Annotated in this window: 48 protein-coding genes, 3 tRNA genes and 1 pseudogene (2 of these 52 only partly in view); 18 read left to right on the top strand and 34 right to left on the bottom strand. The window is 70.9% G+C overall.

The window, feature by feature from the left end; translation table 11 throughout:
- The 4 genes from shc to BUB97_RS14605 form a co-directional block, all read right to left on the bottom strand.
- Positions 1-478, bottom strand: the beginning of a protein-coding gene (gene shc, locus BUB97_RS14620) for a squalene--hopene cyclase (RefSeq protein WP_073135975.1). The gene continues 1,493 nt to the left of window position 1, outside the view; the window shows 478 of its 1,971 coding nt (coding positions 1-478); the start codon lies at positions 476-478; the stop codon falls past the left edge of the window.
- Entirely contained in the window at positions 475-1,626 is a 1,152-nt protein-coding gene (locus BUB97_RS14615; RefSeq protein ID WP_073135973.1) for a glycosyltransferase, read from the bottom strand. Before BUB97_RS14615 ends, shc begins: the two co-directional genes overlap by 4 nt.
- On the bottom strand, positions 1,623-2,606 hold the full coding sequence (gene hpnA / locus BUB97_RS14610) for a hopanoid-associated sugar epimerase (protein ID WP_338141784.1): 984 nt from the start codon (positions 2,604-2,606) through the stop codon (positions 1,623-1,625). The genes BUB97_RS14615 and hpnA overlap by 4 nt, the downstream gene beginning before the upstream one ends.
- Before the next feature lie 202 nt (positions 2,607-2,808).
- The gene (locus BUB97_RS14605) at positions 2,809-3,720 is read right to left on the bottom strand and encodes a LysR family transcriptional regulator (protein ID WP_073135969.1); all 912 of its coding nucleotides are present in this window, start codon (positions 3,718-3,720) and stop codon (positions 2,809-2,811) included.
- Positions 3,721-3,886: 166 nt separating this feature from the next.
- On the opposite strand from BUB97_RS14605, the gene BUB97_RS14600 reads away from it, so the two are divergent.
- From BUB97_RS14600 to BUB97_RS14590, 3 genes are read left to right on the top strand one after another with little or no spacing between them, the layout of a single operon-like run.
- The gene (locus tag BUB97_RS14600) at positions 3,887-5,398 is read left to right on the top strand and encodes a UxaA family hydrolase (RefSeq protein ID WP_073135967.1); all 1,512 of its coding nucleotides are present in this window, start codon (positions 3,887-3,889) and stop codon (positions 5,396-5,398) included.
- A gap of 20 nt (positions 5,399-5,418) precedes the next feature.
- Positions 5,419-6,963, top strand: coding sequence for a UxaA family hydrolase (locus tag BUB97_RS14595; RefSeq protein ID WP_073135965.1), 1,545 nt, complete (start codon positions 5,419-5,421; stop codon positions 6,961-6,963).
- The gene (locus tag BUB97_RS14590) at positions 6,960-8,027 is read left to right on the top strand and encodes an Ldh family oxidoreductase (protein ID WP_073135963.1); all 1,068 of its coding nucleotides are present in this window, start codon (positions 6,960-6,962) and stop codon (positions 8,025-8,027) included. Before BUB97_RS14595 ends, BUB97_RS14590 begins: the two co-directional genes overlap by 4 nt.
- Here BUB97_RS14590 and BUB97_RS14585 read toward each other — a convergent pair.
- Positions 8,024-9,217, bottom strand: coding sequence for a pyridoxal phosphate-dependent aminotransferase (locus BUB97_RS14585; RefSeq protein WP_073135961.1), 1,194 nt, complete (start codon positions 9,215-9,217; stop codon positions 8,024-8,026). The two genes, BUB97_RS14590 and BUB97_RS14585, sit on opposite strands and share 4 nt — an antisense overlap.
- A 212-nt stretch (positions 9,218-9,429) precedes the next feature.
- Between BUB97_RS14585 and BUB97_RS14580 the strand changes: the two genes are divergently transcribed.
- Positions 9,430-10,941: an ABC transporter substrate-binding protein gene (locus tag BUB97_RS14580; protein ID WP_073135959.1), complete on the top strand. Its 1,512-nt coding sequence runs from the start codon at positions 9,430-9,432 to the stop codon at positions 10,939-10,941.
- Positions 10,942-10,951: 10 nt separating this feature from the next.
- Here BUB97_RS14580 and BUB97_RS14575 read toward each other — a convergent pair whose 3' ends face one another.
- Positions 10,952-11,230: a hypothetical protein gene (locus BUB97_RS14575; protein ID WP_245818311.1), complete on the bottom strand. Its 279-nt coding sequence runs from the start codon at positions 11,228-11,230 to the stop codon at positions 10,952-10,954.
- A 148-nt stretch (positions 11,231-11,378) separates the two neighbouring features.
- On the opposite strand from BUB97_RS14575, the gene BUB97_RS14570 reads away from it, so the two are divergent.
- Positions 11,379-12,014 carry a MarC family protein gene (locus BUB97_RS14570; RefSeq protein ID WP_073135957.1) on the top strand — a complete coding sequence of 212 codons (636 nt, stop codon included), beginning with the start codon at positions 11,379-11,381 and terminating at the stop codon, positions 12,012-12,014.
- A gap of 50 nt (positions 12,015-12,064) precedes the next feature.
- Here the strand turns inward: BUB97_RS14570 and BUB97_RS14565 are convergent, their stop codons facing one another.
- A complete protein-coding gene (locus BUB97_RS14565) occupies positions 12,065-13,666 on the bottom strand; it encodes an ABC transporter substrate-binding protein (RefSeq protein WP_073135955.1) in 1,602 nt (533 codons plus the stop codon).
- A gap of 227 nt (positions 13,667-13,893) precedes the next feature.
- Between BUB97_RS14565 and BUB97_RS14560 the strand changes: the two genes are divergently transcribed.
- The gene (locus BUB97_RS14560; protein ID WP_073135953.1) at positions 13,894-15,093 is read left to right on the top strand and encodes a M20 aminoacylase family protein; all 1,200 of its coding nucleotides are present in this window, start codon (positions 13,894-13,896) and stop codon (positions 15,091-15,093) included.
- 70 nt (positions 15,094-15,163) lie between these two features.
- Here BUB97_RS14560 and BUB97_RS14555 read toward each other — a convergent pair whose 3' ends face one another.
- The 3 genes from BUB97_RS14555 to BUB97_RS14545 are packed head-to-tail and all read right to left on the bottom strand — an operon-like array spanning position 15,164 to position 18,280.
- Positions 15,164-16,249: a phosphotransferase gene (locus BUB97_RS14555; protein ID WP_073135951.1), complete on the bottom strand. Its 1,086-nt coding sequence runs from the start codon at positions 16,247-16,249 to the stop codon at positions 15,164-15,166.
- A 4-nt stretch (positions 16,250-16,253) separates the two neighbouring features.
- Positions 16,254-17,042 carry an SDR family NAD(P)-dependent oxidoreductase gene (locus tag BUB97_RS14550; protein ID WP_073135949.1) on the bottom strand — a complete coding sequence of 263 codons (789 nt, stop codon included), beginning with the start codon at positions 17,040-17,042 and terminating at the stop codon, positions 16,254-16,256.
- Entirely contained in the window at positions 17,039-18,280 is a 1,242-nt protein-coding gene (locus BUB97_RS14545) for an acyl-CoA dehydrogenase family protein (protein WP_073135947.1), read from the bottom strand. Before BUB97_RS14545 ends, BUB97_RS14550 begins: the two co-directional genes overlap by 4 nt.
- Positions 18,281-18,368: 88 nt before the next feature.
- On the opposite strand from BUB97_RS14545, the gene BUB97_RS14540 reads away from it, so the two are divergent.
- Positions 18,369-19,367: an NADPH:quinone oxidoreductase family protein gene (locus BUB97_RS14540; RefSeq protein WP_073135945.1), complete on the top strand. Its 999-nt coding sequence runs from the start codon at positions 18,369-18,371 to the stop codon at positions 19,365-19,367.
- Here BUB97_RS14540 and BUB97_RS14535 read toward each other — a convergent pair.
- From BUB97_RS14535 to BUB97_RS14500, 8 genes are read right to left on the bottom strand one after another with little or no spacing between them, the layout of a single operon-like run.
- Positions 19,336-21,546: an acetate--CoA ligase family protein gene (locus BUB97_RS14535; RefSeq protein ID WP_073135943.1), complete on the bottom strand. Its 2,211-nt coding sequence runs from the start codon at positions 21,544-21,546 to the stop codon at positions 19,336-19,338. The genes BUB97_RS14540 and BUB97_RS14535 overlap by 32 nt on opposite strands.
- A 9-nt stretch (positions 21,547-21,555) precedes the next feature.
- Positions 21,556-22,530 carry a Bug family tripartite tricarboxylate transporter substrate binding protein gene (locus BUB97_RS14530; RefSeq protein ID WP_073135941.1) on the bottom strand — a complete coding sequence of 325 codons (975 nt, stop codon included), beginning with the start codon at positions 22,528-22,530 and terminating at the stop codon, positions 21,556-21,558.
- 47 nt (positions 22,531-22,577) lie between these two features.
- Positions 22,578-23,345 carry a tyrosine-protein phosphatase gene (locus BUB97_RS14525; RefSeq protein WP_073135939.1) on the bottom strand — a complete coding sequence of 256 codons (768 nt, stop codon included), beginning with the start codon at positions 23,343-23,345 and terminating at the stop codon, positions 22,578-22,580.
- Position 23,346: 1 nt separating this feature from the next.
- Positions 23,347-24,141: a crotonase/enoyl-CoA hydratase family protein gene (locus tag BUB97_RS14520; RefSeq protein ID WP_073135937.1), complete on the bottom strand. Its 795-nt coding sequence runs from the start codon at positions 24,139-24,141 to the stop codon at positions 23,347-23,349.
- Positions 24,138-25,139: an acyl-CoA dehydrogenase family protein gene (locus BUB97_RS14515; RefSeq protein WP_073135935.1), complete on the bottom strand. Its 1,002-nt coding sequence runs from the start codon at positions 25,137-25,139 to the stop codon at positions 24,138-24,140. Before BUB97_RS14515 ends, BUB97_RS14520 begins: the two co-directional genes overlap by 4 nt.
- On the bottom strand, positions 25,139-26,284 hold the full coding sequence (locus tag BUB97_RS14510; protein WP_073135933.1) for an acyl-CoA dehydrogenase family protein: 1,146 nt from the start codon (positions 26,282-26,284) through the stop codon (positions 25,139-25,141). The genes BUB97_RS14515 and BUB97_RS14510 overlap by 1 nt, the downstream gene beginning before the upstream one ends.
- Before the next feature lie 4 nt (positions 26,285-26,288).
- The gene (locus tag BUB97_RS14505; RefSeq protein ID WP_073135931.1) at positions 26,289-27,266 is read right to left on the bottom strand and encodes a tripartite tricarboxylate transporter substrate binding protein; all 978 of its coding nucleotides are present in this window, start codon (positions 27,264-27,266) and stop codon (positions 26,289-26,291) included.
- Positions 27,263-28,555: a CaiB/BaiF CoA transferase family protein gene (locus tag BUB97_RS14500; protein WP_245818310.1), complete on the bottom strand. Its 1,293-nt coding sequence runs from the start codon at positions 28,553-28,555 to the stop codon at positions 27,263-27,265. Before BUB97_RS14500 ends, BUB97_RS14505 begins: the two co-directional genes overlap by 4 nt.
- Before the next feature lie 171 nt (positions 28,556-28,726).
- Between BUB97_RS14500 and BUB97_RS14495 the strand changes: the two genes are divergently transcribed.
- Positions 28,727-29,527 (top strand): IclR family transcriptional regulator domain-containing protein, encoded by an 801-nt coding sequence (locus BUB97_RS14495; protein WP_073135927.1) that lies wholly within the window; start codon positions 28,727-28,729, stop codon positions 29,525-29,527.
- Positions 29,528-29,622: 95 nt separating this feature from the next.
- Here the strand turns inward: BUB97_RS14495 and BUB97_RS14490 are convergent.
- From BUB97_RS14490 to BUB97_RS14445, 10 genes are all read right to left on the bottom strand, one after another.
- Positions 29,623-29,698 (bottom strand) — tRNA-Phe (locus BUB97_RS14490).
- Positions 29,699-29,774: 76 nt separating this feature from the next.
- Complete coding sequence (gene yacG / locus BUB97_RS14485; protein WP_073135925.1) at positions 29,775-29,948, bottom strand: DNA gyrase inhibitor YacG; 174 nt, start codon at positions 29,946-29,948, stop codon at positions 29,775-29,777.
- Positions 29,949-29,952: 4 nt separating this feature from the next.
- A complete protein-coding gene (locus BUB97_RS27265) occupies positions 29,953-31,074 on the bottom strand; it encodes a ribonuclease E/G (RefSeq protein ID WP_073135923.1) in 1,122 nt (373 codons plus the stop codon).
- 12 nt (positions 31,075-31,086) lie between these two features.
- Positions 31,087-31,707, bottom strand: a complete 621-nt coding sequence (locus BUB97_RS14475; RefSeq protein WP_245818309.1) for a Maf family protein — start codon at positions 31,705-31,707, stop codon at positions 31,087-31,089.
- Positions 31,708-31,765: 58 nt separating this feature from the next.
- Positions 31,766-31,984 (bottom strand): translation initiation factor IF-1, encoded by a 219-nt coding sequence (gene infA / locus BUB97_RS14470; protein ID WP_007003972.1) that lies wholly within the window; start codon positions 31,982-31,984, stop codon positions 31,766-31,768.
- Between the two features lie 507 nt (positions 31,985-32,491).
- On the bottom strand, positions 32,492-33,787 hold the full coding sequence (hisD, locus tag BUB97_RS14465; RefSeq protein WP_073135921.1) for a histidinol dehydrogenase: 1,296 nt from the start codon (positions 33,785-33,787) through the stop codon (positions 32,492-32,494).
- A gap of 10 nt (positions 33,788-33,797) precedes the next feature.
- A complete protein-coding gene (gene hisG, locus BUB97_RS14460) occupies positions 33,798-34,493 on the bottom strand; it encodes an ATP phosphoribosyltransferase (protein WP_073135919.1) in 696 nt (231 codons plus the stop codon).
- A gap of 135 nt (positions 34,494-34,628) precedes the next feature.
- Complete coding sequence (gene murA, locus BUB97_RS14455) at positions 34,629-35,903, bottom strand: UDP-N-acetylglucosamine 1-carboxyvinyltransferase (protein WP_073135917.1); 1,275 nt, start codon at positions 35,901-35,903, stop codon at positions 34,629-34,631.
- A gap of 15 nt (positions 35,904-35,918) precedes the next feature.
- On the bottom strand, positions 35,919-36,473 hold the full coding sequence (gene dcd, locus BUB97_RS14450) for a dCTP deaminase (RefSeq protein WP_073135915.1): 555 nt from the start codon (positions 36,471-36,473) through the stop codon (positions 35,919-35,921).
- Between the two features lie 91 nt (positions 36,474-36,564).
- Positions 36,565-36,753 (bottom strand): hypothetical protein, encoded by a 189-nt coding sequence (locus tag BUB97_RS14445; RefSeq protein ID WP_073135913.1) that lies wholly within the window; start codon positions 36,751-36,753, stop codon positions 36,565-36,567.
- 98 nt (positions 36,754-36,851) lie between these two features.
- Between BUB97_RS14445 and BUB97_RS14440 the strand changes: the two genes are divergently transcribed.
- The 5 genes from BUB97_RS14440 to BUB97_RS14420 all read left to right on the top strand — a co-directional run bounded on the left by BUB97_RS14440 (position 36,852) and on the right by BUB97_RS14420 (position 40,517).
- A tRNA-Thr gene (locus tag BUB97_RS14440) sits at positions 36,852-36,926 on the top strand.
- Positions 36,927-37,202: 276 nt separating this feature from the next.
- Entirely contained in the window at positions 37,203-38,066 is an 864-nt protein-coding gene (locus BUB97_RS14435) for an arsenate reductase/protein-tyrosine-phosphatase family protein (protein WP_073135911.1), read from the top strand.
- Position 38,067: 1 nt separating this feature from the next.
- Positions 38,068-39,111, top strand: a complete 1,044-nt coding sequence (locus BUB97_RS14430; RefSeq protein WP_073135909.1) for an ArsJ-associated glyceraldehyde-3-phosphate dehydrogenase — start codon at positions 38,068-38,070, stop codon at positions 39,109-39,111.
- Entirely contained in the window at positions 39,111-40,337 is a 1,227-nt protein-coding gene (gene arsJ / locus BUB97_RS14425) for an organoarsenical effux MFS transporter ArsJ (RefSeq protein WP_073135908.1), read from the top strand. Before BUB97_RS14430 ends, arsJ begins: the two co-directional genes overlap by 1 nt.
- A gap of 103 nt (positions 40,338-40,440) precedes the next feature.
- Positions 40,441-40,517 (top strand) — tRNA-Thr (locus tag BUB97_RS14420).
- Positions 40,518-40,574: 57 nt separating this feature from the next.
- Here BUB97_RS14420 and BUB97_RS14415 read toward each other — a convergent pair.
- Entirely contained in the window at positions 40,575-41,306 is a 732-nt protein-coding gene (locus BUB97_RS14415) for a hypothetical protein (RefSeq protein ID WP_139281351.1), read from the bottom strand.
- A 558-nt stretch (positions 41,307-41,864) separates the two neighbouring features.
- Between BUB97_RS14415 and BUB97_RS14410 the strand changes: the two genes are divergently transcribed.
- The 3 genes from BUB97_RS14410 to BUB97_RS14400 all read left to right on the top strand — a co-directional run bounded on the left by BUB97_RS14410 (position 41,865) and on the right by BUB97_RS14400 (position 47,046).
- Positions 41,865-42,128: a hypothetical protein gene (locus BUB97_RS14410; protein WP_139281350.1), complete on the top strand. Its 264-nt coding sequence runs from the start codon at positions 41,865-41,867 to the stop codon at positions 42,126-42,128.
- Between the two features lie 164 nt (positions 42,129-42,292).
- Positions 42,293-43,846 (top strand): Y-family DNA polymerase, encoded by a 1,554-nt coding sequence (locus BUB97_RS14405; RefSeq protein WP_139281349.1) that lies wholly within the window; start codon positions 42,293-42,295, stop codon positions 43,844-43,846.
- The gene (locus BUB97_RS14400) at positions 43,843-47,046 is read left to right on the top strand and encodes an error-prone DNA polymerase (protein ID WP_073135903.1); all 3,204 of its coding nucleotides are present in this window, start codon (positions 43,843-43,845) and stop codon (positions 47,044-47,046) included. Before BUB97_RS14405 ends, BUB97_RS14400 begins: the two co-directional genes overlap by 4 nt.
- A 291-nt stretch (positions 47,047-47,337) precedes the next feature.
- Here BUB97_RS14400 and BUB97_RS14395 read toward each other — a convergent pair whose 3' ends face one another.
- The 5 genes from BUB97_RS14395 to BUB97_RS14375 form a co-directional block, all read right to left on the bottom strand.
- Positions 47,338-49,020, bottom strand: coding sequence for a Na/Pi symporter (locus BUB97_RS14395; protein ID WP_073135901.1), 1,683 nt, complete (start codon positions 49,018-49,020; stop codon positions 47,338-47,340).
- A gap of 177 nt (positions 49,021-49,197) precedes the next feature.
- Positions 49,198-49,572 (bottom strand): phage tail fiber protein, encoded by a 375-nt coding sequence (locus BUB97_RS14390; RefSeq protein WP_073135900.1) that lies wholly within the window; start codon positions 49,570-49,572, stop codon positions 49,198-49,200.
- A gap of 45 nt (positions 49,573-49,617) precedes the next feature.
- A complete protein-coding gene (locus BUB97_RS14385) occupies positions 49,618-50,856 on the bottom strand; it encodes a phage head spike fiber domain-containing protein (protein ID WP_073135898.1) in 1,239 nt (412 codons plus the stop codon).
- Entirely contained in the window at positions 50,856-53,264 is a 2,409-nt protein-coding gene (locus tag BUB97_RS14380) for a glycosyl hydrolase family 28-related protein (protein WP_073135897.1), read from the bottom strand. The genes BUB97_RS14385 and BUB97_RS14380 overlap by 1 nt, the downstream gene beginning before the upstream one ends.
- Before the next feature lie 58 nt (positions 53,265-53,322).
- On the bottom strand, positions 53,323-53,973 hold the full coding sequence (locus BUB97_RS14375) for a hypothetical protein (protein WP_073135895.1): 651 nt from the start codon (positions 53,971-53,973) through the stop codon (positions 53,323-53,325).
- Positions 53,974-54,211: 238 nt separating this feature from the next.
- Between BUB97_RS14375 and BUB97_RS14370 the strand changes: the two genes are divergently transcribed.
- Both BUB97_RS14370 and BUB97_RS25505 read left to right on the top strand, forming a co-directional pair.
- Positions 54,212-55,300 (top strand): extracellular solute-binding protein, encoded by a 1,089-nt coding sequence (locus tag BUB97_RS14370; RefSeq protein ID WP_073135894.1) that lies wholly within the window; start codon positions 54,212-54,214, stop codon positions 55,298-55,300.
- A gap of 20 nt (positions 55,301-55,320) precedes the next feature.
- Positions 55,321-55,764: pseudogene (locus tag BUB97_RS25505) on the top strand (ABC transporter ATP-binding protein); its annotated part runs 534 nt beyond the window's last position; the annotation flags it as partial.

Raw genomic sequence — 55,764 nt, 5'->3', positions numbered from 1 at the left:
CCACCGGGATGGTGGGCACGTGCCGCCAGGAGAGCTCGCCATAGAGGGCGAGGAGAATGCGCGTGAAGACATTGGCGCGCGCCGCGCCGCCATGCGCGAGGATGGCCGCGCGGGCGCGTTGCATATGCGGCGCCTCCGGGCTGTCGCCGATCATCTTCAGCGCGAAGTACGCCTTCACCGAGGCGCTGATGTCGAAGGCGCCGCCATGGAAGAGCGGCCAGCCGCCGTGGTCGCCCTGGATGCGGCGGAGATAGCGCCCGAGCTTCGCCTCCAGCTCCGGCGCGTCCGGCTCGGCCAGGTGCTGGCGCAGAAGGATGTATTCGGCGGGGATGGTGGCATCCGCCTCCAGCTCGAACACCCAGTGGCCGTCCTCGCGCTGCTGACGGCGCAGCGCCTCCGCGGCGCGCGAGACGCCGGCCTCGATGTCGTCGAGCGCGGCTGTGTCGTCCGAGAGAAGGTCTGCCGGAACGTCCTTCATGCGCCACCTGCCATGGCCTGCGCGCGGCCCTTCCACATTCCACCCTTGCCGCGCCAGACCTGCAGCGCGGACTGCACCGTGAACCAGGTATAGGCCGCCCCGATGGCCGGCAGCGCCACGCCCCAGAGCGGCGAGACGCGGTAGAAGCGCAGCATGGGCTGGAAGGCAAGCGCCATCATCGCCCAGGCAGCCATGCCTGCCGCCTGCGCCCAGCCCGAGCCGAACACGGCCAGCGCAGGCGGCACGTGATAGGTGAGCACCATGCCCAGCACCGTTCCCGCCAGCAGAAGCGGTGAATAGCGCAGCTGCGCATAGGCCGAGCGCGACACCATTCGCCCGATCTCCGCCACCTCGCCATAGGGGCGCAGGCTCTTCGCACGATGGGTCAGGCCCAGCCAGATCGGGCCCTGGGCCTTCAGGCGGCGCGCCAGGGCGCAATCATCGATGATGGCGGTGCGGATGGAGGCGATGCCGCCCGCGCGCTCCAGCGCCTCGCGCCGCACCAGCATGCAGCCGCCCGCGCCGGCCGCGATGCGGCGCCGCGCATCGCTCACCCAGGCGAAGGGGTAGAGCATCTGGAAGAAGAAGACGAAGGCGGGGATGAGGAAGCGTTCGGCCCGCGTGACGCAGGAGAGCTCGGCCATCAGCGTGACCAGCGCGTGGCGCCCCGCCTCGGCCCGCGCGACCAGAGCGCGGAGGTTTCCGGGCGCGTGGCCGATATCGGCGTCGGTGAGCAGCACATAGGCCGGCGCATCGCCGGAGCCGGTCGCGTGGCGCACGCCCTGTTCCAGCGCCCAGAGCTTGCCCGTCCAGCCCTGGGGGAGGGGCGCGCCCGTGAGAACCTCCAGCGGCGCCGTGCCGCCCGCGCCGCGCGCCGTCTCGGCCGTGCGGTCCGTGCTGCCGTCATCCACCAGCACCACGCGGAAGGGGCCTGGATAGTCCTGGCGCATGAGGCTGCCGATGGAGGCCGCGATCACGTCGGCCTCGTTCCGCGCCGGCACCACGGCCACCACGGCCGGCCATTGCGCCGGCTCGGGCGGCGTGTCGCGGTCGTCGCGGTCCCGCGCCAGCCAGAAGCCGCCCCTGGCCAGCAGCATCGCCAGCCAGATCAGCATCGGTAGAAGGCCGAGGAACAGCGCGACGCTCATGCGAGGTAGCCCGCGCTCCGGAACCAGGCCAGCGCATCCGCCACCCCCTCCTGCCAGGGGCGCGCGCGATAGCCCAGTTCCCGCTCCGCCTTGGCGGAGGTGAAGAACATCCGGTAGCGCGACATGCGCAGCGCATCCACGGTCAACAAGGGCTCCTTCCCCGTCAGCTTCGCCACCGCCTCTGCCCCCAGGGCGAGGGGGTAGAGCGGGCCGCGCGGCAGCTTCATGGTCGGCGCGCGGCGCCCGGTAAGGCGCGCGACCTCCGCCAGAAACTCCTGCAGGAAGACGTTCTCCCCGCCCAGGATGTACCGCTCACCGATCCGCCCGCGCTCGAAGGCTAGGAGATGGCCCTCCGCGATGTCATCCACATGGGCGAAGTTCAGTCCGGTATCCACGAAGGCCGGGATCTTGCCGCGCGCGGCATCCAGGATGATGCGGCCGGTCGGTGTCGGCCGGATGTCGCGCGGGCCGATGGGGGTGGAGGGATTGACGATCACGGCGGGCAGCCCGTCCCGCGCCACCATCTCCTCCACCACGCGCTCGGCCAGCGTCTTGCTGCGCTTGTAGGTGCCGATCGCCTCGTCAGGGTCCAGCGGCGCCGTCTCGTCGACCGGCGCGGTGGCGCCCGCCACCTTCAGGGCGGCCACGCTGCTCGTATAGACGATCCGCTCCACCCCGGCATCGAGGGCGGCGCGCATCAGGGCGCGGGTGCCATCCACGTTCACCCGCAGCAGCACGCCCGGATCGGGCGCCCAGAGCCGGTAGTCCGCCGCCACATGGAAGAGATGCCGCACATCCTGCAGCGCGGCGCGGAGAGAAGGCGCGTCGGTCAGGTCGCCCTGCGCGGGCTCGCAGCCCAGGCCTTCCAGATTGCCGCGCGGGCTGGTCGGGCGGACCAGGGCGCGCACGCGGAGCCCCCGGGCGAGAAGGGAGCGCGCCACCGCCGAGCCGAGGAAGCCTGAACCGCCCGTGACGAGCACCAGATCTCCCGGCCGGAGCGGCGTGGCCCTCTCCAGGCCGGCTGCCGCGGGGCTGGAGGAGCCGGTCGGCGGGTCGATCGACCGGTCAGCGTGGAGAATGGTCCACTCCCGTTCCTGTGAGCACTCGCCCCCGGTCAGGCGCCTGCCGAAAGCGGCCCGACACTAGGCCAGGTGCCTGCCGCTTCGCAATTTGCGCGAGTGCTCAAGGCGGCTTCCCCAGGGGTGGCGGCGGCATCACCCGGTGCAGCATCTCCCGGAAAGGCGGCAGGGCAGGGTTTCCGTTCCCCGGGCGCCAGACGGCGTGCAGCTCCACCGCCAGCCCTGGGGTGGTGGCGATCGGGCGCAGGACCACGTTGTCGAAGCAGGCGCTCCGCACTTCCTCCGGCACGATGGCCACGCCCATCCCGGTGCTGACGAGCGAGAGCACAGTCTGCGACTGGGAAACCGCCTGCACGACCCGCGGCCGCACCCCCGCCGCGCGGAAGGCATCCGACAGCAGCGCATGCATATAGGGCCCGTCCGGCGAGAACATGATGAAGTCCTCTCCCTCCAGGTCACGCAGGGCGGGTCGACGTCGGCCGGCCAGGGGGTGGCCCTGGGGAAGAGCCAGAGCGAGGCCCTCCTGCATCACGCAGGAGGAGACGCCGTCGAAGGGCTCCGGCACCGGCCGGACGAGGCCGAGATCGATCCGCCCGAGCTCCAGCGCCTCGATCTGCGCGACGCCCGACATCTCCTTCAGCACCAGCACGGTATCAGGCAGCTCGGCCCGGGCCTGGCTGATCAGCCGGGGCAGGAAGGCATAGGTGGAGGCGCCGAGGAAGCCGATCGTCAGCGTGCCGCCGCCGGGCGCCCTTGCCGCCCGCCGCGCCGCCTGCACCGCCCGCTCGCTGGCCCCCAGCAGGGCCCGTGCCTCCGGTAGGAAGGCATGGCCGGCCGGGGTGAGGGCGACGGAATGGCTGGTGCGGTCGAAAAGGCGCAGTCCCAGCTCTGCCTCCAGCAGCCGGATCTGCCGGCTGAGCGGCGGCTGGGTCATGTGCAGGCGCCGGGCCGCCCGGCCGAAATGCAGTTCCTCCGCCAGGGCGGCGAAGGAGCGAAGATGGGTCAGGTCGAGCACGGCGATCCAGCTTTGGTATCGTTGAAATGCTTTCGTGATGTTGGACCCGCATCGCCCATTCGCATAGCCTGCGCGGCAGGAGCGCCAAGCGCCCGCTGGGAGGAAGATCCGTGCTCATGCCCACGTCCCGTGCCGCCCTTTCCCATCCCCACCCGGAAGCCGCCCGGTGAGCCAGATCCTGCGCCTCGATCCGCGGGATCATGTCGTCGTCGCGCGCCGCGCCCTTCCGGCCGGCGAAAGGCTGGACGGGGAGGGCGTGACCGCGCTGGAGGAGGTGCCCGCCGGCCACAAGCTGGCCACGCGCGCCGTCGCCGTCGGCGAGGTGGTGCTGCGCGGCGGGCTCCCGATCGGCACCGCCTCGGGCCCCATCGCCGCCGGCCAGCGCCTTCGCGCCTCCGATCTTTCCCCGGCCGGCGTGCCGCCCTCCGGCCTGTTCCCGCGCCGCGGCGCAGGGCCGCTCGAGCCGGCCGGGCCCGCCACCTTCCGCGGCTTCGTGCGGGAAGACGGGCGCGTGGGCACGCGCAACATCATCGGCGTCTTCGTCGTCGGCAATTGCGGCGCCACCGCGGCCCGCCAGGCCGCCGACTGGTTCGACGAGGAGCGGCTGGCCGACTTTCCGAATGTGGACGGCGTGGTGCCCTATATCCACGAGATCGGGTGCGGGATGGAGATGACCGGAGAGCCGATGGACCTGCTCCGCCGCACCCTCTCCGGCTTCATCCGCAATCCCAACACCGCCGGCGCCGTGGTCGTCGCGCTGGGCTGCGAGCGCAACAACCTCAAGGTCTTCCTGGAGCAGGAGAAGCTGGCGGTGGGCGAACGCCTGCACACCGTGGTGCTGCAGGAGGTCGGCGGCGTGAAGAAGGCGGTGGAGGCGGCCAAGGGCATGGTGCAATCCATGCTTCCCGCCGCCGACGCGGCGCGCCGGCAGGAGGTGCCGGCCTCGCACCTCGTGCTGGGCCTGCAATGCGGCGCGCCGGACGGCTTCACCGGCCTTTCCGCCAATCCCGCCCTGGGCGTGGCGGTGGACCTGCTGATCCGGGCCGGGGGCACCGCCATCCTCTCCGAAACCCCGGAGGTGCTGATGATGGAGGAGGCCTTCCTCGCCCGCGCCGAGACGCCCGCCCTGGCCGAGGCGCTGCGCGCGCGGCTGGATTGGTGGCGCGAGTACAACCGGGGCAAGGACACGCAGCTGAACGGCGTGCTGGATCGCGGCCATGCCGCGGCGGGGCTGGCCAGCGTGCTGGAGAAGTCCATGGACGGTGCCCTGAAGGCCGGCACCGCGCCAATCTCCGGCGTGTTCCGCTATGGCGAGCGCGTCACCGGCCCCGGCCTCGTCTTCATGGACACGCCGGACTACGACCCGGTCTCGGTCACCGGCCAGATCGCCGGCGGCGCGACGCTGATCGCCATGACCACGGGCCGGGGGACGCCCTTCGGCTCCCTGCCCGCACCGACGCTGAAGATCGCCTCCAACAGCGAGACCTTCGCGCGCATGCCCGACGACATCGACCTGGACTGCGGCCCGGTGCTGGATGGCACGGTGGGCATGGAGGAGATGGGCCGCCGCATCTTCAAGGCGCTGCTGCGCCATGCCTCCGGCGAGAAGACCAAGGGCGAGATCGAGGGGGCGGGCGAGAGCGAGTTCGTGCCCTGGCCCATCGGCGTCTTCGCCTGAGCGGGAAGGAGGAGAACATCATGGACGGCCCCATCGCCCGCCCGAACTTCAACCCCTTCATCCGCCTGGACCCGGCGGACGACGTCGTCGTCGCGCGGATGCCTGTCCCGGCCGGAACGGCGGTGCCGTCCGAGAACACGGTCACGCTGCACGACGTGCCCTCCGGCCACAAGATCGCGGCCCGCTTCATCGCGAAGGGGGAGGCGGTGAAGAAGTACAACACGGTGATCGGCTTCGCCTCCGAGGACCTGGCGCCCGGCACCTGGATGCACAGCCACAACATCCTCTTCGACGATGTGGAGAAGGATTACGCCTTCTCGAAAAGCTATGTGCCGACCGAGTATGTGCCGCAGGCCGAGCGCGCCACCTTCCAGGGCATCCGCCGCGCGGATGGGCGCGTGGGCACGCGGAACTATGTCGGCGTCTTCGTGCTGGGCAATGCCGGCGGCACGGCCGCGCGCAAGATCGCCAATGCCTTCACGCCCGATCGCCTGGCCGGCTTCCCGAATGTCGATGGCGTGGCGCCCTTCGTGCACGAGCAGGGCGACGGGATGGAACGCAGCGGCGAGCCGATGGCCCTGCTGCGCCGGACCATCGCGGGCACCATCCGCAACCCCAACACCGCCGCCGCGCTGGTGATCGCCACGGGCGGGGAGAGCAACGACCTGGAGGACTTCCTGCGCGAGCAGGGGCTGCAGGTCGGGCCGACCCTCCGGACGCTGGTGATCGGCGAGGCTGGGGGGCTCCGGCGCACGGTGGAGGCCGGGGTGGCGCTCGTGAAGGAGATGCTGCCCGCGTCCAATGACATCCGCCGCGAGCCGGTCTCGGCCGAGCATCTCGTCATCGGCATGCAGTGCGGCGGCTCGGACGGCTTCTCCGGCCTTTCCGCCAACCCCGCCCTGGGCGCGGCCATGGATATCCTGGTGCGCCATGGCGGAACGGCCATCCTGAGCGAGACGAGCGAGATCTTCGGCGTGGAGCACACGCTGACGGCGCGCGCGGTCACGCCCGAGGTCGGCCAGAAGCTGGTGGACCGCATGAACTGGTGGCTCGACTACAACAAGGGCCGCGACACCCAGATCAACGGCCGCGTCAGCCCCGGCAACAATGCGGGCGGGCTGGCCAATGTGCTGGAGAAGTCGCTCGGTGGCGCCAAGAAGGGCGGCAACTCGCCGATGATGGCGGTGTATGAATACGCCGAGCCTGTGACGGCGCGCGGGCTCGTCTTCATGGACACGCCGGGCTACGACCCCACCTCGGCCACCGGCCAGATCGCGGGCGGGGCCAATATGGTGATGTTCACCACCGGCCGCGGCTCCTGCTTCGGCTCGCTGCCCGCCCCCACCATCAAGCTCGCCTCCAACACGCCGATGTATGAGCGGATGGTGGACGACATGGACATCAACTGCGGCACCATCATCGATGGCGAGGCCACGGTGCAGGAGATGGGCGAGCGCATCTTCCGCCAACTCCTCCACCACGCCTCGGGCGAGCGGACTAAGAGCGAGCTGAACGGGTTGGGCACCAATGAATTCGTGCCCTGGATCATCGGAGTGCTCGCATGAGCGCGGCGGAGATCACGGTGCGGTACGGCGCCGGGGAACTGCGCCGCTTCGGCGCGGCGCTGTTCCAGGCGGTGGGGATGGAGGCGGAGAAGGCGGAGGCCGTCGCCGGTATCCTGGTCGAGGCCGACATGCTCGGCCATGACACGCATGGGCTCGCCCTGGCGCCGCGCTACCTCGACGCGATCGAGGCCGGGGGGATGAACCTCACCGGCGAGCCCGAGGTCGTCAACGACCGGGGCGCCTGCGTCACCTGGAACGGGCGCCTCCTGCCGGGGCCCTGGCTGGTCCTGCGCGCGATGGAACTGGCGATGGAGCGGGCGGCCGTCCATGGCCTCTGCGCCGTGGCCATCGGCAACAGCCACCATATCGGCTGCCTGGCCGCCTACCTGCGCCGCGCGGCGGAACGCGGCATGGTGCTGTCCATCCACTCCTCGGCGCCGGGCGTTGCCACGGTGGCGCCCTTCGGCGGCACGCGCGCGGCTCTGTCCCCCGCGCCTTTCGCCTTCGGCTTTCCCACCGGCGACGACGCCGTGCTGATCGATGTCAGCGCCTCCATCACCACCAACAACATGGCGATGCGCCTGGCGAAGGAGGGCCGCCGCTACCCCCGCCCCTGGCTGATGGATGCCGAGGGCGAGGCGACCGACGACCCCTCGGTACTCCAGCGCGGCGGCACGGTGCTTCCGGCCGGCGGCCAGGATCATGGGCAGAAGGGCTATGGCTGGGGCCTGACCGCCGAGGCGCTGAGCCAGGGCCTGTCAGGCCATGGCCGCGCCGACGGGCCGAAGGGCATGACGAACGCCGTCTTCCTGCAGGTCTTCGACCCCACCGCCTTCGCGGGGCTCGATGCCTTCAACCGCCAGACGGATGCCATCACGGCGAACTGCCGCAGCAGCCCGCCGCGCCCCGGCCTCGGCGCCGTGCGCCTGCCAGGCGAGGCCGGGCTGCGCCGCCGCGCGGTGGCGGAGCGCCAGGGCGTGGCACTGCGCGACGGCATCCTCGAAACCCTGCAGCCCTGGGCTGCGAAGCTGGGCCTTGCGCTGCCCGGGGCGCCCGCCTTCTAACGCTCGCCGAGCACCCGCGTCAGCCGCGCCACGGCCTCGCGCGCCAGGGCGGGGCTGACCGCGAAGCAGATGCGGATGAAGCCTTCGCCCTCCGGCCCGAAGGCCGTGCCCGGGGCGACGCCGACCTTGGCTTCGCGCAGCAGGCGGAAGGCGAGGTCGAGGCTCGTCTCGCCCGTATCCACCCGGGCCATGAGGTAAAAGGCGCCCTCGGGCGCGAAGACCGTCACGCCCTTCAGGCGTGAGAGCCCCTCCATCATGATTGTGCGGCTTTCGGCGCAGCGGCCGACCATGGTGCGGATGAAGCTGTCCCCCTCCTCCAGCGCGGCCACCGCGGCGTGCTGGATAAAGGTGGGGATGGAGGTGGTGTTGTACTGGCCGAGCTTCCCGAAGGTGCCCGCCAGCCCCTGCGGATAGACGAGCCAGCCCGCGCGCCAGCCCGTCATCGCCCAGTTCTTGGAAAAAGTGTTGGTGACGATCAGCCGGTCGGACGGCGTGCAGATCTGCAGGAAGGAGGGCGCGATCGCGTTGCCATAGGTGAAGTGGGCATAGACCTCGTCGGAGATGATCCAGAGGTCGCGCGCGCGGGCGAGGTCGCGCAGCGCCTCCATCTCCGCCAGCGGCATCACCCAGCCCGTGGGGTTGGAGGGCGAGTTCACCACCAGGATGCGCGTGCGGGGCGTGATCGCCGCCTCGATGTCAGAGATCGGCAGGGAGAAGCGCCCATCCGCGCTGCGGCGGTAGGGCACGGTCACCGGCGTCCCGCCCGTCACGCGCACCGCCTCGGCCAGGTTCGGCCAGTTGGGGGAGGGGATGATCACCTCGTCGCCCGTATCCAGCAGCGCCTGGCAGGCCTGCATGATGGCGTTCATCCCGCCCGCCGTGATGGCGAAGCGCTCCGGCGCCACCTCCACCCCCCAGTGGCGGCGGTGGTAGTCGCTCAGCGCCTCGTGCAGGCGGGGAATGCCGCGGGAATAGGTGTAGCGGGTCTCGCCCGCCAGCATGGCGCGATGCGCCGCCTCCACCACGATGTCCGGCGTGGGCAGATCGCCCTCGCCGATCCAGAGCTTCACCACGTCCGGGTCGTCGCGGCCGCGATCGGCCACGAGTCCGATCTGGCTCGTGCCGACGCCCCGGATGCGCTCGGGCAGGCTGTCCGCGAGGTCGGCGGCGGGGCGGGGGGCGGCACTCATGCTGGGGCTCGATCCTTCTGAGGCAGGGGCGCGGTGCCGCCCGGGGCGGGGCGGGGCGGTGCCGGCCGATGCTTCTGCCCCGCGTTCCGCGGCCGGGAAAGGGGGGCATACTCCGGCTAGGCCTTGGGGCGCCCCGTCCGGCCCAGATCGCTTCTTGTTGATATATCATATTCGATGCGGCAGCCTTCGATGGCCCCTGCTGGAGACCTCGCATGCGCCGCAGCCGCCTTGCCCTTCTTGGCCTTCTCGCCGGCTTCTGGATGGGCGCCGCGCCGGCCCAGACGCTTCGGGTGGGGATCGTCAGCGACCCGGATGTGCTGGACCCGACCCTCTCGCGCAGCCTCGCGGCCCGGCAGGTCTTCGCGGCCATGTGCGACAAGCTCATCGAGGTGGATGCGGAACTCCGCCTCGTCCCGCAGCTCGCCACAGCCTGGCGGTGGGAGGAGGGCGGGCGGAGCCTGGTCCTCACCCTGCGCCCGGAGGTGCGCTTCCACGACGGGGCGGTGATGGATGCGGCGGCGGTGGTCACCAGCCTGCGCCGCCACCTGGACACCCCGGGCTCTACCCGCCGGGGGGAGCTGGGGCCGGTGCGCGAGGTGGCGGCGACCGGGCCGCTGGAGGTGATGCTGCGGCTGGAGCAGCCCTTCGCCCCGCTGCTGGCCGCCCTTTCCGACCGTGCCGGCATGATCGTCTCGCCCCGCGCCGCCGGGCGGGTGAACCAGGATTTCGCGCGCGAGCCCGCCTGCGCCGGCCCGTTCCGCTTCGTCCGCCGCGTGGCGCAGGACCGGATCGAGCTGGAGCGCTTCCCGGAATACTGGAATGCCCGCGCTATCCATTTCGACCGCGTGGTCTATCGCCCCATCACGGACAGCACCGTCATGGCGGCCAATCTCCGCTCCGGCACCATCGAGCTGGCCGAGCGCGTGGCGGCGACCGACCTGCCGGAGCTGCGGGCCGACCGCCGCGTGCAGATCGCCAGCGTGCCGAGCCTCAACAGCGTCTATGTCGCGGTGAATGTCGCGAACGGGCCGCGCGCCGACACGCCGCTCGGGCGGGACCGGCGCGTGCGGGAGGCGCTGGAGCTCTCCATTGACCGCGCCGCCCTCGTGCAGGTCGCCTTCGACGGCCAGTACGTCCCCGGCAACCAGTCCGTCGCCCCGAACAGCCCGAATTATGTGCGGGCCCTGCCGGTGCCGGGGCGCGACCTCGCGCGCGCCCGCGCCCTGCTGCGCGAGGCCGGCATCACGGATCGCGTGAAGATCCGCCTCTCCGTACCGAACACGAGCGAGTACACCCAGGCCGCCGAGATCATCCAGGCCATGGCCGCCGAGGCCGGGTTCGATGTGGAACTGCAGGTGATCGAGACCGCCACCCTGCTGCGGCAATGGACGGGAGGGGATTTCGAGAGCCTGCTCATCGCCTGGTCCGGCCGGCTGGACCTGGACGGCAATCTCTGGGGCTTCAATGCCTGCGGGGAGAGCCTGAACGGCGGCAAGTACTGCTCGGAGGAAGCCGATGCCGCCCTGCGCGAGGGGCGCGGCAGCATCGGGCCCGCGCAGCGTGTGGCGGCCTATGAGCGCGCCATGCGGGTGCTGCTGGCGGACCGCCCCTATATCTATCTCTGGCACTCGCGGGTCCTGCATGGCGGCGCCTCGCGCCTGGAGGGGCTGCGGGCCGTGCCAGATGGGCTGCTGCGCCTGCAGGGGCTGAAGCTGCGGGGCTAGGCCCGGCCCCTCATCCCTTGCGCCGGCCGATCACCCGGGCCAGCACCATCAGCGCCACGCCGAGCGCCACCACCCCATAGGTGCCGGGGGATTCCCGCACGCCGTCGATCACCGCCATGGGCAGCCACATCAGGGAATCGACGGCAACCATCGGGAACCAGAGGATGGCATCCCAGCCGATCAGATGCGCGGCGAAGCCCAGCGCCACCAGGGCGACGCCGAGCGACCAGAGCCTGGAGGACATCGTCACCAGCTCCGCCCCGAAGCCGGCAAGCCCGGCCCCTCGCATTCCATCGCCCCGCGCATTCGCACCGTCCAGCCCATCGCCTCGTTTCGTCCCGGCTCAACGCGGCCCATATAGGGAGGCAACCACCCCCGTGCATCGCCCACCCCGATGGGTTGCGCGCCGCCGGTTCGCTCCGGGATGATGCCGGGGCATGAGCATCGACCTCCTGATCTCCACCCTGGTCACGCTGCTGGTGACGGTGGATCCCGTGGGCCTGGCGCCGATCTTCCTCTCCCTGACCGATGGGATGACGGTGCGCGAGCGGCGGGCGGTCGCGGTCCGGGCGACGGTGATCGCCTTCGCCATCCTCACCTTCTTCGTGCTGCTGGGGGACCGGCTGCTGGACTGGCTGGAGATCGGCCTGCCCGCCTTCCGCATCGGCGGCGGGCTGCTGCTCTTCTGGATCGCCTTCGAGATGGTCTTCGAGCGCCGGACCGAGCGCAAGCAGGAGACGGCGGACGCCGCCCTGCATCTCGACCATATGCGCGACCTGGCAGCCTTCCCGCTTGCCATCCCTCTCATGGCCGGGCCCGGCGCCATCACGGCCGTGATCCTGCTGACGGCCCGCATGGAGGAAAGCCCCTTTGGCATCGCGGCTGTCCTCCTCCTCGTGCTCGCGGTCATGCTGGCCTGCCTCGGCGTGTTCCTGGCCTCGGAAGGTATTTCCCGCCTTCTCGGCCGGACGGGCCGCATCGTGCTCAGCCGCCTGCTGGGGGTGCTGCTGACCGCCCTGGCGGTGCAATTCGTCGTGGATGGGATCGGTGCGTTGCTGCGTCCGGCTGGTTAGGGCCCGTCCGGGGCGGATCAGCCTTGCCGGCCGGCCCGCCCCCCCCGGTATCAGGCCTGTCCCCGCCGCACGCCCGCGGCCACCGTGTATTCATCCGCGCGCGCCTCATAGGTCAGGCCACCGCGCAGGGCCCAGATGTTCTTCTGCATGTGCAGCGTGATGAGGGCGACATCCTCCATCGCCACGCGCATCGCCTGCTTGAACACCTCCTCCCGCTTCCCATTGTCGGCGGTGCGCAGGCCCTCCTCCACCAGGCTGTCCACGGAGGCGTTCGAGTAGCCGCTGAAGTTCACCGTCCCGAACCCCTTCTCCGGGATGCGGGTGGTCAGGTTGCCGCGAAGGGCGGTGGAGGGCTCGCCGCTCGTTGCCCAGCCGATCAGCATGGCGGACATGTCGTTGCGCGCCTGCCGCTGCGCCAGCACGGCGAAGGGCATCGCCTCCACCCGCGTGCGGATGCCGATGCGCTGCCACATCTGCCCGATCGCCTGGATGATCTGCGCATCGTTCACATAGCGGTTGTTGGGGCTGATCAGGCCGATCTGGAAGCCGTTGGGATACCCGGCCTCGGTGAGCAGGGCCTTGGCCCGGTCCGGGTCGAAGGCGGGTGGCGGCAGGTCGGTCAGGTAGCCATTGGCGCCCGGCGGCATCATCTGCCCGATGGGCGTCGCCGCGCCCTGCATCACGCGCTCCACGATCGCCTGACGGTTAATGGCCATGGAAAGGGCCCGGCGCACGCGCAGGTCCCGCAGCGGGTTGCGGTCCAGCTTCTCCCCGTTCGGGCCGGTGATGTAGGGGGACACCTCATGCGCCGTGTCCAGCTTGAGGTAGATGCAGCGGAGGCTGGGGATTTCGGCGAAGCTGAGGCCCTGGGTGCTCCGCAGCCGCGGCATGTCGTTCGGCGGCACCACGTCGATCATCTGCACGTCACCCGAGAGCAGCGCGGCCACCCGCACGCCGTCATTGGCGTTGAAGCGGTAGGTCACCTGCGCCCAGTCCGGCTTCTCGCCCCAATAGGCGTCGTTCCGCGTCATCACCACGCGGTCGTCCGGCGTGAAGCTGGCGAGGCGGAACGGGCCGGTGCCGATCACCGCGCGGCCGTTGTTGAACTCGCCCGTGCCGACATTGTCCCCGACCGCCTTGCAGACGATGTAGACCTGGCTGAGATCCTGGGGCAGCAGCGGATACACGCCGTTGGTCCTGAAGCGGATCGTGTGCGGGTCCACCACTTCGGCGGAGGCGATGCCCTTGGTGTAGATGGCGAAGGAGCCGGGGCTGTTCACCACGTTCGGCACGCGCCTGATGGTAAAAAGCACGTCCTCGGCGGTGAAGTCGTCGCCATTGCTGAACTTCACGCCGCGGCGAAGCTTGAACTCCCAGGTCGTGTCGTCCACCAGCCGCCAGGATTCCGCGAGGCCGGGCCGGAGCTGCGCCTTCGCGTCCCGCCCCACGAGCTGATCGAAGAAGTGCTCCGCCATCATGTTGTTGGGCGAGAGCGTGTGATAGTGCGGGTCCAGCGAGGTCGGCGGCGCGGCAACCGCCAGGGTCAGGGCCTGACCCGCTGCCTGGGCGCGGGCGGATCCGCCGGGCAACAGGGCGAGGCTGGGCAGGGCGAGAATGGCGCGGCGCGGCAGCCGCGGGTGCATCGGGGCCATGAGGTCTCCGTCACGGTTCGATGACTGCGCCCCGCCTCCCCGGTGCCGCCTTGTTTCGGCGACGCCCGGCGGAATTGCCGCACGCGGCCCGCCAAAGGTCAACGCATTCCTGCGACCTGCCGCCCGGGGCCTGGATTTCGGGGAGGAGCGGTCGCAGTAATATCGGGAATCCCGACCGGGCGCCCGGACCAGGCACCTCGCGGGCCACACCGAGCAGAAGGGCAGTCATGTCGCGCCACGCCATCCTGGAGGAAATCCAGACCTATGCGGAGGAGCTGATCGCGATCCGCCGCGACATCCACATGCATCCCGAGACGCGCTTCGAGGAGGTGCGCACCGCCGCGCTGGTGGCTGAGAAGTTGCGCGGCTGGGGGCTGGAGGTGACGGAGAAGGTCGGCGTGACGGGTGTGGTGGGCACCCTGCAGGGCAGCCGCCCGGGCCAGCGCGCCATCGGCCTGCGCGCGGACATGGATGCGCTGTTCATCGAGGAGCAGAACGACTTCGCGCATCGCTCCACCGTGCCGGGCAAGATGCACGCCTGCGGCCATGACGGCCACACGGCGATGCTGCTGGGCGCGGCGAAATACCTGTCGCACCACCGCGATTTCGGCGGCACCGTGCAGTTCATTTTCCAGCCGGCCGAGGAAGCCGCCACCGGCGCCCCCGCGATGATCCGGGACGGGCTGTTCGAGCGCTTCCCCGTCGATGCCATCTACGGTCTGCACAACTCGCCCGGCATACCGGTCGGGCATTTTGCCACGCGGCCGGGGCCGATCCTGGCGGGCTCCGATTTCTGGGGCGTGACCTTCCGCGGCACGGGGGGACATGGCGGCGCGGCGCCGCATCTGGCGACCGATGCCACGGTGGTGCTGGGCCACTTCCTGCTGGCGGTGCAGACCATCCTGCCGCGCAACCTGCACCCGACCGAGAGCGCGGCGCTGAGCGTCGGCCACGTCGCGGGCGGCGCCTACAACTCGCCCAACGTCATGCCCGCCGAGCTGGTGGTGCGCGGCACGGCCCGCTACTTCCGCACCGACGCGCAGGCGGTGATCCGCCGCCGGCTCGGCGATCTGGCGGACAGCCTGGCGGCCGCCCATGGCTGCACGGCCGAGTTCACCTATGAGCCGCTCTGCCCGCCCACGGTGAACACGGTGGAGAAGATCCCGGTCGCGAGCGCCGCCGCGGCCGCCATCGTGGGGGAGGCGAATCTCCATGAGGTGCCGCTGAGCACGGGCGGCGAGGACTTCGCCTTCATGCTGCAGGAAAAGCCCGGCGTGTTCATGCGCATCGGCAACGGCGCGAAGCCGGACGGCAGCTTCCACAACGTCCACACCCCGCTCTATGACTTCAACGACGACGCGCTGGCCTTCGGTTCGGCCTATTGGGTGAGCCTGGTGCGGGAAGAGCTGGGGCTCGAGGACCGCTGACGCCCCCATAAGGAAAGCTCGCCGGGCCGGTTCTCATCGCGAGGGAACCGGGTCGGCGCCTTCCTCCCGTTCATGCGCCCAGGCGCTGGGCGATAGACCAGGCGCGCTCGGCCATGCTGCGGTAGCGCTCGCGGTAGCCGATGGCGCGGGGGTCCGAGGCATTGCCGTCCAGCGCGCGCCGCCACACACCCGCGACGATGGAGGCCAGGCGGAACATCGAGAAGACGACGAAGACGTCGAGCTCCGCTGGAACGGGGCGGCCGGCGTGGCGGCAATACTCCGCCACGAACGCCTCTTGTGTCGGGATGCCGAGCGCCTCGTAGCCGGTGCCGAGAACGCCGGTCAGCCCGCTCGGGCCGGGATGCATGTGGTAGGTCAGGCAGGCATAGGCGAGGTCGGCCAGCGGATGGCCCAGCGTCGCCAGTTCCCAGTCCAGCACGGCGAGGATGCGTGGCTCGCGCGGATGCAGGATGACGTTGCCCAGGCGGTAGTCGCCATGCGCAATGGCCGTTTCCTCGTCGGCGGGGAGATGCGCCAGCAGCCAGGCGGCCGTCCGGTCCATGGCCGGCACCTCCTCGACCTTGGAGGCTTCCCACTGCCGGGCCCAGCGCTTGACCTGGCGCTCCATGTAACGCTCCGCTCGGCCGAAATCGGCCAGCCCCGCCGCGCGCCAGTCCACGCGGTGCAACGCCGCCAGCACGCGCGCCAGCTCCGCGTAGACGGCGGCGCGCTCGGCCGGCGTGCCCGCGCCCATCACGCGGTCGGCGTAGATGCGCCCGGGCACGTGGTCCATCACGAAGAAGGGTGTGCCGATGACCGCCTCATCCTCGCAGAGGAGGTGGACGGCAGGCACCGGCACGCCGCTGCCGGCCAGGGCGCGCATGGCGCGGAACTCGCGTTCGACCTGGTGGGCCGATGGCAGCAGCCGCCCCGGTGGCTTCTTGCGCAGCACGTAGTCGCCACCTGGCGTGCCGAGGTGGAAGGTGGGGTTGGACTGGCCGCCCTGGAACTGGCGCACCGTCAGCCTTTCTCCGGTGAAGCCCGGAAGCCTTCCGACAAGGTAGCGCGCAAGCGCCGCCTCGTCGAAGCGATGGCTCTCCAGCACCGGCACGAGTACCGGCGCGCCATCCGATGGTACGGGCGTGTCCGGCGGCATGGGCCTACTCCTCCCCGACCAGCGGGGGGCCGGCCAGAACGCCGCCGTCGATCACGATCGTCTGGCCCGTCATGAAGCTGCCCGCCGCCGAGGCGAGGAAAACGGCCGCGCCCGCGATCTCGTCCGGCTCCCCGATCCGCTGCAGCGGCGTGTCTCGCGTGCGCTTCCGCAGGATAGCCCGGTCCTCCCACAATGCCCGGGCGAAATCGGTGCGGATCAGCCCCGGCGCGATGCAGTTCACCCGGATGTTCCGCGGCCCCCATTCCACCGCCAGGTTCCGCGCCAGCTGCATGTCGGCGGCCTTGGAGATGCCATAGGCGCCCAGCACGGGGGATCCGCGCAGCCCGGCGATGGAGGAGACGACGATCACCGTTCCCCCGCCGCGGTCCGCCATGCCCGGCATCGCCATATGCGCGAGCCAGAGGTTGGAGCGGATGTTCGTGGCCATCACCTTGTCGAACACCGCATCCGGCAGCTCGGCCGAGGGGCCGAAATGCGGGTTGGTGGCGGCGTTGCACACCAGGCTGTCGATCCTGCCCCATCGCGTCAGCGTCGCATCCACCAGGGCCTGGAGTTCTTCCTTCCGCCCGATGTTGCAGGCCTGGGCGAAAGCCTCTCCGCCGCGCTCCGCAATGCCGCGCACCACCTCCTCGCAAGCCTCGATCCTACGGGAGGAGACGGCCACCTTCGCCCCGTGCTGCGCCATGCGCTCCGCGATCGCGCGCCCGATCCCGCGCGAGGCGCCGGTGACGATCGCGACCTGGCCCGTCAGGTCGAAGAGCGAAGCGGTCACGATGCCGCCCCCGTCTGGGAATTGCGGGGCGGCCTGTACTTGTTCAGCTCCATCCGGCCGAGCTGGAAGCGGTGCACCTCGTCGGGCCCGTCCACGATCCGCAGCGTGCGCGCGATCTTGAACATGTAGGCGAGGTCGAAATCCTCCGTCACGCCGGCGGCGCCATGCGCCTGGATCGCCCAGTCGATCACCTGGCAGGCCATTTCGGGCGCGGCCACCTTGATCTCGGCGATCTCGGTCCGCGCCTCCTTGTTGCCCACCATGTCCATGCGCCAGGCCGCGTGCAGCGTGAGCAGCCGTGCCTGGTCGATCAGGATGCGGGACTTGGCGATCCGCTCCACCATCACGCCCTGCTCCGCCAGCGGCTTGCCGAAGGGCCGGCGCTCCAGGGAGCGGCGGCACATCATCTCCAGCGCGCGCTCGGCCAGGCCGATGGCGCGCATGCAGTGGTGGATGCGTCCGGGCCCGAGCCGCCCCTGCGCGATCTCGAAGCCGCGTCCCTCTCCCAGCAGGATGTTCTCCGCGGGCACGCGGACATCCTCGAACAACAGCTCCGCATGGCCGTGCGGCGCGTCGTCGAAGCCGAAGACCGGCAGCATGCGCCTGATCGTCAGGCCCGGCGTGTCGCGGGGGACCAGGATCATGGATTGCTGGCGGTACTTGTCGGGATGGTCCGGGGAGGACTTGCCCATCACGATAAAGACCGCGCAGCGCGGATCGCCCGCGCCGGAGGACCACCATTTCCGCCCGTTGATCACGTAGTGATCGCCCCGGCGCTCGATCCGCGTCTGGATATTGGTCGCGTCGGAGGAGGCGACGTCCGGCTCCGTCATCGCGAAGCAGGAGCGGATCTCTCCCGCGAGCAGCGGCGCCAGCCAGCGGCGCTTCTGCTCCTCCGTCCCGTAGCGCTCGATCGTCTCCATGTTGCCCGTATCGGGGGCGGAGCAGTTGAACACCTCGCTGGACCAGGGAATACGGCCCATGATCTCGGCGAGTGGCGCATATTCCAGGTTGGTCAGCCCCGCCCCGTGGGAGGAGGCGGGGAGGAACAGGTTCCAGAGCCCTGCCGAGCGTGCCTTGGGCTTCAGCTCTTCGGTGATGGGAACGGGCTGCCAGCGGTCCGTCATCGCCGCCTGCTGCTCGTGGTGCAGGCGGTGGTTGGGGATGATGTGCTCGTCCATGAAGGCCTGGAGCCTGGCCCGCAAATCCTGCACCTTTGGCGAGTAGGCGAAATCCATCTCAGCGCTCCGTCCCGTCGAACCCGTCTTGTGCCCGGCCCCGCTCCGCGCCCAACCTCCCGCGACAAGCAAGGGGGGAGAAGCGGGAATGAGAGCCGTGCTGTGCCGCGAGTATGGACCGCCTTCCACCCTCCGCGTCGAGGTCCTGCCCGATCCCGTTCCGGCTCCGGGACAGGTCCTGCTGCGGGTCGAAGCCAGCGGCGTGAACTTTCCGGACACGCTGATCATCGAGGGACGCTATCAGCAGAAGCCCCCCATGCCCTTCGTCCCGGGAGCCGAGGTCTGCGGCATTGTGGCCGCGCAGGGGGAGGGGGTGACGTGGCCGGCGCTCGGCACGCGCGTCGCCGCCGTGATCACCCATGGCGGCTTCGCCGAGGCCGTGGCGGTGGATGCCGCGAAATGCGTGCCGGTGCCGGAGGGCGTGCCGCCGGATGCGGCCGCCGCACTTTGCCTCGCCTATGGCACCGTGCTGCACGCGCTGGAGGACCGCGGGGCGCTGAAGGCGGGAGAAACGCTCCTGGTGCTCGGCGCGTCGGGCGGCGTCGGCCTGGCGGCCATCCAGATCGGCCGGCTGCTCGGGGCGCGGGTGATCGCCGCCGCGTCCTCCGAGGAGAAGCTCGCCGCCTGCCGCGAGGCCGGGGCCGAGGGGCTGATCGACTATTCGCGCGAGAACTGGCGCGAAGGGATCCGCGCGCTGACGGAAGGGAAGGGGCCGGATGTGGTCTTCGACCCCGTGGGCGGCGCGTTCACCGAACCGGCCATACGCTCGATCGCCTGGCGCGGGCGCTACCTGATTGTCGGCTTCGCCGCCGGCGAAATCCCACGCATGCCGCTCAACCTCGTCCTTCTGAAGAACTGCGCGGTCACCGGCGTGTTCTACGGCGAATTCGCCCGCCGCGAGCCCGAGCGGAACCGGGAGATCCTCCAGCGCCTGTTCCGCTGGGTCGCGGAGGGCAGGCTCGCGCCCGCCGTGTCGCGGCGCCTTCCGCTGGAGGGGGCGGCCGAGGCGCTGGAGATGCTCGCCGGCCGGCGCGCGACCGGCAAGCTGGTGCTCCTCACCCACGGGGCGGCGGCTCCCAGGGGCTGAGCGCGATCAGCGCATCCACTGCCACCTGCCGCGCGCCGGCGCAGATCACGGGATTGACGTCGATCTCCGCGATCCGGTCGGCATGGTCGGCGGCGAGCTCGGAAACGCGCTGGACGATTCCGGCCAGGGTGCCGAGATCCGCCGCGGGCAGGTTGCGGAAGCCGGACAGCAGCCTTGCCCCCCGGAGCCGCGCGAGCATGCGGCGTGCCTCGGCCCCGCCCACGGGCGCGAGCGCGACGGCGCTGTCCCGCAAGAGCTCCACCAGCACGCCGCCCAGCCCCACCAGCACCGTGGGGCCGAAGAGCGGGTCCCGGCGCGCGCCGACCACCATCTCGACCCCTGGCGGAACCATGGGCTGCACCAGCACGCCGTGGATCGGCCCATCCGGCGCCGCGCGGCGGGCATTCGTCATCACCGCCTCGAACGCATCCCGCACCGCCGGGGCATCGCCGAGGTTCAGGCGGATGACGCCGGCTTCGGTCTTGTGCGGAAGGGCCGGGCTTTCGACCTTCAGCGCCACGGGAAAGCCAAGCTCCTCCGCCGCGGCGGTCGCGGCTTCGGCGTCCTGCGCCAGAACCTCGCGCACCACCGGGATGCCATAGGCGGATAGCACCGCCTTGGCCTCGCGCTCCGTCAGCACGGGCCCCGTGGCCCTTGCCAGGAGACGCGCGGCCTCCTCCCGCGCGCCGGGCGGGGCCAGCCGCTCCGATGTCTGTCCGGCCGTCCCGGCGCGGCGGGCCTGCGCCTGCCAGGCCGCGATGGCGGCCATGCAACGGTCCATGGAGCGGAAGAGCGCCACCCGCTCCGTGGCTTCCACCTCCCGCGCACCCGGGCCCTCCAGCCACTGCGAGGTCCAGACGACGCAGGCGGCCTTGCCATGGTGGGCCGCCATCTCGTCCAGCATGCGAAAGCGTGGCGTGGCCACGTCATAGGCAAAGCCGTTCGGCAGCAGGAGGGCGCCATAGGCCGGGTCGGCCAGCAGCGCTTCCATGCAGTCGCGCAGCGATCCCGGGTCGTTCAGCACCTGGGCCGTGACATCGCACGGGTTCCGGGCCGAGCCGAATTCGGGGATCCGGGCGGCGAGGACCGCCTGAGCGGCCGGCGCCGGCTGCGGCAGCGGAACGCCATGCGCCTCCGCCCGGTCCGCCGCCATGATCGCGGCGCCGCCGGAGGTGGAGACCACCGCCACGCCCGGCGCACGGGGCGGGCCCGCCTTGGCGAGGAAGCCGGCCAGCTCCAGCAGCCCCTCGAAACTCTCCGACAGCACCATGCCAGCCCGCTCGAAGGCGGCGCGATAGACCTCGTTCGAGCCCGCCAGCGAACCGGTATGGGACATGGCGGCCTGCGCGCCCTGTTCCCCCGTGCCCAGCTTGTGCACCACCACGGGCTTGCCGTTGCGCCGGGCGATCGCGGCGGCCTCGATCAGCCGAACGGGATCGGCCATCCCCTCGAAGAGCAGGGCGATGGCGGAACAGGCGGGGTCCTCCCCCAGCGCGGCGACGAGATCGGCCACGTCGATATCGCCGGAATTGCCGCAGGTCAGCACGCGGCCGACCTGCGCGCCGGCCTCCACCGCCTGGGCCAGGGCGAAGCCGAGATTGCCGGACTGGCTGACGATGCCCAGGGCAGGGCGCGCGGGTGGCGCGGCCGGGCGAGGGATCGCCACGAAGCTGATCTCGGCCCTGCGTACATAGTCGGTCAGGCCGATGCAGTTCGGGCCCAGCAGCCGCACGCCGCCCTCGCGTGCCATGGCGACCAGGCGCTGCTGCAAGGCCACCCGCTCCGGCCGCCCGGTCTCGGCGAAGCCGGCCGCGTAGAGCACCAGCGCGCCGCTGCCGGCGGTCACGCAGTCCCGCACCACTGCCTCGCAGGCCTCCATGGGCGTTGCCGCCACCACGAGGTCCGGCACCTCCGACAGGGCGGCGATGGAAGCGTGGCAGGGCGTGTCGCCGATCCGTTCGTATCGCGGGTTCACCAGATGCAGGCGGCCGGCGAAGCCCGACAGGTTCCGCGCCGTGCGCTCGCCGAAGGAGCCCGCGCGGGCGGAGGCACCGACGATCGCGATGCTCTCCGGCTCCAGCAGCCTCAGCAGGTCCGCCCGGCGGTAAAGGGGGCGGCGCGCCTGGCCCGCCGGGCCGGACGGTGCTGAAGCGCGAGGGTCCACAGCCCCGCCCGCCATCACCCCGCCTCAGCCGCGCGCAAGACGGGCGACCAGGTCGCGCCAGCGATCGGCATCGCGGCGGAGATAGGCGGCGTAGTCCTCCGGACCGCCCCCCGCCACGTATTGCCCCTCGCTGAGCAGGCGCTGCCGCAGCTCCGGCGCCTCCATCGCGCGCAGGGCGGCCCTGTTGAGCCGGGCGATGGCCGCGGCGGGCGTGCGGACCGGCGCCAGGATTCCGAAATGCGTCTGGCACACCATGTTCGGCCCGACCTCCGAGAAGTTCGGAACGTCCGGCGTCACCGCCAGCCGCTCCTTCTCCCCGGTCCAGCCGATGATGGTGCCCCGGCCGGAGCGCATGGCAGCAAGGGCCGAGCTGCCGCCGACCACGATCACGTCCAGCGTGCCGCTCATCAGGTCCGTCAGCTGCTGGGCGTCGCCGCGATAGCCCACCTCCTGCATGCGGATGCCCAGCCCTTCCATCACCGCGGCGGCGGCGATGTTGTTGAAGCTGGTGGGGCCGTTGGAGCCGTAGTTCAGCTGACCGCCGCGCGACTTCGCAAGGGCGACGAAGCCGTCGATGTTCTCGGCCAGCCCCTTGCGGACCACCACGCCGAAGGGAAGCGTGGTGACGAGCACCACCGGCGCGAAGTCCTCGGCCTTGTAGGGCAGGCGTTCCGGCAGGAGCGGATTGAGCGTCATGGTCGTGCCGGAGGCCATCAGCACGGTGTGGCCGTCGGCCGCGGCACGCGCCACCGCATCGGCGCCGATCGCCGTCTGCGCGCCGGGCTTGTTGTCGATCACCACGGGCTGCCCGAGGATCGGCGCCATGCGCTCGCCGAGCGTGCGGGCCGCCACATCGGTGGCGCCGCCAGGAGGGAAGGGCACCACCATGGTGACCGCGCGCGTGGGGAAGGCTTCCGAGGCGCGGCTGATGGACGGCATGCCGAGTGCGCCCGGAAGCGTGGCGCCCGAGGCCGCGTGCAGGATGGTTCTTCTCCGCATAGCCCTTTCCTCCCTTTGTTGCGCCGGCCTTTGCGGCCGGTCCGTTGTCACTCCAGCAAGGCGTCGCGTAGCTCCGCCAGGCGTGCGGGCGAGAAGCCCATGGCGCCGGCAAAAAAGGATTCGATGTCCGGGTAGCCGGCCAGCGCCCTCTCCAGCGCGGCTTCCAGCAGGTGCTGGTGCGCGCGGTTCAGGGCCTCGGCCACCTCGGGGGGCGTGTTCTCGGGCAGGGCGTGCTCGCGCTTCCAGAAGCGGTTGGTGGCCAGGTAATCCGCCAGGATCGCCTCCCGCTCCACGCCGAGCGCGAGCAGGAGGAGCGCGGTCGCGAAGCCCGTCCGGTCCTTGCCCGCGGAGCAGTGGAAGAGAATCGGCCGCCGCGCAGGCTCGGCCACGAGTTCCAGCAGGGCGCGGAAGCGCGGCAACTTCTCCGTGGCATAGGCGAGATAGGCGCGGCCGAGCACGGACAGCACATCCTCACCCGTCGCGCGGCCCGTGGCCAGGATGTCGCGCAGCGAGGCGCCGACGGTGGGCTCGACCGGCAGGTGGACGATGGCAGGCCCCGGCTGCGGCAGGCGGGAAGGAGCGCGCCCGCTCTCCTCGACACCCCGGAGGTCCGCCACGGTCCGCAGGCCCAGCGACCCCAGCAGGGGAAGATCCGCATCCGTGAGCGAACCCAGCGCCGCCGCGCGATAGACCTGCCCGAAGCGCACCCGCCGCCCGCCATGGCCGCCATAGCCGCCGATGTCCCGCAGGTTGGTGCAGCCCGCCAGCTCCACCCGGCGGGGCAGCGTCTCGGCCGTGCCGGCGGCGTCGTGCATCTCAGCGGCCCTCGAAGAGCGGCTTGCGCTTGTCGAACCAGGCGTTCACCGCCTCCTCATGGTCCCGCGTCGTATGCGCCAGGGCCTGGAAGGCGGCCGACATCTCCAGCAGCGAGGAGAGGCGCATGTGCTGCCCTTCCCGCAGCAGCCGCTTCGTCATCCGCAGGACCTGGGGCGGGTTGCGGGCGATGCGCCCCGCCAGCTCCCGCGCCGCATCCATCAGCCCGGCATCCGGCACGACGCGGGAGATCAGCCCGCATTCCAGCGCGGCCCGCGCGTCCAGCCGGTCTCCGGTGAACGCCATCTCCGCCGCCTTGGACTGGCCCACCGCGCGCGGCAGCAACCAGGCGCCGCCGTCGCCGGGCACGATGCCCACGCTGACGAAGCTCTCGGCATAAAGTGAACTCTCGGCGCCGATGCGGATGTCGCACATGCAGGCCAGGTCCAGCCCCGCCCCGATGGCCGGGCCGTTCACCGCCGCGATGGTCGGAACGTCGAGCTCGTAGAGGGCCAGCGGGATGCGCTGGATGCCGCGCCGGTAGCTCTCGCGGATGTCGGCCGGCTTCATGCCGAAGCGCTCGCGCATGGATTTCAGGTCGCCGCCGGCCGAGAAGGCGGTGCCCGCGCCCGTCAGGATCACCGCGCGCACATCCGCCTCCGCCGCGATACGGCGGCAGGCCTCGGTGAAGGCCTCTGTCGTCTCCCCCTCGATGCCCAGGGCGTTGCGCCGCTCGGGCGCGTTCATCGTCAGCGTGACGACGGGCCCCTCGCGTTCGAAGAGAAGGAAATCGCTCATGCCGTCGTCTCCGGCTCCATGGGGCCTAGATGGGCGCGTACGAATGCCAGTGGGTCCATGGCATCGCCTGCCCGCAGGAAATGGCGGCCGAGCCTCGCTCCCCAATGCGCCTCGCCGCCGAAGCGCATGCGGCCGGCCTGGAGCCGCCCGGTCAGGAGATGCAGGTCCATCTCCTCCGTGATGCCCATTGCGCCGTGCACCGCATGGGCGATGGCGGAGACGCGCATCGCCGCTTCTCCCACGCGCAGCTTGGCGGCGGCGATCCGGAGGGGGTTCAACCCGGCAATCCCGGGCCCATCCGGCACGGAGGCGAGCTGCGCCGCCATGCGCGCGGCGAAGACATCCTCGGTCATGACGCTGATCTGCTGCTGCACCGCCTGGAAGGCAGCGACGGGGCGGCCGAACTGCACCCGCTCCTGCGCGTGGCGCACCGTGCTTTCCAGGATGCGCTCCATGGCCCCAGCCATGGCGGCCAGCTCGGCCCATGCTCCGGCGGCGTGGAGCTCCTCCGGCCCGCCATCGCCGCCCGCATCGCCGGGCCAGCGCAGGAGGTCGCCGAAGGGCGAAGCCATACGATCGTCGCGTTGCGCCTCCTCGGCGCGGCGAAGCAGCGGCGCAGCATTCCGGGAGAGCAGGACCCATTCGGCTGCACTGCTGGCGGGCACCCGCGCCCCGCCGTCGAACGGCTCGCCGAGAAGGATGGTCCCTTCCGGCCGCTCCTGCCCGGCCTCCGCCAGGACCGCCCGCGCGAGCATCGTCTCACCGACCGGCAGGGGAACGGCGAAGCGCCCGGCCGCCATCAGCACCGGGAGCGCCTCGGCGAGGCCGAGCCCGGTTCCGCCCGCGGTTTCCGGCACCAGCGCGTCGAGGAAGCCCGAGGCCTGCAGCTCGCGCCACAGGGCGCCAGGCGATCCGCCCGCGCGGATGGCGCGCACGGCATCGGAAGAGGCGTGGCGGGAGAAGAGCTCCTCGGCGGAGCGGAGCAGGAGGCTGTCCATCAACGCAGCCCCATGCCGCGCGCGATCATGCCGCGCAGGATCTCCCGTGTGCCGCCGCGAAGGGAGAAGGAAGGCGCCATGGCCGCCGTATAGGCCAGGCTACGCATCAGCGGCCCCGACGCCACGAGGCCCGGCCGGGCCAGGATGTCAGCCACCACGGCCGGGATCATCTGCTCGAACTCGGTGCCCAGGTCCTTCACCAGCGCCGCCTCCACCACCGGGCTCTCGCCCGCCATCAGGCGCCCGGTCACGCCGATGGACATGGCACGCAGCACCGCCAGATGCGCGAGCAGCCGCCCGAGCAGCGCCTCGGCGGCCTCGGTCGCGCCCGCCTCGCGCAGCCAGCGTGACCATTCGTCCAGCAGCACGGCGGAGGACAGCACGCGCTCCGGCCCGCTGCGCTCGAAGGCCAGCTCGGCATTCACCTGCATCCAGCCGGAGCCCTCCTCGCCGATCAGCGCATCGGGCGGCAGCAGCACGTCATCGAACACCACGGCGGAGAAATGCGCGTCGCCGGCCAGGTCGCGGATCGGGCTGATCCGCACGCCCGGCGCGTGCAGGTCCACGACGACCTGCGAAAGGCCCTTCTGCCGGTCGGCGGGCGTGCCGCTCGTGCGCACCAGGGCGATCATGTAGTGGGAATGCTGCGCGTTGGTCGTCCAGACCTTCTCGCCGTTCAGGCGCCAGCCCCCTTCCTCCCGCGCGGCGCGGGTGGTCACGCTCGCTAGGTCCGACCCCGTGTTCGGCTCGCTCATGCCGATGCAGAAGAAGGCCTCCGCCCGGCAGATCCGCGGCAGGAAGAAGCGGCGCTGCGCCTCCGTCCCGAAGCGCTGGATCAGCGGGCCGCTCTGGCGGTCCGCGATCCAGTGCGCGGAAACGGGCGCCCCGGCGGCGAGAAGCTCCTCCACCAGGACGTAGCGCGCGAGGGCTCCCCGCCCGGCGCCGCCGTATTCCTTCGGAAAGGTCAGGCCCAGCCAGCCGCGCTCGGCCAGCTTCCGGCTGAAGGCGGCATCGAACCCCATCCAGGACCGCGCGCGGCGCTCGGCCGGGATATGGCCCACCTCGTCCCGCAGGAAGGCGCGGATCTCCGGGCGTAGCGCCTCGTCCTCGGGCGGGATGGCGGAGAGGGGAAGGGCTCCGATCATGGCGCTATTCCAGCCTCACGCCGCTCTCGGCGATCACGCGGCCCCAGCGCGCCGTCTCCTCCCGCAGCATGCGGCCGTATTCCTCGGGGGTGGAGCCCAGCGGCTCCGTCCCCTGCTCGGCCAGCCTGGCCCGCACCTCCGGGTCGCCCAATGCCTGCAAGGCCGCCGCATTCAGCCGGGCGATCACCGCCGGCGGCGTACGCGCGGGCACCATCATCCCCTGCCAGGCGCCGACCTCGAAGCCGGGGATCAGCGTCTCGGCGATGGTCGGCACGTCCGGCAGCAATGCCAGGCGCGCCGGGCTCGTCACCGCCAGGGCGCGCAGCCGCCCCTCGCGGATGAGCGGCAGTGCGGAGTTCACCGTATCGGTCAGGAACTGCACCTGCCCCGCGGCGGCATCCACGAGTGCCGGGGCGCTGCCGCGATACCCGACATGCACGGCCTCCAGCCCCTGGGAACGCAGCAGCAGGAAGGCGCCGAGATGGGTGACGTTGCCGTTGCCCGCAGAGCCATAGGAAAGGCCGCCGGGCCGCGCCCGGACATGCTCCACGAAACCGCGCACGTCGTGCACCGGGAGCGAGGGATTCACCGCCAGCACGAGCGGGATGGTCGCGGTCTGCACGACAGGCGCCAGGTCGCGCATCGTGTCATAGGGCAGGCGCGTGTAGAGCGCGGGGCTCAGCGCGATGGAGGAGGTGTTGTAGAGCACCGTATGACCGTCGGGCTCCGCTTTCGCGACAGCCTCGTTGCCGATATTGCCGTTGGCGCCGGGCCGGTTCTCCACGGGAATGGGCTGGCCCAGGCTGCGCGCCATGCGCTCCGCCAGCACGCGCGCGACGATGTCGGTCGGCCCGCCCGGCGGGAAGGGCACGATCAGGCGGATCGGCCGCGCGGGCCAGGCCGCGGGCTGCGCCTGCGCCGCGGAGGAGGCGGCAGCCGCGCCGAGGGCCACCAGAAGGGAGCGGCGGTCCGGATGGGTCATGCTGTTCTCTCCGCTTCCCGGCGCTGCGGGCACGGCTCGGCGGTGGCGATGACGCCAGCCGCGCGGAGCGCCTCGATCTCTGCCTCTTCCATCCCGAGGGCCGCGGACAGCACGGCATGCGTGTCCTGTCCCAGTCTCGGCGGGGCAAGGCGGTAGGAGGCCGGGCTGCGGGAGAGGCGGCCGGGATAGCCGATCACCGTCACCTCCGTTCCATCGTCGCGGCGCATGGCGCGCAGCATCTCCCGCGCGGCCACCTGCGGATCGGCCAGCACCTGGTCGATGGAGTTGATCGGCCCGCCCGGCACGCCGGCCTTGGCCATGGCGGCCAGCAGGTCGGCCGCGCGCCATGGCGCGATGGCGCGTGCCAGTTCGACCTCCAGCACGCGCCGGTCGCGAAGCCGCCCGGCGTTGGTGGCGAAACGGGGATCGGCGGCTAGGTCGTCCCGGCCCAGCAGGGCACACAGGGCGCGGAACTGCCCGTCGCTGCCGCAGGTGACGAGGACGTAGTCGTCGCTCGCGGCGAAGTCGCGATAGGGGACGACGTTCGGGTGAGCGTTGCCCAGCCGCTTCGGCACCTCGCCGCCGACCAGGAAGTTCATCGCCTGGTTCACCAGCAGCGCCACCTGGCTGTCCAGCAGCGCGCAATCGATATGCTGGCCTTCCCCCGTGGCGTGGCGGTGGTTCAGCGCCGCCAGGATGGCGGTGGTGGCGTAAAGGCCGGTGAAGAGGTCGCTGACCGGCAGGCCAACCTTGACCGGCCCTTCGCCCGCATCCCCTTCCGGCCGGCCGGTGACGCTCATCAGCCCGCTCATGCCCTGGATCAGGAAGTCGTAGCCGCCGCGCTCCGCGTAGGGGCCGGTCTGCCCGAAGCCGGTGATGGAGCAGTAGATCAGCCGCGGGTTGAGCGGCAGGAGCGAGGCCGCGTCGAGGCCGTATTTCGCCAGCCCGCCCGTGCGGAAGTTCTCGACGAGGATATCCGCATCCTCCGCCAGACGCCGCACCAGCGCCGCGCCCTGGGGGCGGGAGAAGTCGATGGCCAGGGAGCGCTTGTTGCGATTGGCGCAGAGGTAATAGGCGGCATCGGGCCGCGCCGATCCGTCCTCGAGAAAAGGGGGGCCCCAGCCCCGCGTGTCGTCGCCCTTGCCGGGCTGCTCGACCTTCAACACCTCGGCGCCCAGGTCGCCGAGGATCTGCGTCGCCCAGGGCGCGGCGAGAACGCGAGAGAGGTCGAGCACCTTCAGCCCGGCGAGGGGAGACGGCGGAACCTCCGCGTCGGGACATTCTCCCAAGGCGTCACTGGCCGAATGGCCCATCCGGGCGCTTCCTCTCCGCGGCTCGTTCGGGCGTCCGCGCTTGTTGTTGAAGCAATTTCACTTGTTGAAATTGAATTTCATGGGTAGCCTAGCAGCACGATCCCGCGCCAGGGAACAGGGATTCGCAGCCTGCCCCGGAAATCCGCCATGCCCTCATATGAACCCGTCACGGCCCTGCTACGCGGCCTGGACGTCCTCCGCGCGGTGAACCGGCTCGACGGCGCATCGGTGAAGGACATCCATCGCCTCACCGGGCTCAACCAGCCCGCCGTAGTGCGCATGCTCGAGACCCTCATCCATGCCGGCCTGGTGGTTCGGCAGCGCGACCAGGCGGTCTATGTGCCCACCGGGCGTACGCTGGAATTGAGCGCGGGCTATGCCGCGCACCGGGAGGTGGGCATCGCCGCCACCCCGGTGATGGAGGCGCTGCGGCGGAGCATCGGCTGGCCCTCGGATGTTGGTGTCTTCGATGGCGATGCGATGGTGGTTGCCCATACGAGCCGCGTCGAGGGCCGGCTGCTGTTCGGCCGACGCCCCGGTTACCGAGCGCCAATCCTGGCGACCTCGCTCGGCCGCGCTTTCCTCGCCTTCTGCGAGCCGGCGGAGCGGGAGCGCTCCCTGCAACTCGCCGCGCGATCGCCGGAGCCCTGGAACGAACTAGCGCGCGATCCGCAGCGCGCGGATGCTGCGCTCCGCGCCGTGCGAGAGGCCGGTTTTGCCGTGATGGACGACGCCTATGCCGCGCGGGAGTATGGCGGACTGGCCAGCGCGATCGGCGTGCCCGTGCTGCTCGGTGGCCACGCCATCGCCGCCCTCAACCTGATGTACCTCAACGAGGCCGCGCAGCGTGACGAGGTCGTGCGCCGTTTCCTGCCGGTTCTCCAGGAAGCGGCCAGGGAGGTTTCAGAGGCCCTGGGGAAGTCGCGCCGTGGCGGAGCGGCGGCTTAGCCGCGCGAGATTCCGGTTCTGGGGCCTTGTCGGCATGAACGGCCAAGCACGTACCGACGTGCCGAGGGTCGAGCAGGTGGTGGCTCGGAAGGGAATGGTGCCCAGGAGTGGAATCGAACCACCGACACTGCGATTTTCAGTCGCATGCTCTACCAACTGAGCTACCTGGGCCCAAGCGAGCGGCGCATGCCGCCGGTAGAGGAGCCGGGGGATAGACGATGCCCTGGCGGCTGTCCAGGGCAGGGATTCAACTTTCCGCCTCCTCATCGTCATCCCGCGCCGGAGAGCCCGGGATGGCATAGGTCCCCCCCAGCCACCGGCCGAGATCGACCGAGCGGCAGCGGGGCGAGCAGAAGGGGCGGCTGCCCGGCTCGGCGGGCCGGCCGCAGACGGGGCAGGCGGTTTTCGGGTCAGCGGGCATGGCTCTATGCCTCCTCGATCACCTCGGCGCCCAGCGGCAAGGCCGGGTCCGGGCGGGGGGAGATAGGGTGCGCGGCCCCCGCCGCGTAGTCCTCCAGCGCGCCGGGAAGCTCCCGCAGCGCCGCCAGCACGGACGGATGCGCCCGCAGCGCCAGGGCCGCGGCAGGGCGGGCCGCCGCCTCCCGCGCCGCACGCCGCAGCGCCGCCAGGCCCCGGGTCAGCGCCGAGGGAGGATGACCGATCACCTCATGCAGGGGCGGGTGGATACGGGTGCGCACCATCTCCATCAGCCCCAGCCCCGTCAGCCCCACCACCCGCAGCAGCGGGTCGGGCCCGGCGGCGGTGCGGAGCGCAGGCAGCAGCGCGGCGCGGGAGGCGGCGCTGCCTCCCGCCAGGTCGAGCAGGATCGGTCCGGCGAGATGGCGCAGCCGGATCTGGCGCGCCGCCTCCGCCAGGGCGGCCGCGTTCACCGAGCGATGCGCGCCGGCGGAGCGCCCGGCGGCCGAGCCCGTATCCACGTCCAGCGCCGTCAGCGCGGGGGTGGGATGGATCAGCAGCCGCCCGCCCCCATCCAATGCCACCTCGGGTGAGGCCAGCTCCTCGAAAGCGGCTTCCACCACATCGTCGAAGGCCGGGTGGGACAGGAGCCGCACGCGCTCCGCGCCCAGCGTGGCGCGAAGGCGGGCCGCCTCGGCCGCGCTGTCGGTGAAGACGGGAAGGGCAGGATTCGCGGCCGCCAGGCGCAGCGCCGCATCCGGGCCGCGCCGCAGCAGCCGGGGCGGGCCTTCGGCTGCCCGGGGCAGGTCCTTTGGCAGGCCGGTGCCGGCCAGGCGCGGCCCCTTTCCGCCTTGGGGCGCACGGGTCACGCGCAGAGGGAGATAGGTCCCCTCGCTCAGCCCCTCGCCACCCTGGGCATCGGGCAGGAAGCCGCTCAACCCGCCTTCCAGCGCGACGAAGGCGCCGGAGAGGGCCGGCATGCGGGTGGTGATGCGGCCGAGATGGATGTCGCCCACCCCGTCGGGCCGGGCCGGGCGCTCGACGAAGGCGGCATCGAGCCGCCCATCCCGCCAGAGCGCCACGCGGCGCTCCCCCGGGGAGGCGGAGAGGAGGATGGCGGCGTCAGCCATCGCGGAGGCGCCTCAGGGCCGCAGCCAGCCGATGCCGCGCAGCATCTGCGCCGTCTCGAAAAGGGGCAGGCCCACCACGTTGGAATGGCTGCCCGAGAGGAAGCGGACGAAGACCTCCGCCCGCTGATGGATGGCGTAGCCGCCCGCCTTGCCCTCCCACTCGCCCGAGGCGACGTAGTCGTCCATCTGGGCGTCGGTCAGGCGCTGGAAGGCGAGGGTGGTCTCCACCAGCCGGGTCCGCAGCGTGCCATCCGGGGAGATCAGCGCCACGCCGGTGGTCACGCGGTGGCGGCGGCCGGAGAGGAACTCCAGGAAGCGCCGGGCCTCGGCCGCGTCCTCGGGCTTGCCCAGGATGCGCCGGCCCAACCCCACCACCGTGTCGGCGGCCAGCACCAGGGCTTCGGGAGAGCGGGCGGCAACGGCCTGCGCCTTCGCCTTGGCCAGCCGCGCCGCCAGCTGGCGCGGCAGCTCAGCCTTGCGCGGCGTCTCGTCCACATCGGCCGGGTCCACGCGATCCGGCACGATGCCTAGCCGGGCCAGCAGGTCCAGGCGGCGCGGGCTGGCGCTGGCCAGCACCAGGGGCAGGCGGGCGGCTGGGGCCGCTTCGGCGGCCTCGTCCAACGCGGTGTTCACGGAAGGGCTCCGCCCCGGGGCGGCGTCGCTGGAAGCGGCCCGGCGCCGCAAATCGGCGTCACTTGAAGCGGAACGTGATCCGGCCCTTGGTCAGGTCATAGGGCGTCATCTCGACATTCACGCGGTCGCCGGCCAGCACGCGGATGCGGTTCTTGCGCATCTTCCCGCTGGTATGGGCCAGAACCATGTGCTCGTTGTCCAGCTTCACGCGGAACATGGCGTTGGGCAGCAGCTCCACCACCTGGCCGCTGAACTCGATCATGTCTTCCTTCGACATGCGTATCCTTCATCATCGCGGGGGCGCCGCGACCCCGCGATGATGAAGGGGCGGCGCGAAAAGCGGGCAGCGCGGATGCGCGTCCGGCCCGGCACGCAAGCGGGCGCGACCCCGGATGGGGGCCGCGCATCGTGTGTCAGAGCATCGGGAACATGATGCCCCGGGCCGTATGGGTCAAGGAATGGGCTCATTCCCCCACCGGAATGCGGCCCCGCGATGCGCGAAGGCATCACTTCCGTGCCGGTAGCCGGGGCGTCTCAGGCAGGGCTCCGCCCTGACCCGCCAAGGGCCTGAGGCCCTTGGAACCCCGTCTGACTGCCGTGGATACCCCGGATCGAAGGGGTCTCGGGTGGGCGGGCTCTATTTCCTGCCTTTGCAGTCGCCTCGGGTCCATGACCCGAGGCGCACCGTCAGCCGAGTAATTCCAAACTTCTTGAAAAAGATGATGGTGAGGGGTCCGAGGAGAGGAAGAATTCCTTCTTCCTCTCCCCGGGACAGACCGACAGTTCAGTCCACCCCGATCCGCCCGGCGATGCTGCGCGCATGGGCTTCCAGCCCCTCCGCGCGGGCCAGCGCCACGGCGGCCGGGCCGGTCGCGCGCAGCCCCGCTTCCTCCGCCGCGATCCAGGTCGTGCGCTTGAGGAAGTCGAAGACCGAAAGTCCCGAGGCGAAGCGCGCGGTGCGGCCGGTGGGCAGCACATGGTTCGGCCCGGCCACGTAGTCGCCCAGTGCCTCCGGGCACCACGGCCCCAGGAAGGCCGCGCCGGCATGGCGGATCCGGGCGAAGAGGCCCTGGGGGTCGGCCACCATGACCTGCAGGTGTTCCGGCGCCAGCCGGTCGGTCAGGGCCGCGCCCTCGGCCCAGTCCCGCACGAGGATCACGGCCCCGTGGCGGCGCCAGGATTCGCCGGCGATGGCGGAGCGGGGGAGGGTGGCGAGCGCCGCCTCCACCGCGCCCGGCACGGCATCGGCCAGGGCGGGGCTGTCGGTGATGAGGATGGACTGGGCCGCTTCGTCATGCTCGGCCTGGGCCATCAGGTCCATCGCCACCCGGGCGGGGTCCTGCGCGCCATCGGCCAGCACCACCACCTCGGACGGGCCGGCGATGGAATCGATGCCCACCCGGCCGAAGACCTGGCGCTTGGCCTCGGCCACATAGGCGTTGCCGGGGCCGGTGACCTTGTCCACGGGGGCGATCGTGGCCGTGCCCCAGGCCAGCGCCGCGATGGCCTGGGCCCCGCCGATGCGCCACACCTCCGTCACCCCCGCGCGGCCACAGGCGGCCAGCACCAGCGGGTTGATCTCGCCGTTCGGGGTGGGGACCGCCACCGCCACGCGCCCCACGCCGGCGACGCGGGCGGGGATGGCGTTCATCAGCACGGAGGAGGGGTAGGCCGCCTTGCCGCCGGGCACGTAGAGGCCGGCGGCGTCCACGGCGTTCCAGCGCATCCCGAGCGTCAGCCCGGCCGGGTCCGGCACGGTGATGTCGGCGGGCATCTGGGCGCGGTGGAAGGTCTCGATCCGCGTCGCGGCCGTGTCCAGCGCCTCCATCAGCGCCGGGTTGATGGAGGCGGTGGCCTCGGCGATCTCCTCTGCCGTCACGCGCAGCGCGGTGGCGTCGCGGGGCTGCCAGCGGTCGAAGCGGGCGGTCAGCTCCAGCAGGGCGGCATCGCCCTCGGCCCGCACGCGGGAGATGATCTCGGCCACCGCCCCGTCCACCCGGGCGGTGGTGTCCCGCGCCGTGTCCAGCAAGGCGTCGAACGCGGCCTCGAAGCCGGCCTCGCGCGTATCCAGTCTCTTCATGCCGCCCGCCTCATGCCGAAAGGGCTTCCCGGAAGCGCGCCAGCCAGGCGCCGATCAGCTCCGGCTCGGTCTTCAGGGCCGTGCGGTTCACGATGAGGCGGGAGGTGACCTGGGCGATCACCTCGCGCTCCACCAGCCCGTTCGCCTTCAGGGTGGAGCCGGTCTGGACCAGGTCCACGATCAGCCGCGAGAGGCCGAGGGAGGGGGCCAGCTCCATGGCGCCGTTCAGGTGCACGATCTCGGCCTGCACCCCGCGCGCCGCGAAATGGCGCCGGGCGATGCCGGGATACTTCGTCGCCACCGTCACGCGGGACCAGCGCGAGACCTCCTCGGCGATCGGGTCATCGATCGGGCCGGCCACGCTCACCCGGCAGCGGCCGACGCCGAGGTCCAGCGGGGCGTAGATCTCGGGATAGTCGAATTCCATCAGCACGTCGGCGCCGCAGATGCCGATCTGCGCCCCGCCATGGGCGACGAAGGTGGCCACGTCGAAGGGGCGGACCCGCACCACGTCCAGCCCCGCATGGTTGGTGGGGAAGCGGAGGTGGCGGCTGTCCTCGTCATGGAAGTCGCCGCCCGGAACCAGGCCGGCCGCGGCGAGAAGGGGCTGCACCTCCTTGAGGATGCGGCCCTTGGGAAGCGCCAGGATGAGGTTGGATGCCCCGGCCGCACCGGGGAGGAGGGGAGAGGTGATCGGGTGGTCCATGGGGGAGTTTAGCACCCTCCGGATGACGTTTCGACGGGTGCGTCGATGAAGGATCGTTGAGCTAGACCGGATCGCCGGCCAGCGGAACCGCGGGAGGAGCGGCTCCGCCCTGCGCCCGGCGCCGGTATGGGGCGCTCAGCCCGGCAGGCGCTCGATATCCGCGCCCACCGCCGCCAGCTTCTCCTCCAACCGCTCATAGCCGCGGTCCAGGTGGTAGACGCGGTTGACGATCGTCTCGCCCCCCGCCGCCAGCCCGGCGAGGATGAGGGAGATGGAGGCGCGGAGGTCGGTCGCCATCACCGGCGCGCCGGAGAGGCGGGAGACGCCGCGCACGATGGCCGAGCGGCCCTGGACATTGATGCGCGCGCCCATGCGGTTCATCTCGGGCACGTGCATGAAGCGGTTCTCGAAGATGGTCTCCGTGATCATGGAGGCCCCTTCGGCCACCGCCATCAGCGCCATGAACTGGGCCTGCATGTCGGTGGCGAAGCCCGGGAAGGGCTCGGTCATCACGTCCACCCCGCGCAGGCCGGAGCTGCGGCGCACCAGCACGCCGCCGGCGGAGCCGTTGGGCGGCACCTCCTCCAGCTCCACCCCGGCCTCCCGCAGCACGCGGGCCACGGTGCCGAGATGCTCCATCCGGGCCCCCTGGAGCAGCACCTCGCCCCCGGTGACGCCGACCGCGCAGGCGAAGGAACCCGCCTCGATCCGGTCGGGCACGATGGAATGGGTGGCGGCGTGGAGGGTCTTCACCCCCTCGATCCGCAGCCGGTCGGTGCCGATGCCCTCGATCCTCGCGCCCATGGCGACGAGGCACTGGGCGAGGTCGTCGATCTCCGGCTCCCGCGCTGCGTTCACCAGCTCGGTCAGGCCATCGGCGAGGGTGGCGGCCATCAGCAGGTTCTCGGTGGCGCCCACCGAAACCTGGGAGAAGTAGATCTTCGCGCCCTTCAGCCCCTCGGGGGCCGTGGCGTTCATGTAGCCGGAATCGAGGTCGATCTTCGCGCCCATCTGCTCCAGCCCCTTGAGGTGGAGGTCCACGGGGCGGGTGCCGATCGCGCAGCCTCCGGGCAGGGAGACCTTCGCCTGGCCATAGCGGGCCAGCAGCGGGCCGAGGACGAGGACGGAGGCCCGCATCTTCCGCACGAGGTCATAGGGAGCGACGAGGTTGGTCGCCGTCCCGCCCAGGGTCATGATGCGCGCCTGGGTGTCATGCGCCACCGAAAGCCCATGCTGCTCCAGCAGCCGGGCCATGGTCCGGGTGTCGTCCAGCGCCGGGGCGTTGGTGAGGGTGAGCGGCCCCTCGCTCAGCAGCGCGGCGGCCATGAGGGGGAGGGCGGCGTTCTTGGCGCCGCCGATGGGGATGGTGCCCTTGAGGGGGCGGCCACCGCGGAGACGGATGCGGTCCATAGCTTCGAGGCCCCCTTACAGCCGCGGCAGCGCGACGCCGCGCTGGCGCATGTATTTCCCGGCCCGGTCCGCATAGGACACGTCCGGCGCGCTGTCCCCCTTCAGGAAGAGGAACTGGCAGATGCCTTCATTCGCATAGATGCGGGCGGGGAGGGGGGTGGTGTTGCTGATCTCGATCGTCACCTGCCCCTCCCATTCCGGCTCCAGCGGGGTGACGTTCACGATCAGCCCGCAGCGGGCATAGGTGGACTTGCCGAGGCAGATCACCAGCACGTCACGCGGGATGCGGAAATACTCGACCGTGTGGGTGAGCACGAAGGAGTTGGGGGGCACGATGCAGGTGTCGCCCTTCCGGGTCACGAAGCCCTCCTCCGAGAAGGCCTTCGGGTCCACCACGGCATTGTCCACATTGGTGAAGATCTTGAACTCGCCGGCCGCCCGGGCGTCGTAGCCATAGGAGGAGAGGCCGTAGGAGATGACCCCTTCCCGCCGCTGGGCCTCCACGAAGGGCTCGATCATGCCGTGCTCCGTCGCCATGCGGCGGATCCAGTGGTCGGGCATGATCGGCATGGCGGGGTCCCCCTTGAGCGCCCGAACGGGAGCGGGGGGCGGGATAGACCCTGGGCCGCGGGGCGGCAACCGGGATGGGGGGCGGGGCTGTCTAGGGGCCGCTCTCCTCGCCTTCGGGCGGGGCCGGGGCTGGGGTCGGGGGCGCGGGCTGGGCGCGTTCCCGCGACTGGGCCTTCCGGCGCCTCAGGTTCTCCCGCAGGGCGGCCGCGAGGCGGCGCTCGCGTTCCGAGGCTTCGGGGCGGGGGGATGGGGCGGGGGCGCCGGGCGTTTCGTCGGTCATGGTGGAAGGGGCATTCGGCGATGAGGAGGCGAGGTCAAGAGCGAGGGTTGCGCGGGGCGGACAAGGCGGCTAGTTAGCGCCTCGCCCGCGGGCCCAATGCTGCCGTAGCTCAGTGGTAGAGCACTCCCTTGGTAAGGGAGAGGTCGAGAGTTCAATCCTCTCTGGCAGCACCATTTTTTCAAGCACCTCCGGATACTCGTCCGCAGAGCGGGGCGGAACAGAGCCGCACCGCCAGGCCCCATCCGGACCTCCGCGGCACAATCCTGACACAGCCTCCGCTGTCCGGGCCGGTCGTATGGGACTGGCCGTTCTCGCGGAGCGTGGCGTTCGAAAGGTTCAGGGTGGTGCCGGCGAAGCTCACCGCCGCCCAGGAGCGTGTTGCCGCGCATGGCGGCGGCTGACGCAAAACGGTAACTCGCCCGGTTCGATGTTTCCATTAAACTGGAAACATGGATGAACGCTCTGCAGCACAGGCCCTGTCGGCACTTTCCCAGGACACCCGCCTCTCGGTGTTGCGTCTGCTGCTGTCCGCCGGGCCGAACGGGCTGCCCGCGGGTGAAATCGCAGAGCGGATAGGGCTTCCTGCCTCAACGGCGTCCTTCCACCTCAGCGCACTCGAACGCGCGGGCCTGACGCAGGCCACTCGCCAGAGCCGGCAGGTCATCCACGCTGTCCGGATGGTGGCTCTTCGCGACCTTATCGCATTCCTCACCGAGACCTGCTGCTCCGGCCACCCGGAGCTGTGCGGCGACCTCGCGTGCTCGATGCCCGTCCATCCGAGGGAGAGCGGTCAGATGACCCCAGCCTACAATGTCCTGTTCATCTGCACGCGAAACTCCGCGCGCTCGCTCATGGCCGAGGCCATCCTGGACAAGCTGGGAGGTGATCGGTTCAGGGCCTACTCGGCCGGATCAGACCCCGCTCCGCATCCCATGCCCGAGGTCATCGAGAAGCTGCAGGCGCTTGGGCACGACGTTTCGGGCCTGCGCTGCAAGTCCTGGAATGAGTTCACGCATGACGACGCGCCCCGCATGGATTTCGTCATCACCCTCTGCGACTCCCTGAGCGGGCAGCGCTGCCCCGAGTTTGGGGACCAGGCGGTCACGGCGTCCTGGCCGCTCCCCGGTCCTGCCCAGTTCGCGGGCGGGACCACCGAGCGGGCGCTGCTGCTCAACGAACTCTATGCCGGTCTGCACCGCCGCATCGGCATCTTCACCAGCCTGCCCATCGCTTCGCTGGACCGCATGTCCCTCCGGCACCGGCTGGACGATCTCGGGGAAGCCCCCGTCTCCCTGCAGCTGGGGAGCCGCTGAGATGCGGGTTGGCATCAACGGCATGGGCCGCATCGGGCGTCTCGCGCTTCGCGCGGCCCTGGGCGGCGTGTTCCGGGAGAAGGATGATCCGCGCGCGGGCAACCGGCTCAATATTGTCCACCTGAACGAACTGAAGGGCGGTGCCGAGGCGACCGCGCACCTCCTTGAGTTCGACAGCATCCACGGCCGCTGGCGCGAGCGGATCCAGGCGGAGGACGGGCGGGCCATCACCATAGGCAGCCAGCGCATTGGTTTCTCCGCGGAGGCCGCTCCGGCGGATGTGCCCTGGGGTGATATCGGCTGCGACATCGTCCTGGAATGCACGGGCAAGTTCCTCAAGCGGGAGCAGCTCGAGAGCTACTTCGACCGTGGCGTGAAGCGGGTCATCGTCGCGGCGCCCGTGAAGGACGGCTCGGCCCTCAACGTGGTGGTCGGGGTCAACCACGACAGCTACGACCCGGCGCAGCACCGCCTGCTGACGGCCGCGTCCTGCACCACGAACTGCCTGGCGCCGGTGGTGAAGGTCGTTCACGAGGCCCTCGGAATCCGGCACGGCCAGATCACCACCATCCATGACCCGACGAACACCAATGTCGTGGTGGACGCCCCGCACAGGGATTTGCGGCGGGCCCGCTCGGCAATGCTCTCCCTCCAGCCCACCACGACGGGCAGCGCGACCGCCATCTCGCTCATCTACCCGGAGTTGAAGGGGCGCCTGAACGGCCACGCCGTCCGCGCGCCGGTCCTGAATGCTTCCTTGACGGACGCGGTCTTCGAACTCCAGCGCCCGACCACGGAGGCCGAGGTCAATGAGCTGTTCCGCTCGGCCGCTGCCGGGCCACTGGCGGGCATTCTCGGCTTTGAGGCACGGCCTCTGGTGTCGGCCGACTTCGCCAATGACACCCGAAGCGCGATCGTCGACGGGCCGAGCACCATGGTGACGGATGAGACGCTGCTGAAAGTCTATGCTTGGTACGACAACGAGATGGGCTATGCCTGCCGGATGGTCGACCTGGCCAATATCGTGCTCGAGCAGGGCGCCTGATGTCCGCTGCCCGCAACTACCTGGTCGTGACCGGCGCCTATTGGGGCTTTACGCTCACCGACGGCGCGTTGCGGATGCTGGTGCTGCTGCACTTCTACAGGCTCGGCTACACGCCCTTCATGCTCGCCTTCCTGTTCCTCCTCTACGAGGCGGCGGGCATCTTCGCGAACTTCGGCGGCGGCTGGCTCGCCACGCGCTTCGGCATTCCGCGCATGCTCTCCATCGGTCTCACCCTTCAGATCTGCGGCTTGCTGATGCTCTCCGCCCTCGATCCGGGCTGGGGCACCACGGCCTCGGTGGCCTGGGTCGTGGCGGCTCAGGGCATCTCCGGTGTGGCCAAGGACCTGACCAAGACAGCGTCCAAATCGGCCATCAAGGCCACCTCGCAGCAAGGCGCCGGGCAGCTCTTCCGCTGGGTGGCCTGGTTCACCGGTTCCAAGAATGCCATGAAGGGCTTCGGCTTCTTTCTCGGTGGCTTCCTGCTGCAGGTGGCAGGGTTCCAACCCGCGCTCTGGCTGCTGGCTGGCCTGCTGACCGTTGTCCTGGCAGGCGTCACGCTTGGCCTGCCGCGGTCGCTGGGCAAGGCCAAGGCATCGAAGAGCTTCAAGGAGCTCATGGCCAAGAGCCGGGGCGTGAACCTGCTGGCGGGTGCCCGCATTTTCATGTTCGGCTCGCGCGATGTCTGGTTCGTCGTTGGCCTTCCGGTCTTCCTCTACAGCCAGGGCTGGCACTTCGTGGGCGTGGCGACCTTCCTGGCCGCCTGGACCATCGGTTACGGCGGCGTGCAGGCACTGGCACCGTCAATGGTCCGCCGCAGCCAGGATGGGCTATCCCGAGAAGTTCCGGAGGCACGGCTCTGGGCCGCGGCGATGGCGACCATCCCCATGGCTCTCGGCCTCCTGCTGGCGGTCCCCGATATCGGGCGCCCTGATCTTGTCGTGGTCGTGGGGCTGGCGGTGTTCGGCTTCGCCTTTGCGGTGAACTCCTCCCTGCATTCCTACCTGATCCTGGCCTACGCAGGTTCCGAGAAGGCAGCCGAGGACGTCGGGTTCTATTACGCGGCCAATGCCGCAGGGCGGCTGCTTGGCATTCTACTGTCAGGCATCCTGGCCCAACATGGTGGGCTGGAGGCCTGTCTCCGGGGCTCCGCCACGATGCTGGTGACCTGCATGGCGCTGACCTTCCTGCTACCTCCCGAGGCTGAGGCGGAGCGGTCGGTAGCGTGATCGCATTTCATAGGGAGTGCTCCCCCCGCAATCCTCGCCACAAAGTGGGAAAACTCCGGAACGCAGTGGCAACATGCGCGGGATTTCTCTCGCTCGCCTTTAGATAGATCAACAAGTTGGATGGGGTTCACTCCCTTGGTAAGGGAGAGGTCGAGAGTTCAATCCTCTCTGGCAGCACCATTTCTCTTCAAAGTCCTTTGCCGCTCGGAACTGCTCCCTTCGTTGGGAAGGTGCGGCTTAGAGGGCCCGCTCGCCAACCATTCCGGTCGTCCCGGGCCGGCTTTCCTGCTCACGATTCCGGTCGAAATACGCCTCGAACACCTGAGCCCAAGCGGCGTCGTCGCCTTCCCAGTCGGACAGGTCGGGTTCGAGGAGATAGGGTTCCGCAGGCCAGTCAGCCGGATTGTCGGTGATACGGGAGCGGTAAGCGACGGTGATCAGCTCGTTGCGCCCATCCGGAAAGATGGCATCCAGCCTTGCGGCAATGCGGGCGATGCGCGCAGCGCTGAACGAGAAATCGCAAGCGGGTGCGCGGGCGCGCACGTCGTCCAGATTGTTCTGGGTGTTTGCCAGGACGAAGATCCGCCGGCTCCAGGCACCGAGGCGCGCGAACTTCTCGAAGGCGTGCCGGTACTTCTCCTGATTTTCGGCGAAAGCGGCCGGGATATCGACGCGACCGTCGACAAGGAAGTCATGCCAGAAATAAACGTGCCGGCTCTTCCAGAACACGGCCTTCTTGAAGACGGCCGGGTGGAACTCGACGTCGTCCGGGCCGGGCGCGGAAGGTCGGTTGAGCACCTGCTCGATGCCGTTCAGAGGCGAGATGAGCCAATCGAAGGGGAAGCGGGAACGCTTGAGGCTGTCGCCCGTCAACTCCGATAGACGTGGCTCGTACAGCTTGATCTGGCGCGCAACTTGGCAGCTGCAGCCAAGGCTGATGATTGCGGTCCGGCGGCCCAGAATTGACATATGTTAAGCTAGGTTTGGCTCGTCTGAGGTGTCAAATGTGACACTTTTTGGACGATAATGGAGTGGCCTGCCTACCGCCTACAGAGGCGGAAGATCATGGTCCCGGCCAGGCTGCGGCCGGCGGGTTGGGCCGGCATGAAGAATGGCCAGAAGTTCCGTCAGCAACTCATCCGCCCGGTGCAAGCCGAAGGCGCGGACGTAATCGGCCAAGTCGCCGATGGCGCTGACCGTAGCGCTCGACGTCTCCCCCCCCGGTGGGGCAGGCGGGCGGGATGGCAGGAAAGAACCCTTCTTGTTCATGCTCGCATCCACGGCTCAGCCATATGCAGCGTAACGCGGGCGGCACGGCAACCCGGGTCCGCGGGACGATGAAGTGAAACGTGCCGTTGGATGGAAGGAAAATGCAAGGCAGGGTCACCCGATGACGCAGGATGGGCGTTGCCGTTCATGGCTTTGCCACCACAACCTCACCATGTTGTGGAGAAGCCCCGGCTCGGTCCCGCTACGTTGCTGCGGCCCAATGGGCTACATGCCACCCACCGTCGAGGAGAGTGCGCTTTGGAACCCATGCAAGCCATGCAATCCGCGGAAGCCGAGGATGCGCTGGAGCATGCCGTCACAGAAGCACTGGACCGGATCCTGTCCCGTATGCCGGCGGAGTTGAGGGTGGATGCCCTCCGCTCCCTGCGGGCGGAGCTGGAGCGTTGCCTGGCCGAGGCCCCGATCAGCGGTGCCCCCATGGACGCCATCCGCATGCGTGCCCGGTTCTCGGCGGTCGTTGCGGCTTTCGGCCCCAAGGAGGCCCGGGCGGTCGATCGCTGAGGCCGGGCAGCCCGCTGGCTGGAGAACAGCTCAGGACTTCGCCATAAGGCCAAGGCAAGGCTTGCCAGCACGGGCGCTGACGAGAACATTTAGTGAACAATGTTCCCCGATTCGGCGTCCTTTCTATACATCCCGGACCGGCTCTCCCTTCCGGAAGGGCGGGCATGAGGCGCCGCGCCTGCCAGCCGCCTCGGATCCGACTGGGTCCTCCCACCCTCCAGCCCGTCTTGAGCCCGGAGGCGGGTGAGGCGCCGGGGGCGGGGCCACGCATCCTCGCCCTGCACCTGCCCTGCCTGGCCACCGACATCCTGCGCGTCCCCGGGCCCGTCCTCACCTGGCACATGCATGGCAACCGGCGCCTCGTGGCCGCGGTGGACGGGGCCGCCATGGAGCTGGGCCTGCGCCCCGGCCAGACCCTGGGCGACGCGCAGGCGCTGGCGCCGGGGGTGCCGGCCTATCCCGATGCGCCGGAGAAGGCGGCGGCGCGGCTTTCGGAACTGGCCCACTGGGCCCTGCGGATCGCGCCTCTCGTGGCCCCCGACCCGCCGGACGGGTTGCTCGTGAACATCGCCGGGGCCGCGGAGCTCCATGGCGGCGAGGAGGTGGTGAGGCGGCGCGCCCTGGCGGGGCTGGCGCGGCTGGGCCATGCGGCCTTCGCCGCCGTGGCGGGTAGCGCGGCGGCCGCCATGGCCCTGGCCCGATGCGGGCATCCCGCCGTGGTTCCGCCGGGGCGGGAGGCGGAGGCCATCGCCCGCCTGCCGCTCCACGCCCTTCGGCTGGAGGGAGAGGTCACGGCCGGGCTGCGGCGCCTCGGCCTGCATGGCATCGGCGATGTGCTGGCCCAGCCCCGCGCGCCGCTCGCCCGCCGCTTCGGGGCGGGGCTGATCCTGGCGCTGGACCGCGCGACCGGCGCGGTTTCCGAGCCCTTCCGCAGCATCCGCCCGGCTCCGGACTGGCATGTGGCGCTGGATGTCGAGGAGCCGCTGATCACCCGCACCGCCATCGAGATCGCGGCGGAGCGGCTGCTCGCGCAGCTTTGCAAGCGGCTGGCGGAGGAGGGGAGGGGGCTGCGGCGCCTCCTGCTGCGCGCGCATCGCGCGGATGGCGGGATGCAGGAACTGGCGGTTGGCCTGGGCCTGGCCAGCCGCGATCCGCGCCACCTGGCCCGCCTTCTCTCCCCGAGGCTGGAGGAACTGGCCCCCGGCTTCGGCTTCGACCGCATCGCGCTCATGGCCGAGCGCACCGAGCCTCTTTCCCCCGGCCAATCCGGCCTGGCCGGGGAGGAGGAGGGGGTCGCCCTGGCCGCGCTGCTGGATCGTGTGGCCCAGCGCCTGCCCGCCTGGCGCCTGCGCCCGCGTGAAAGCCATTGGCCCGAACGCGCGGTGGAACGCGCCGATCCCCTCTCGCCCGTTCCGCATCCAGCGGGCTGGGCCGTGCGCGCGCGCCCCCTGCGCCTGCTGCGCCGGCCGGAGCGGCTGGAGGCGATGGCCGTCCTGCCGGACGACCCGCCCTTCCGCATCCGCTGGCGCGGCGCCTGGGTGCAGGTGCGCGCGGCGGAGGGGCCGGAGCGACTGGAGCCGGAATGGTGGCGCGACCGGCCGGACCGCCCGATGCGCGACTATTACCGGCTGGAGATGCCGGATGGCCGTCGCCTCTGGGTCTGCCGCGCCGGCGGGCCGGGCGAGGGCGGCTGGTTCCTGCACGGCATCCTGCCATGAGCGGCTTCGCCGAGCTGGGGGCAATGTCGAACTTCACCTTCCTGGAAGGGGCGTCGCATCCCTGGGAGCTGGTGCGCGCGGCGCGGCGCCTGGGCCATGCGGCGATCGGCATCGCCGACCGCAACTCCTTCGCCGGGCTGGTGCGCGGCATGGCGGCGGCCGAGGATCCGGAGATCGGGGCGGGCCTCCGCTTCGTCCATGGCTGCCGCGTGGCGCTGGAGGATGGGCAGGAGGTCCTCGTCTGGCCCACGGATCGCGCGGCCTATGCGCATCTCTCCCGCATGCTCTCCGCGGCACGCATGGGCGAGAAGGACGAGTGCCGCCTCTCCCGCGATGCGCTGATCGCCGCGGCGGAAGGGCAGGTGATGGCGGTCGTGCCGCCCGATGCGCCCGGCGAGGATTTCGCCCGCCGGCTGCGCCGTGACGCGGAGGCGATGCGCCGTGCCCTGGCCCTGCCGCTCTTCGTCGCCGCGCATCACCGTTTCGCCGGGGATGACCGGCGCCGGCTGAGGCTTCTCTCGGCCATGGCGGGCGCCGCGCGGGCCTCGCTGCTGGCCGCGGGCGGGGTGCGGATGCACGCGGCCTCGCGGCGCCGGCTGGCGGATGTGGTGGCGGCGATTCGCCTGGGGGTGACGGTGGATGCGCTGGGCTTCCAGGCCAGCATCAATGCCGAGGCGCATCTGAAGCCGGAGGCGGAGATGCGGCGCCTCTTCGCCGGGCATGAGGAGGCGGTGGACGCCACGCTGCGCGTGGTGGAGGCCTGCCGCTTCAGCCTGCGCGACCTGTCCTACGAATATCCCGAGGAAATCCTCGAGCCCGGGCTGACCGCGCAGCAGACGCTGGAGCGGCGCGTTGCGGAAGCGGTGCGGGGGAGATGGCCCGAGGGCACGCCGCCCGGGGTGGCGGCGCAGATCGCGGAGGAAATGGCGCTGATCGCGCGGCGCGACTACGCCGCCTATTTCCTCACGGTGCACGAGATCGTGCGCTTCGCGCGCTCGAGGGAAATCCTCTGTCAGGGGCGCGGATCGGCGGCGAATTCGGCGGTGTGCTACGTGCTGGGCATCACCTCCGTCGATCCCTCGAAGCATCGCCTGCTCTTCGCGCGCTTCCTGAGCGATGCGCGCGGCGAGCCGCCCGATATCGACATCGACTTCGAGCATGACCGGCGCGAGGAGGTGATCCAGCACATCTACGAACGCTACGGCCGCGACCGCGCGGCGCTGACGGCGACGCTGATCCGCTACCGCACCCGCAGCGCCGTGCGGGAGGTAGGCAAGGCCATGGGACTGTCCGAGGACATCACCGCCCGCCTCGCCAAATCCTCCTGGCATGACGGGATGGAGGGGCTGCGCGACGTGGCGCGCAGCGAGGGGCTGGACCCCGAGGCCGATCCTCGCCTCGGCATGGCCATGGACCTAGCGGAGGAGCTGCACGGCTTCCCGCGCCACCTCGCCACCCATGTCGGCGGCTTCGTCATCACGCGCGGGAAGCTGACGGAACTGGCCGTGGTGCGGAAGGCGGCGATGGAGAACCGCCATACCGTCGAATGGGACAAGGACGATATCGGCGAGCTGCAGATGCTGAAGGTGGATGTGCTGGGGCTGGGGATGCTCTCCTGCCTCAGGCGCGCCTTCGATCTGCTGGAGCAGACCACGGGCAAGCGTCCCACGCTCGCGACGGTGCCGCAGGACGACCAGGCGACCTACGCTATGCTGGCGCGCAGCGATTCCCTTGGCGTCTTCCAGGTGGAGAGCCGCGCGCAGATGAACATGCTGCCGCGCATGCGGCCCACGAAGTACTACGACCTGGTGATCCAGGTGGCGATCGTGCGGCCCGGCCCGATCCAGGGCGACATGGTGAATCCCTACCTGAAGCGCCGGCAAGACCCGCGCCTTGTCGAGTACGCCAAGCCGGAGCTGAAAGACGTGCTGGAGAAGACCCTCGGCGTTCCGCTCTTCCAAGAACAGGCGATGGAGATGGCCATCGTCGCGGCGGGCTTCACGCCGTCCCGCGCGGATGAACTGCGCCGCTCCATGGCCTCCTTCAAGCATGACGGGAAGCTTCATCTCTTCGAGAAGGAGTTCGTCGGCGGCATGATCGCGCGTGGCTACGAGCCGGATTTCGCCGAGCGCTGCTTCTCTCAGATCAGAGGCTTCGGCGGCTATGGCTTTCCCGAAAGCCACGCCGCCTCCTTCGCGCAACTCGTCTATGTCTCCGCCTGGATCAAGCGCCACCATCCCGCGGTCTTCGCTGCGGCGCTGCTGAACAGCCAGCCCATGGGCTTCTACGCGCCGGCGCAGATCGTGCGCGATGCGCGCGAGCATGGCGTGACGGTGCGCCCCGCCGACGTGACCGCCAGCGACTGGAGCAGCACGTTGGAGCCGGAGGGAGAGGGATGGGCACTGCGCCTCGGCCTGCGCCTCGTCTCGGGCCTGCCGGAGGAGGAAGGGAGGCTGATCCTCGGCCTGCGCCCGGCCGGGGTTTCACCGGGCGCGCTGGCGAAGGCGGGGGTGAGCCGGCGCTCGCTGGAGGCCCTGGCGCGGGCGGATGCGTTCCGCGGCCTCGGCCTGGACCGCCGCCGGGCGCTGTGGGAGGCGGCGGCGGTGGAACGCGCCGCGCCGCCACCCCTCCCGCTCTTTGCCGCGGCCGAAGCAGCGCCACGCCTGCCCGCCGAAACCAAGGGCGAGGAGACGGTGCTGGATTACGGCGCCACAGGCCTGACCCTGCGCGCCCATCCGCTCGCCCTGTTGCGGCAGGAGCTGATCCGGCTCGGCGCGCAGGACAGCCGCGCCCTCTCCGCGGCCCGCCAGGGGCAGCGCCTGCGCGTGGCGGGGCTGGTGCTGGTGCGCCAGCGCCCCGGCAGCGCCAAGGGGGTGGTCTTCTTCACCCTGGAGGACGAGTTCGGCACGATGAACCTCGTGCTGCACGCGGGTACCATCACCGAGAACCGCGCGCCCGTGGTGGCCGCGCGGCTGCTGGTGGCGGAGGGAAAGGTGGAGCGCTTCGACGAAGGAGCCGTTCCCATCGTCCACCTCGTCGGGCGACGGCTGGAAGACCGTTCCGCGCTGCTGGACGGCCTGCACCTGCTGGGCGGGGCCCAGTTCCCGCTCGCCCGGGCCGATGAGGTGACGCGGGGCGTCGACCACCGGCCCGACCCCCGGGGCGGCGGCGCCTTTCCCTCGAGCCGGGATTGGCATTAGGCGCTTTTGCTTGGGGGCTGCCGGTTTGTCCCGGGGAGAGGAAGAAGGAATTCTTCCTCTCCCCGGACCCCTCACCATCATCTTCTTTTAGACGTTTAGAATCACCCGGCTGACGGAGCGCCTCGGGTCATCGACCCGAGGCGACTGCAAGGGCAGGACGAAGCACCCTCAACCAGAGACTCCACCCATCCGGGGCATCCAGGGCAGTCAAATGGGGTTCCAAGGGCCTCAGGCTCTTGGCGGGTGGAGGGCGGAGCCCTCCCGAGCAGCTCGAACCTCCGCGGAAGGCGATCAGGGCAGGGCGGCCTGGGGGGAATTCGCATCCGCCGCCCCGGCGTGGGCGACTCCCGCCGCAGTCGTGCCGCGCGCCGCGTTCAGCGCGCCCCAGGTGGAGGGCAGCAGCAGCGCGCCGCGCCGCACCAACCAGACCGCGCGCTCGAAGAGCGAGGTGACGCGGAAGAGTAGGCCGAGCGCGTCCTGGGGCAGGTCCAGCCCGGCGCGCGCCACCCGGCGGCGCAGCGCGTCCATCATGGCCGAGCGGTCGGCTGCCAGTTCCGAAAGCGTCTCCACATCCATCGGGTCGGCCGAGCGCGCGGCATCGTGCAGCTCCGCCAGGAGGAGGTGCAGTGCCTCCAGCAACGGCGTGGCGAGGGCGTGGATCGGGTCCCCGGCCCCGCGTGCCGCCACCGCCTCCAGCGCGGCGGCGAGGTCGGCGGTTGTCTCCCGGAGATTGGCGAGCAGCGCGTTCAGGCTTTCCAGCGCCACGGCCCGCTCCAGCTCCTCCCGCGGGCAGCCGCGGCCCAGAACCTCCTGCAGGAAGCCCGCAATCGCCCGCTCCACCTCCGCGCTGGCGCTGGCCAGGGTGGCTCGCGGCGTGCCCTGCGGCGGCGCGTCCTCGCGCAGCCCGTCCAGGAGCTGGGGCAGCCGCGCGAGCAGCCGCGCCTGTTCCCGCCCGACGAGGTCGAGCGCCGTCGGCACATCCTCCAGCGCCTGGTCGTAAAGGTATTTGGGGCGGGAGAGGGCTTCCTCCGGCCGGGCGGGCGAAAGCCGGTCCAGCAGCCCGGGAAGCCAGGAATAGAAGGGGAGGAGGATAAGCGCCGGCACGAGCTGGAGCGCCACGAAGAGCAGGCCCAGCCCATGCGGCAGGTCCATTCCTTCCCAGGGGTCGGGCAGGGAGGGAACGAGGCGCCAGAGAAGGAAGGGGAGCCCAAGGAGCACGGCGCCGAGCGCCTTGAACAGGGCCTGGAAGATCGCCAGCCGCCGCGCCGCGCCATGCAGCCCGCCCGCGAGCAGGAGCACCGAAAGCCCCGAGCCCAGCGAGGCGCCGCAGACCGCGAGTCCGGCCTGCCCGCCATCGAGCAGTTCCACCTCGGCCAGCGCGATGGCGAGGATGGTCACGGTGGAGGAGGATTGCGCGACGAGCGTCACGCCGACCCCCAGCAGGAAGGCCGGCAGCAGCGCGTGGTCGGCCAGTTCCATCGCGAAGCGGACGGTCTCCGAATCGCGCAGTGGCCCGGCACCGGATTTCAGCACGGCGAGGCCGAGGAAGAGCAGGCCGAGCTGGAAGGCGGCCCCCAGCGCGCCTTTCCAGCGCGCTCCCCCATCGGGCCCGAGAGCGAGGCCGCAGCCGGCCAGGCCGAGAAGCCACAGCGCGGCCACCCGAAGGTCCAGCGCCGCGGCCAGCACCAGCACGACCGTGCCCATGTTGCACCAGGCCACCACGGGCAGGGCCCGGGCCAGGGGCAGGATCCCGGCCTGCACCATCGAGGCCGCGACGAAGGTGACGGCGTTGGAGGACTGGGTGAGCGCCCCGAGGGTGACGCCGGTCAGCGCCGCGCCGGCGCCTCCGCGCGTGGCATGGGCCACCGCGACCCGGAGCCGCCGTCCCGCCATCTGCTGCAACTGCGTGCCCAGGCCACGCACCGCGACCAGGAAGAGGCCGAGTCCGCCGAGGAAAGAGGCGATGAGGTCCAAGTTCCGGTCTCTCACCCGGCGGCCGGCACGAAGGACCGGGGGGCGTTGATGTCGCGCGGCGCCATGATGATCGATGTCGCCGCGCGCCGCAGCCCATCGGCCGCGAATGTCATGGAACTGTCAACGGGATAGGGGGGCGGGGAGGGCGTCCCCGTCCCCCCCCGCTTCAGGCGGGGTTCAGGCCGGGTTCACCACCAGGCTGCCCGCCGCCACCGTCACCGTGCCCGCCCCGGTCATCGCGACCGGGGCATCGAGCGGCGAGACAAGAAGCGGGTTGCCGCCGGAGGCCGCGTCATAGAGGGCGACATGGCTCATCGTGCCGGACGCGGCCGAGAAGACGAACCGGATCGCCTCGGCGTTCCGCTGGGCGCCGGAGCCGGTGAAGGTCACGCGCTGGCGGGCATAACCCTGGCCCACGGGCTCCCCCGTCAGCCCGGCTGCCGCGCTGCCACCCGTGCCCAGTGCGGCATAGACGGTGGTGGGCAGCCCGGGTGCGCGGGCGCAGATGGCGCGGGCGAGCATGTTGCGCGCGTAGTCGGTCAGGTCGGACATGGGGGTCTCCCGTCTGGCTGGACAATCCGGGCCGGAAGGCCGGGATCAGAGGTTGGTGAGCGTCTGCAGGGTGGCGTCCGGCAGGCGGGTGGCATGAAGGTCGAGCCACCAGATCTCGCCGAAGAGCGCGCTCGCGAGGTCCAGGCGCCCCTGGCCGAGCAGCAGGCGAGTGACGGCCGGGTTGGCCCCGCTGATCGTCTGCACCGCCCCGCCATTCACGCAGGCGGCGATCCCGCTCGAATCCCAGGCCATGGCGGCCCGGAAGACGCTGCCGGCCGCGATGGTGCCAACCGTGGTGCCCACCGTCTCCGCCCCGCTCGCCACCCGCATGGGCAGGATCGCCAACCCTCCGGCGTTGTTGCGCAGGCCGAAGCAGTTGTTGAGCGTGCCGTCATCGAGCGCGAACAGCGTCTGGTGGGCGGCGGAAGAAGCCGCCTGGGGCAGCATGAAGCTGCCCACCAGCGCCCCGCGCTGCTGGTGCGCCGCCGGAAGCCCGAAGACCCCGAGATCCGCCGCGCGGGTGGCCGCGCCTTGCGCGCCGGTTGCGGGCAGGATCGGGCTCGACATGAAGGCCCCTGCCTCGCATTGCGGGAAGCGCAGGCGAAGCGTGATGTCCACGGGGGTCGAACCCACCACGAAGCGCAGCGCCGGCACGATGCTGCTCGTTCCCGCGCCCGCAGCGGAGGCGAAGGAATACCGGACCGGTGCGGCCCCGATGGCGGCCCGGATATCGGGCCCCTGCTGATCCGTGCTGCCGGGATAGCCAGCCTGGAGACGAATCTGCCCGGCCGGATAGGAGCCCGACAGGGCACGGATCTCGCAGGAGACCGTCCTCACCTCGCCCGCGGCCGCGGCGATGCCGCCGGCCGCGTCGAAGTTGAAGAACCAGGAACCCGCCCCGGCGATGCTCCCGACCACGCGCAGGTCGACATAGCCCGCGCCGTCCTCCGTCCCCAGGCCGACGACCCGCAGGCCTCCGCCGGGGGTCATCGACATGTTGGCCGGTGGCGTGCCCGGGTTGCCCGCCGTATTGTCTCCGGCCACGGCGCCGAGGAAATGAGGGTTGCGCACGCCGTTCGTGCGCTGGCCCTCCACCATCAGCCGGCGGGCCGCGCCGTTGAAGCGCGGCACGTCCGGGGCGTGACTCTGCCAGTTGCCACCCGCCGTCGTCGCCTGGCCGGTGGAGCCGCGGGAGAAGCCGACCGAGGACGCGAGGGCGCCCACCACGACCAGCCGTATCGGCCCGCTGCCGAGAGCATGCAGGACAGGCGTGCTTCCAATCATCAGGGCGCTCCTCCGCCCGTCAGCTGGCAAAGCTTGGTCGTACCCCCGTCCGGCGAGAAGACCAGCAGGCTGGCAACGCCGCCAGCCCGGATCCTTGTGAAGCCATCAGGGTTCACGATGCCCGCCGAGAAGCCGCTGAGCGAGACGGGCAGGTCCGCTCCCGTGCGGTTGACCACCATGCAGGCGAAGCCATTGCCCGCCGCCGCCCAGTCCAGCGACAGGGTGGTGCCCGGATTGGCCACCACCATCCGGGCATTGTGGGCGCCGAAGCTCAGCGCCGTGGCCGAAGACGTGACCGCCATGGGCATGGCGCGCTGGACATAGCTGTTGTCCACGTAATTGCGCGTCGCCGCCTGCATGGCGCCGGAGGGATCCGCCGGCAGGGTGAGCGGCCCGGTCAGGGTCACGGCGCCGCTGGAGGCGATGCGCAGCCGTTCGGCAACGGCGCCGCCGGAGCGCGTCTCGACGATCACCGCGCCGGACTCCGACCCAGCGGTGACCGTCTCGGCCACCGTCGCGATGCGGCCATAGGTCACCTCGGAGCCGCCGCTGTTGTAGCCCGTGCCCTCCAGCGAGAAGAGGCGGTCATTGGCCGCCGGGGTGGCGGAAAGGCGGCGCAGGCGCAGGGTCAGAGCCTGGGTCATGCCGGTGTTGCCGAAGCCGAAGACCGGGTTCGGGTTCGTCGAGGGATCGCCGGCCAGGTACACGTCGGTCCCGACCACGCTGACCGAGGCGGCCGCCGTGTCGCTGTTGCCGTGCAGCCGCAGCATCGCCCCGGCGCTCGCGCTGCGGCGGTGCAGCGCCACCACGCCGTCGCTGCGGGCCGAGAGGCGGGTCTCGATCGCGCCGCTGGAGGAGATGGCGGCCAGCTCCGCCTGGCCGCCGATGCTGCGGGCGATGCCGGGTGCGTTGATCATCCGGCTGCCGGAGATCTGCATCTTCTGCATTGCCGCCGGGCTCTGCCCGGTGAAGCTCGTGCCCTTCAGGTCGCAACCCACGATCTGCAGGCTGTCGGCATTGTCGTAGACATAGACCGTGCCATAGATGTCGCAGCCCATCAGCACGAGCCCGCCATCCAGCAGCTCCACCGAGCGGCCGGAGCCGGAGGGCAGCATGACGCCGGCGATGGTGTTCTGGTCGGCGGCCTGCACGTCCACCACCAGCGCGCGACCCTTGCTGGACCAGAAGCCGCCATACCACTTGTTGCGGTTGGCCAGCCCGTTCATCTGCACGCCGATGGTGCCGGGGTCGATCACGATGCCGTCCACCCCGCAGTTCACGATCTGGGCGGAATGGGTCAGGTCGTCGAGATGCCAGCCGATGTCGTGGCCGAACTCGAAGCAGTTGACGAAGTTCGGCATATCGGCGTCGAAGATGTGGAAGGCCTTGCCGCGCCGGTGGTTCAGCGCCGGATTGACCGAGCCGCCGCTGGTATAGGTGCCGGAGAAGGTGCTGCCCGCCAGGTCCAGCGTGGTGCTGCTGGGCGTCGCCGCGATCGTGAAGCGGCTGTTCGCGCCCGGCACGCCGCCGACGCCGCTGACCACCACCACATCGCCCGCCCGCAGCTCATGCGCCACGCTGGTGGTGAGCCGCACGAGGCCAGAGCCGTTATTGGCGCAGCCGTTGACGGAGTAGGTGGTGTTGGTGAAGTTGCGGCCCGTGGTGGCCAGCGGATGCCAGTTGATGCGTTCGTTATGGGCGATGTCGTAGGACTTGCCGAGATAGAGGCCGTTCGTGCAGTCGCCGATCACGTCGCGGATGCGCGTGCGGCTCGCGCCGTTGCTGTAGATGCCCCAGTTGAAGCCGATGATGAGAAGCGCGCGCACGGAGGCATCGGTGGCGTTGGTGCTGCTGCTGCCCGTCGTGCCGTCACCGATCGAGACGGCGGTGCCCGCGAAGGCATACACCGCGTCCAGCCCCTCGCGCAGCGTCGTGGGCGCGGTGAAGCCCTTCCGCAGGATGGCCACCTGCTCCAGCGCCGCGTTGCGGCGCAGCCGGATGGTGCGCGCCGGGTTCAGCAGCAGGCAGTATGGCAGCGCGCTGTAGTCGTTGTTCACGCGCCACCCGCCCGGATCGCTGCCGCCCTGCAAGGTGACATTGGCGGGGATGACGAGATCGGCGCTGTCGATCAGGTAGCGGCGCGGCCCGACGAGCACCACGCCGCCACCGGCGGCGGCGGCCGCGTTGAGCGCGGCCTGGAAGGCGGCGGTGTCATCGGTCGTTCCGTTGCCGGTCGCGCCATAGTCGCGGACATGCAGCGGCCGGTCCGCCATCAGCGTGCTGCGGAGCTGGCCGAAGGTGGCGCGCCGGGTCTCGGCCGCCGCGCCGATGCCCTGCACGAAGGGGGCGCAATCGGTGTCGGAGAAGGTGCTGGCGGGGGGAAGATCGCTGATCTTGGCATCGGCCATGGGGGAGCGGCTCCGGTAGGGGCGAGAGGGGGGCGGGGAGGGACGGAGAAGGGGGCGGCTACATCACGAGCCGGTTGCCGGATTCGGAGAGCAGGCTGAGCCCGCTCTCCATCAGCAGCGCGAAGGCGGAGAGCACCACGAAGGAGGGCGAGAGCTGCATGACCAGCGGGTCCGCCGCATCTTCCACCTTCAGCCGGTAGCCCGTGCCGGGTGACGGGGAGGGGAAGGTCGCGCTCGCCATGCCGGCGGTGACGGCCGCGCTGGTCGGCCCCAGCACCACGGCGCCGGTGGCGTCGAGGACGCTGAACTTCAGCATCGTGCTCGCGCCGGAGGCCGTGGCCTGCACGGTGAAGGTCTCGCCCTCGTTCACGCCGCTGGGCATCGCGGCCAGGCTGACGCAACGCGCCACCGCCGTCACGGAGAGATCGGCACCGAGATCGAGCGAGCCCGCGGCCGTCAGGCGCAGCGGGGAGGAGCTGGCGTCCACGACCAACCCGTTGCCCACCTCGGCATTGCCGCGCACCGGCAGGATGGCGGACGCATCCGCCGCCTGCAGCACGATCATGTGGCCGGGAAGGAGCCGGTTGGCGGCGGCGCCGAAATATCCGGACGAGAGCACCGCCGCCCGCGTGTCCGTCGTCTTGTAGAGCCAGAGGGTGAAGCTGTCCGCCGCGACGAGCGGGATCAGGTTGCTGGCGACGTAGGGCATGCGGGAATGGCTCCTGCGGGGCGGACGCGAAAAGCCCCGCGCCGGCAGGGCCGGGCGGGGCGTTCGGAACGGATGGGGAACTTTGCGGGCGCAGATGTCCCGTTGGCAGGAGGGGAGATACAGGACGTCCTACCTCATGTCAAGAAATACTTCCTAGGTTCCGCCAGAAAAGAAACCCAGCTTGCGCCCGGCCCGCTTCGCCATAACCTTGCGCCCCCCAGCCCCTCCGGGAGACAGCATGCCGACCCTCCGCCCGTTGCTGCGCGCCTTGCTGCTGCTCCCCCTGCTCGCAGGCGCCACCGTCGCCCAGGAGCCGGTCCTGAACGTCTACAACTGGACCGACTACATCGACCCCAAGGCGATCGAGGGCTTCCAGCGCGAGACGGGTATCCGCATCCGCTACGACGTGTTCGACAGCCTGGAGACGCTGGAGGGAAAGCTCTCGGCCGGGCGCTCGGGCTATGACGTGATCGTCCCGACCAACGAGCCGAGCTTCGCCCGCCTCGTCCGCGCCGGCGCCCTTCGCCCGCTGGACCGCGCGCGCATCCCCAACTGGGGCAACCAGGATTCCGCCCTCCTGGCCCAGGTCGCCAGCAGCGACCCTGGCAACCGCCACGGCGCTATCTATCTCTGGGGCACCATCGGCCTCGGCCTCCGGGCCGACCGTATCGCCGCCCTCGCGCCCGACGCGCCGCTGGACAGCCTCGACCTCATCCTGAAGCCCGAGAACGCGCGGCGCATCGCCCGCTGCGGCATCGCCATCATGGACAGCGGCATCGACGTCATTCCCTCCGTCCTGCGCTGGCTGGGCAAGGACCCGAACAGCGCGGATGCGGCGGATCTGCGCGCGGCGGAGACGGCGCTGCTGGCCATCCGCCCGCATGTGCGCGCCATCATCTCCTCCGCCGCCATCACCGATGCGCTGGCCCAGGGGGAGTACTGCGCCGTCCTCACCTATTCCGGCGACGTGGTGCAGGCCCAGGCCCGCGCGCCGGAGGGCGGCATCACCTACGCCCAGCCGCGCCAGGGCGCGCAGCTCTGGTTCGACATGCTGGCCATCCCCGCCGATGCCCCGAACCCCGAGGCCGCGCAGCGCTTCATCGACTACATGCTGCGGCCCGAGGTGATGGCGGGCGTAACCAATCAGGTGCGCTACCCCAACGCCGTTCCGGCCTCTCGCCCGCATCTGCGGCCCGAAGTGGCGGCGGACCCGAACATCTACCCTCCGGCCGAGGCCATCGCGCGCAGCTTCACCGTCGCCGCCCCAGGCCCCGCGGCCGAACGCGCCCGCGGCCGCTCCTGGTCCCGCTTCAAGGCCGGCCGTTGACGCGCGATGTCGCAGGGGCGGTGGCCCCGGCACGCCTCTCCCTGCGCGGCGTCACCCGCCGCTTCGGCAGCGTGGCGGCGCTCGACAGCGTCTCGCTCGACGTGGCCGCCGGCGAGTTCCTCGCCCTGCTCGGCGGCTCGGGCTCCGGCAAGTCCACGCTGCTGCGCGTGGTCGCCGGCTTCGAGGCACCCGATTCCGGCACGGTGACGCTGGACGGCTCGGACCTGCTGGGCGTTCCGCCCCACCGCCGCCCGGTGAACATGATGTTCCAGTCCTACGCGCTGTTCCCGCACATGACCGTCTCGGCCAACATCGCCTATGGGCTGAAGCGCGAGGGCCGGCCGCGCGCCGAGATCGCGGCCCGCGTGGAGCAGGCCGTCGCCATGCTGCGGCTCGAAGGGATGGAATCCCGCCGCCCCCATGCCCTCTCCGGCGGCCAGCGCCAGCGCGTGGCCCTGGCCCGC

The sequence above is a fragment of the Muricoccus roseus genome (assembly GCF_900141905.1).
In the GTDB taxonomy this organism is placed as follows: Bacteria; Pseudomonadota; Alphaproteobacteria; order Acetobacterales; family Acetobacteraceae; genus Roseomonas; species Roseomonas rosea.
This window is presented reverse-complemented; position numbering and strand designations above follow the sequence as displayed.

What these genes read in the sequence shown, in the direction of transcription:
- yacG (WP_073135925.1), bottom strand. Translation starts at nt 29,948, where the DNA reads ATGCCCGCTGACCCGAAAACCGCCTGCCCCGTCTGCGGCCGGCCCGCC.
- murA (WP_073135917.1), bottom strand. Translation starts at nt 35,903, where the DNA reads ATGGACCGCATCCGTCTCCGCGGTGGCCGCCCCCTCAAGGGCACCATC.
- BUB97_RS14505 (WP_073135931.1), bottom strand. Translation starts at nt 27,266, where the DNA reads ATGACCCATCCGGACCGCCGCTCCCTTCTGGTGGCCCTCGGCGCGGCT.
- BUB97_RS14585 (WP_073135961.1), bottom strand. Translation starts at nt 9,217, where the DNA reads ATGAGTGCCGCCCCCCGCCCCGCCGCCGACCTCGCGGACAGCCTGCCC.
- BUB97_RS14520 (WP_073135937.1), bottom strand. Translation starts at nt 24,141, where the DNA reads ATGAGCGATTTCCTTCTCTTCGAACGCGAGGGGCCCGTCGTCACGCTG.
- hisG (WP_073135919.1), bottom strand. Translation starts at nt 34,493, where the DNA reads ATGGACCACCCGATCACCTCTCCCCTCCTCCCCGGTGCGGCCGGGGCA.
- BUB97_RS14375 (WP_073135895.1), bottom strand. Translation starts at nt 53,973, where the DNA reads ATGCCCTACGTCGCCAGCAACCTGATCCCGCTCGTCGCGGCGGACAGC.
- BUB97_RS14535 (WP_073135943.1), bottom strand. Translation starts at nt 21,546, where the DNA reads ATGGCGGGCGGGGCTGTGGACCCTCGCGCTTCAGCACCGTCCGGCCCG.
- BUB97_RS14510 (WP_073135933.1), bottom strand. Translation starts at nt 26,284, where the DNA reads ATGATCGGAGCCCTTCCCCTCTCCGCCATCCCGCCCGAGGACGAGGCG.
- BUB97_RS14435 (WP_073135911.1), top strand. Translation starts at nt 37,203, where the DNA reads ATGGATGAACGCTCTGCAGCACAGGCCCTGTCGGCACTTTCCCAGGAC.
- BUB97_RS14370 (WP_073135894.1), top strand. Translation starts at nt 54,212, where the DNA reads ATGCCGACCCTCCGCCCGTTGCTGCGCGCCTTGCTGCTGCTCCCCCTG.
- BUB97_RS14390 (WP_073135900.1), bottom strand. Translation starts at nt 49,572, where the DNA reads ATGTCCGACCTGACCGACTACGCGCGCAACATGCTCGCCCGCGCCATC.
- BUB97_RS14430 (WP_073135909.1), top strand. Translation starts at nt 38,068, where the DNA reads ATGCGGGTTGGCATCAACGGCATGGGCCGCATCGGGCGTCTCGCGCTT.
- BUB97_RS14540 (WP_073135945.1), top strand. Translation starts at nt 18,369, where the DNA reads ATGAGAGCCGTGCTGTGCCGCGAGTATGGACCGCCTTCCACCCTCCGC.
- BUB97_RS14530 (WP_073135941.1), bottom strand. Translation starts at nt 22,530, where the DNA reads ATGCGGAGAAGAACCATCCTGCACGCGGCCTCGGGCGCCACGCTTCCG.
- BUB97_RS14580 (WP_073135959.1), top strand. Translation starts at nt 9,430, where the DNA reads ATGCGCCGCAGCCGCCTTGCCCTTCTTGGCCTTCTCGCCGGCTTCTGG.
- BUB97_RS14525 (WP_073135939.1), bottom strand. Translation starts at nt 23,345, where the DNA reads ATGCACGACGCCGCCGGCACGGCCGAGACGCTGCCCCGCCGGGTGGAG.
- BUB97_RS14570 (WP_073135957.1), top strand. Translation starts at nt 11,379, where the DNA reads ATGAGCATCGACCTCCTGATCTCCACCCTGGTCACGCTGCTGGTGACG.
- BUB97_RS14405 (WP_139281349.1), top strand. Translation starts at nt 42,293, where the DNA reads ATGAGGCGCCGCGCCTGCCAGCCGCCTCGGATCCGACTGGGTCCTCCC.
- BUB97_RS14615 (WP_073135973.1), bottom strand. Translation starts at nt 1,626, where the DNA reads ATGAGCGTCGCGCTGTTCCTCGGCCTTCTACCGATGCTGATCTGGCTG.
- BUB97_RS14560 (WP_073135953.1), top strand. Translation starts at nt 13,894, where the DNA reads ATGTCGCGCCACGCCATCCTGGAGGAAATCCAGACCTATGCGGAGGAG.
- arsJ (WP_073135908.1), top strand. Translation starts at nt 39,111, where the DNA reads ATGTCCGCTGCCCGCAACTACCTGGTCGTGACCGGCGCCTATTGGGGC.
- BUB97_RS14385 (WP_073135898.1), bottom strand. Translation starts at nt 50,856, where the DNA reads ATGATTGGAAGCACGCCTGTCCTGCATGCTCTCGGCAGCGGGCCGATA.
- dcd (WP_073135915.1), bottom strand. Translation starts at nt 36,473, where the DNA reads ATGCCGATCATGCCCGACCACTGGATCCGCCGCATGGCGACGGAGCAC.
- BUB97_RS14515 (WP_073135935.1), bottom strand. Translation starts at nt 25,139, where the DNA reads ATGGACAGCCTCCTGCTCCGCTCCGCCGAGGAGCTCTTCTCCCGCCAC.
- BUB97_RS14575 (WP_245818311.1), bottom strand. Translation starts at nt 11,230, where the DNA reads ATGCGAGGGGCCGGGCTTGCCGGCTTCGGGGCGGAGCTGGTGACGATG.
- BUB97_RS14595 (WP_073135965.1), top strand. Translation starts at nt 5,419, where the DNA reads ATGGACGGCCCCATCGCCCGCCCGAACTTCAACCCCTTCATCCGCCTG.
- hisD (WP_073135921.1), bottom strand. Translation starts at nt 33,787, where the DNA reads ATGAAGAGACTGGATACGCGCGAGGCCGGCTTCGAGGCCGCGTTCGAC.
- infA (WP_007003972.1), bottom strand. Translation starts at nt 31,984, where the DNA reads ATGTCGAAGGAAGACATGATCGAGTTCAGCGGCCAGGTGGTGGAGCTG.
- BUB97_RS27265 (WP_073135923.1), bottom strand. Translation starts at nt 31,074, where the DNA reads ATGGCTGACGCCGCCATCCTCCTCTCCGCCTCCCCGGGGGAGCGCCGC.
- BUB97_RS14590 (WP_073135963.1), top strand. Translation starts at nt 6,960, where the DNA reads ATGAGCGCGGCGGAGATCACGGTGCGGTACGGCGCCGGGGAACTGCGC.
- BUB97_RS14565 (WP_073135955.1), bottom strand. Translation starts at nt 13,666, where the DNA reads ATGGCCCCGATGCACCCGCGGCTGCCGCGCCGCGCCATTCTCGCCCTG.
- BUB97_RS14415 (WP_139281351.1), bottom strand. Translation starts at nt 41,306, where the DNA reads ATGTCAATTCTGGGCCGCCGGACCGCAATCATCAGCCTTGGCTGCAGC.
- BUB97_RS14545 (WP_073135947.1), bottom strand. Translation starts at nt 18,280, where the DNA reads ATGGATTTCGCCTACTCGCCAAAGGTGCAGGATTTGCGGGCCAGGCTC.
- BUB97_RS14400 (WP_073135903.1), top strand. Translation starts at nt 43,843, where the DNA reads ATGAGCGGCTTCGCCGAGCTGGGGGCAATGTCGAACTTCACCTTCCTG.
- BUB97_RS14495 (WP_073135927.1), top strand. Translation starts at nt 28,727, where the DNA reads ATGCCCTCATATGAACCCGTCACGGCCCTGCTACGCGGCCTGGACGTC.
- BUB97_RS14380 (WP_073135897.1), bottom strand. Translation starts at nt 53,264, where the DNA reads ATGGCCGATGCCAAGATCAGCGATCTTCCCCCCGCCAGCACCTTCTCC.
- BUB97_RS14445 (WP_073135913.1), bottom strand. Translation starts at nt 36,753, where the DNA reads ATGACCGACGAAACGCCCGGCGCCCCCGCCCCATCCCCCCGCCCCGAA.
- BUB97_RS14555 (WP_073135951.1), bottom strand. Translation starts at nt 16,249, where the DNA reads ATGCCGCCGGACACGCCCGTACCATCGGATGGCGCGCCGGTACTCGTG.